At 59.7% G+C, this 55,077-nt stretch carries 57 protein-coding genes and 1 tRNA gene (1 of these 58 cut by a window edge); 35 read left to right on the top strand and 23 right to left on the bottom strand.

The window, feature by feature from the left end:
- Positions 1–50 precede the first annotated feature (50 nt).
- The 3 genes from MHM86_RS07785 to MHM86_RS07775 all read left to right on the top strand — a co-directional run bounded on the left by MHM86_RS07785 (position 51) and on the right by MHM86_RS07775 (position 2,840).
- The gene (locus MHM86_RS07785) at positions 51–1,457 is read left to right on the top strand and encodes a HAMP domain-containing sensor histidine kinase (protein WP_239197644.1); all 1,407 of its coding nucleotides are present in this window, start codon (positions 51–53) and stop codon (positions 1,455–1,457) included.
- Positions 1,458–1,575: 118 nt separating this feature from the next.
- A tRNA-Arg gene (locus MHM86_RS07780) sits at positions 1,576–1,652 on the top strand.
- Positions 1,653–1,895: 243 nt separating this feature from the next.
- Positions 1,896–2,840 carry a DMT family transporter gene (locus MHM86_RS07775; RefSeq protein ID WP_239197642.1) on the top strand — a complete coding sequence of 315 codons (945 nt, stop codon included), beginning with the start codon at positions 1,896–1,898 and terminating at the stop codon, positions 2,838–2,840.
- A gap of 4 nt (positions 2,841–2,844) precedes the next feature.
- On the opposite strand, the gene MHM86_RS07770 is transcribed toward MHM86_RS07775, so the two are convergent.
- Together MHM86_RS07770 and hemE are read right to left on the bottom strand one after the other, a co-directional pair.
- On the bottom strand, positions 2,845–3,363 hold the full coding sequence (locus MHM86_RS07770; RefSeq protein ID WP_239197640.1) for a GrpB family protein: 519 nt from the start codon (positions 3,361–3,363) through the stop codon (positions 2,845–2,847).
- A 109-nt stretch (positions 3,364–3,472) separates the two neighbouring features.
- Entirely contained in the window at positions 3,473–4,519 is a 1,047-nt protein-coding gene (gene hemE, locus MHM86_RS07765; RefSeq protein ID WP_239197638.1) for a uroporphyrinogen decarboxylase, read from the bottom strand.
- Between the two features lie 141 nt (positions 4,520–4,660).
- Between hemE and hemC the strand changes: the two genes are divergently transcribed.
- A complete protein-coding gene (hemC, locus tag MHM86_RS07760; protein WP_239197636.1) occupies positions 4,661–5,620 on the top strand; it encodes a hydroxymethylbilane synthase in 960 nt (319 codons plus the stop codon).
- A 66-nt stretch (positions 5,621–5,686) separates the two neighbouring features.
- Here the strand turns inward: hemC and MHM86_RS07755 are convergent, their stop codons facing one another.
- Positions 5,687–7,087, bottom strand: a complete 1,401-nt coding sequence (locus MHM86_RS07755) for an FAD-binding oxidoreductase (protein ID WP_239197634.1) — start codon at positions 7,085–7,087, stop codon at positions 5,687–5,689.
- A gap of 232 nt (positions 7,088–7,319) precedes the next feature.
- Here MHM86_RS07755 and MHM86_RS07750 point away from each other — a divergent pair, with 232 nt between their 5' ends.
- The gene (locus MHM86_RS07750; RefSeq protein WP_239197632.1) at positions 7,320–7,757 is read left to right on the top strand and encodes a MarR family transcriptional regulator; all 438 of its coding nucleotides are present in this window, start codon (positions 7,320–7,322) and stop codon (positions 7,755–7,757) included.
- A gap of 89 nt (positions 7,758–7,846) precedes the next feature.
- Here MHM86_RS07750 and MHM86_RS07745 read toward each other — a convergent pair whose 3' ends face one another.
- Genes MHM86_RS07745 through ubiA form a run of 3 tightly spaced genes read right to left on the bottom strand, consistent with a single transcriptional unit; the run spans position 7,847 to position 11,163 of the window.
- Positions 7,847–8,167 carry a hypothetical protein gene (locus MHM86_RS07745; RefSeq protein WP_239197630.1) on the bottom strand — a complete coding sequence of 107 codons (321 nt, stop codon included), beginning with the start codon at positions 8,165–8,167 and terminating at the stop codon, positions 7,847–7,849.
- Positions 8,168–8,172: 5 nt separating this feature from the next.
- The gene (locus MHM86_RS07740; RefSeq protein ID WP_239197628.1) at positions 8,173–10,110 is read right to left on the bottom strand and encodes an OmpA family protein; all 1,938 of its coding nucleotides are present in this window, start codon (positions 10,108–10,110) and stop codon (positions 8,173–8,175) included.
- 60 nt (positions 10,111–10,170) lie between these two features.
- Positions 10,171–11,163 (bottom strand): 4-hydroxybenzoate octaprenyltransferase, encoded by a 993-nt coding sequence (gene ubiA, locus MHM86_RS07735; RefSeq protein ID WP_239197626.1) that lies wholly within the window; start codon positions 11,161–11,163, stop codon positions 10,171–10,173.
- 11 nt (positions 11,164–11,174) lie between these two features.
- Here ubiA and MHM86_RS07730 point away from each other — a divergent pair, with 11 nt between their 5' ends.
- The 5 genes from MHM86_RS07730 to MHM86_RS07710 all read left to right on the top strand — a co-directional run bounded on the left by MHM86_RS07730 (position 11,175) and on the right by MHM86_RS07710 (position 15,843).
- The gene (locus tag MHM86_RS07730; protein WP_239197624.1) at positions 11,175–11,903 is read left to right on the top strand and encodes a 16S rRNA (uracil(1498)-N(3))-methyltransferase; all 729 of its coding nucleotides are present in this window, start codon (positions 11,175–11,177) and stop codon (positions 11,901–11,903) included.
- 39 nt (positions 11,904–11,942) lie between these two features.
- The gene (locus tag MHM86_RS07725) at positions 11,943–12,797 is read left to right on the top strand and encodes a GNAT family N-acetyltransferase (RefSeq protein ID WP_239197622.1); all 855 of its coding nucleotides are present in this window, start codon (positions 11,943–11,945) and stop codon (positions 12,795–12,797) included.
- Between the two features lie 2 nt (positions 12,798–12,799).
- Entirely contained in the window at positions 12,800–13,315 is a 516-nt protein-coding gene (locus MHM86_RS07720) for a hypothetical protein (RefSeq protein WP_239197620.1), read from the top strand.
- A 105-nt stretch (positions 13,316–13,420) separates the two neighbouring features.
- Positions 13,421–14,791 carry a glutamate--cysteine ligase gene (locus MHM86_RS07715; protein WP_239197618.1) on the top strand — a complete coding sequence of 457 codons (1,371 nt, stop codon included), beginning with the start codon at positions 13,421–13,423 and terminating at the stop codon, positions 14,789–14,791.
- A gap of 71 nt (positions 14,792–14,862) precedes the next feature.
- Positions 14,863–15,843: a DUF4105 domain-containing protein gene (locus MHM86_RS07710; protein ID WP_239197616.1), complete on the top strand. Its 981-nt coding sequence runs from the start codon at positions 14,863–14,865 to the stop codon at positions 15,841–15,843.
- A gap of 83 nt (positions 15,844–15,926) precedes the next feature.
- On the opposite strand, the gene MHM86_RS07705 is transcribed toward MHM86_RS07710, so the two are convergent.
- Positions 15,927–16,403, bottom strand: a complete 477-nt coding sequence (locus MHM86_RS07705) for a YHS domain-containing (seleno)protein (RefSeq protein ID WP_239197614.1) — start codon at positions 16,401–16,403, stop codon at positions 15,927–15,929.
- Positions 16,404–16,756: 353 nt separating this feature from the next.
- Between MHM86_RS07705 and MHM86_RS07700 the strand changes: the two genes are divergently transcribed.
- From MHM86_RS07700 to MHM86_RS07655, 10 genes are all read left to right on the top strand, one after another.
- Positions 16,757–17,725, top strand: coding sequence for an aspartate carbamoyltransferase catalytic subunit (locus MHM86_RS07700; protein ID WP_239197611.1), 969 nt, complete (start codon positions 16,757–16,759; stop codon positions 17,723–17,725).
- A 134-nt stretch (positions 17,726–17,859) separates the two neighbouring features.
- Positions 17,860–18,429 (top strand): hypothetical protein, encoded by a 570-nt coding sequence (locus MHM86_RS07695; protein ID WP_239197609.1) that lies wholly within the window; start codon positions 17,860–17,862, stop codon positions 18,427–18,429.
- Complete coding sequence (locus tag MHM86_RS07690) at positions 18,426–18,884, top strand: hypothetical protein (protein ID WP_370644091.1); 459 nt, start codon at positions 18,426–18,428, stop codon at positions 18,882–18,884. The genes MHM86_RS07695 and MHM86_RS07690 overlap by 4 nt, the downstream gene beginning before the upstream one ends.
- A gap of 87 nt (positions 18,885–18,971) precedes the next feature.
- Complete coding sequence (gene pyrC, locus MHM86_RS07685) at positions 18,972–20,252, top strand: dihydroorotase (protein WP_239197607.1); 1,281 nt, start codon at positions 18,972–18,974, stop codon at positions 20,250–20,252.
- The gene (plsY, locus tag MHM86_RS07680) at positions 20,252–20,857 is read left to right on the top strand and encodes a glycerol-3-phosphate 1-O-acyltransferase PlsY (protein ID WP_239197605.1); all 606 of its coding nucleotides are present in this window, start codon (positions 20,252–20,254) and stop codon (positions 20,855–20,857) included. Before pyrC ends, plsY begins: the two co-directional genes overlap by 1 nt.
- Positions 20,858–20,919: 62 nt before the next feature.
- Complete coding sequence (locus tag MHM86_RS07675; protein WP_239197603.1) at positions 20,920–21,714, top strand: uracil-DNA glycosylase; 795 nt, start codon at positions 20,920–20,922, stop codon at positions 21,712–21,714.
- A 10-nt stretch (positions 21,715–21,724) separates the two neighbouring features.
- A complete protein-coding gene (locus tag MHM86_RS07670; protein WP_239197758.1) occupies positions 21,725–22,345 on the top strand; it encodes a LysE family translocator in 621 nt (206 codons plus the stop codon).
- Positions 22,346–22,360: 15 nt separating this feature from the next.
- Entirely contained in the window at positions 22,361–22,909 is a 549-nt protein-coding gene (gene moaB / locus MHM86_RS07665) for a molybdenum cofactor biosynthesis protein B (protein WP_239197601.1), read from the top strand.
- Positions 22,910–23,076: 167 nt separating this feature from the next.
- On the top strand, positions 23,077–24,537 hold the full coding sequence (locus MHM86_RS07660; RefSeq protein WP_239197599.1) for an efflux RND transporter periplasmic adaptor subunit: 1,461 nt from the start codon (positions 23,077–23,079) through the stop codon (positions 24,535–24,537).
- A 3-nt stretch (positions 24,538–24,540) separates the two neighbouring features.
- Complete coding sequence (locus MHM86_RS07655) at positions 24,541–27,942, top strand: efflux RND transporter permease subunit (RefSeq protein WP_239197597.1); 3,402 nt, start codon at positions 24,541–24,543, stop codon at positions 27,940–27,942.
- A gap of 118 nt (positions 27,943–28,060) precedes the next feature.
- Here MHM86_RS07655 and MHM86_RS07650 read toward each other — a convergent pair whose 3' ends face one another.
- Positions 28,061–28,963 (bottom strand): protein-disulfide reductase DsbD domain-containing protein, encoded by a 903-nt coding sequence (locus MHM86_RS07650; protein WP_239197595.1) that lies wholly within the window; start codon positions 28,961–28,963, stop codon positions 28,061–28,063.
- 142 nt (positions 28,964–29,105) lie between these two features.
- Here MHM86_RS07650 and MHM86_RS07645 point away from each other — a divergent pair, with 142 nt between their 5' ends.
- A complete protein-coding gene (locus MHM86_RS07645; protein WP_239197593.1) occupies positions 29,106–29,675 on the top strand; it encodes a YqgE/AlgH family protein in 570 nt (189 codons plus the stop codon).
- A 25-nt stretch (positions 29,676–29,700) separates the two neighbouring features.
- Here the strand turns inward: MHM86_RS07645 and MHM86_RS07640 are convergent, their stop codons facing one another.
- Positions 29,701–30,660, bottom strand: a complete 960-nt coding sequence (locus MHM86_RS07640; RefSeq protein WP_239197591.1) for an L-threonylcarbamoyladenylate synthase — start codon at positions 30,658–30,660, stop codon at positions 29,701–29,703.
- A gap of 116 nt (positions 30,661–30,776) precedes the next feature.
- On the opposite strand from MHM86_RS07640, the gene MHM86_RS07635 reads away from it, so the two are divergent.
- The 5 genes from MHM86_RS07635 to MHM86_RS07615 all read left to right on the top strand — a co-directional run bounded on the left by MHM86_RS07635 (position 30,777) and on the right by MHM86_RS07615 (position 35,016).
- Positions 30,777–32,471: an acyl-CoA dehydrogenase gene (locus MHM86_RS07635; protein WP_239197589.1), complete on the top strand. Its 1,695-nt coding sequence runs from the start codon at positions 30,777–30,779 to the stop codon at positions 32,469–32,471.
- Positions 32,468–33,541: an MBL fold metallo-hydrolase gene (locus MHM86_RS07630; RefSeq protein WP_239197587.1), complete on the top strand. Its 1,074-nt coding sequence runs from the start codon at positions 32,468–32,470 to the stop codon at positions 33,539–33,541. Before MHM86_RS07635 ends, MHM86_RS07630 begins: the two co-directional genes overlap by 4 nt.
- A gap of 27 nt (positions 33,542–33,568) precedes the next feature.
- Positions 33,569–34,048 (top strand): DUF6173 family protein, encoded by a 480-nt coding sequence (locus tag MHM86_RS07625; protein WP_239197585.1) that lies wholly within the window; start codon positions 33,569–33,571, stop codon positions 34,046–34,048.
- 89 nt (positions 34,049–34,137) lie between these two features.
- Complete coding sequence (locus MHM86_RS07620; protein ID WP_239197583.1) at positions 34,138–34,272, top strand: aa3-type cytochrome c oxidase subunit IV; 135 nt, start codon at positions 34,138–34,140, stop codon at positions 34,270–34,272.
- Between the two features lie 108 nt (positions 34,273–34,380).
- Positions 34,381–35,016 (top strand): hypothetical protein, encoded by a 636-nt coding sequence (locus MHM86_RS07615; protein ID WP_239197581.1) that lies wholly within the window; start codon positions 34,381–34,383, stop codon positions 35,014–35,016.
- 49 nt (positions 35,017–35,065) lie between these two features.
- Here MHM86_RS07615 and MHM86_RS07610 read toward each other — a convergent pair whose 3' ends face one another.
- From MHM86_RS07610 to MHM86_RS07590, 5 genes are all read right to left on the bottom strand, one after another.
- Positions 35,066–35,398: an AzlD domain-containing protein gene (locus MHM86_RS07610; protein ID WP_239197579.1), complete on the bottom strand. Its 333-nt coding sequence runs from the start codon at positions 35,396–35,398 to the stop codon at positions 35,066–35,068.
- A complete protein-coding gene (locus tag MHM86_RS07605) occupies positions 35,395–36,141 on the bottom strand; it encodes an AzlC family ABC transporter permease (protein ID WP_239197577.1) in 747 nt (248 codons plus the stop codon). Before MHM86_RS07605 ends, MHM86_RS07610 begins: the two co-directional genes overlap by 4 nt.
- A gap of 113 nt (positions 36,142–36,254) precedes the next feature.
- Complete coding sequence (locus MHM86_RS07600) at positions 36,255–37,283, bottom strand: hypothetical protein (protein ID WP_239197575.1); 1,029 nt, start codon at positions 37,281–37,283, stop codon at positions 36,255–36,257.
- Positions 37,284–37,305: 22 nt separating this feature from the next.
- Positions 37,306–37,776, bottom strand: coding sequence for a transcription elongation factor GreA (gene greA, locus MHM86_RS07595; protein ID WP_239197573.1), 471 nt, complete (start codon positions 37,774–37,776; stop codon positions 37,306–37,308).
- A gap of 196 nt (positions 37,777–37,972) precedes the next feature.
- Positions 37,973–38,359 carry a VOC family protein gene (locus tag MHM86_RS07590; RefSeq protein ID WP_239197571.1) on the bottom strand — a complete coding sequence of 129 codons (387 nt, stop codon included), beginning with the start codon at positions 38,357–38,359 and terminating at the stop codon, positions 37,973–37,975.
- A gap of 79 nt (positions 38,360–38,438) precedes the next feature.
- On the opposite strand from MHM86_RS07590, the gene soxR reads away from it, so the two are divergent.
- From soxR to MHM86_RS07575, 3 genes are all read left to right on the top strand, one after another.
- Positions 38,439–38,924 (top strand): redox-sensitive transcriptional activator SoxR, encoded by a 486-nt coding sequence (soxR, locus tag MHM86_RS07585; protein WP_239197569.1) that lies wholly within the window; start codon positions 38,439–38,441, stop codon positions 38,922–38,924.
- A gap of 205 nt (positions 38,925–39,129) precedes the next feature.
- Positions 39,130–40,782 (top strand): electron transfer flavoprotein-ubiquinone oxidoreductase, encoded by a 1,653-nt coding sequence (locus MHM86_RS07580; RefSeq protein ID WP_239197567.1) that lies wholly within the window; start codon positions 39,130–39,132, stop codon positions 40,780–40,782.
- Positions 40,783–41,020: 238 nt separating this feature from the next.
- The gene (locus tag MHM86_RS07575) at positions 41,021–42,739 is read left to right on the top strand and encodes a tetratricopeptide repeat protein (RefSeq protein ID WP_239197565.1); all 1,719 of its coding nucleotides are present in this window, start codon (positions 41,021–41,023) and stop codon (positions 42,737–42,739) included.
- 73 nt (positions 42,740–42,812) lie between these two features.
- Here MHM86_RS07575 and MHM86_RS07570 read toward each other — a convergent pair whose 3' ends face one another.
- Positions 42,813–43,814 (bottom strand): polyprenyl synthetase family protein, encoded by a 1,002-nt coding sequence (locus tag MHM86_RS07570; RefSeq protein ID WP_239197563.1) that lies wholly within the window; start codon positions 43,812–43,814, stop codon positions 42,813–42,815.
- A 53-nt stretch (positions 43,815–43,867) separates the two neighbouring features.
- On the opposite strand from MHM86_RS07570, the gene MHM86_RS07565 reads away from it, so the two are divergent.
- The 3 genes from MHM86_RS07565 (at position 43,868) to MHM86_RS07555 (ending at position 45,105) form a co-directional block, all read left to right on the top strand.
- Positions 43,868–44,083, top strand: a complete 216-nt coding sequence (locus MHM86_RS07565) for a DUF2007 domain-containing protein (RefSeq protein ID WP_239197561.1) — start codon at positions 43,868–43,870, stop codon at positions 44,081–44,083.
- A 3-nt stretch (positions 44,084–44,086) separates the two neighbouring features.
- Entirely contained in the window at positions 44,087–44,839 is a 753-nt protein-coding gene (locus tag MHM86_RS07560) for a methyltransferase domain-containing protein (RefSeq protein WP_239197560.1), read from the top strand.
- Positions 44,840–44,931: 92 nt separating this feature from the next.
- Positions 44,932–45,105, top strand: a complete 174-nt coding sequence (locus tag MHM86_RS07555; protein ID WP_239197559.1) for a YdcH family protein — start codon at positions 44,932–44,934, stop codon at positions 45,103–45,105.
- Positions 45,106–45,107: 2 nt separating this feature from the next.
- On the opposite strand, the gene MHM86_RS07550 is transcribed toward MHM86_RS07555, so the two are convergent.
- Positions 45,108–45,983, bottom strand: coding sequence for a DMT family transporter (locus MHM86_RS07550; protein WP_239197558.1), 876 nt, complete (start codon positions 45,981–45,983; stop codon positions 45,108–45,110).
- On the bottom strand, positions 45,980–46,927 hold the full coding sequence (locus MHM86_RS07545; protein WP_239197557.1) for a transcriptional regulator GcvA: 948 nt from the start codon (positions 46,925–46,927) through the stop codon (positions 45,980–45,982). The genes MHM86_RS07550 and MHM86_RS07545 overlap by 4 nt, the downstream gene beginning before the upstream one ends.
- A gap of 117 nt (positions 46,928–47,044) precedes the next feature.
- On the opposite strand from MHM86_RS07545, the gene MHM86_RS07540 reads away from it, so the two are divergent.
- The gene (locus tag MHM86_RS07540; RefSeq protein WP_239197556.1) at positions 47,045–47,215 is read left to right on the top strand and encodes a hypothetical protein; all 171 of its coding nucleotides are present in this window, start codon (positions 47,045–47,047) and stop codon (positions 47,213–47,215) included.
- An 80-nt stretch (positions 47,216–47,295) separates the two neighbouring features.
- On the opposite strand, the gene phbB is transcribed toward MHM86_RS07540, so the two are convergent.
- The 5 genes from phbB to argH all read right to left on the bottom strand — a co-directional run bounded on the left by phbB (position 47,296) and on the right by argH (position 52,109).
- Entirely contained in the window at positions 47,296–48,018 is a 723-nt protein-coding gene (gene phbB, locus MHM86_RS07535; RefSeq protein ID WP_058318738.1) for an acetoacetyl-CoA reductase, read from the bottom strand.
- A gap of 209 nt (positions 48,019–48,227) precedes the next feature.
- A complete protein-coding gene (locus MHM86_RS07530; RefSeq protein ID WP_239197555.1) occupies positions 48,228–49,406 on the bottom strand; it encodes an acetyl-CoA C-acetyltransferase in 1,179 nt (392 codons plus the stop codon).
- 175 nt (positions 49,407–49,581) lie between these two features.
- A complete protein-coding gene (locus MHM86_RS07525; protein ID WP_239197554.1) occupies positions 49,582–50,409 on the bottom strand; it encodes an EAL domain-containing protein in 828 nt (275 codons plus the stop codon).
- 138 nt (positions 50,410–50,547) lie between these two features.
- Complete coding sequence (locus MHM86_RS07520; RefSeq protein WP_239197553.1) at positions 50,548–50,721, bottom strand: hypothetical protein; 174 nt, start codon at positions 50,719–50,721, stop codon at positions 50,548–50,550.
- Positions 50,718–52,109 carry an argininosuccinate lyase gene (gene argH, locus MHM86_RS07515; protein WP_239197552.1) on the bottom strand — a complete coding sequence of 464 codons (1,392 nt, stop codon included), beginning with the start codon at positions 52,107–52,109 and terminating at the stop codon, positions 50,718–50,720. The genes MHM86_RS07520 and argH overlap by 4 nt, the downstream gene beginning before the upstream one ends.
- Positions 52,110–52,131: 22 nt before the next feature.
- Between argH and MHM86_RS07510 the strand changes: the two genes are divergently transcribed.
- Positions 52,132–52,695, top strand: a complete 564-nt coding sequence (locus tag MHM86_RS07510) for a TlpA disulfide reductase family protein (RefSeq protein WP_239197551.1) — start codon at positions 52,132–52,134, stop codon at positions 52,693–52,695.
- A gap of 215 nt (positions 52,696–52,910) precedes the next feature.
- Entirely contained in the window at positions 52,911–54,176 is a 1,266-nt protein-coding gene (gene lysA / locus MHM86_RS07505; RefSeq protein ID WP_239197550.1) for a diaminopimelate decarboxylase, read from the top strand.
- 38 nt (positions 54,177–54,214) lie between these two features.
- Here the strand turns inward: lysA and MHM86_RS17140 are convergent, their stop codons facing one another.
- Positions 54,215–55,077, bottom strand: the 3' portion of a protein-coding gene (locus tag MHM86_RS17140) for a HAMP domain-containing sensor histidine kinase (RefSeq protein ID WP_239197549.1). 508 nt of this gene lie beyond the right edge of the window; 863 of the gene's 1,371 nt are visible here — the last part of the coding sequence; the start codon falls outside the window, past its right edge; the stop codon is at positions 54,215–54,217.

The following is a 55,077-nucleotide window of genomic DNA, read 5'->3' as shown; positions in this document are numbered from 1 at the left end:
CGTGACCCCCTGAGCCCCATATTTTAAAGGGGCGCAGTATTGGAGACCCTATGTTGAACACCCTTTCTGGCCGTTTCCTGATCTTGACCATCATCTTTGTGATGCTGGCTGAGGTTATGATTTTCGTGCCTTCCATCGCGCGGTTTCGCGAAGACTATCTGCTATCGCGACTGGAGCGGGCGCAGATCGCGTCTCTGGCGTTGTTGGCTGATGACATGATCTCCCCCGATCTGGAGGAGGAACTGCTGCGCAACGCAGAGGTGTTCAACGTGGTGCTGCGCCGCGATGAAGCGCGGCAGCTGATACTGGCCGCGCCGATGCCACAGGCAATCTCGGCCAGTTTCGACCTGCGCGATGCTGGCGCGGCGGAATTGATCCGCGATGCAGTTGCACGGCTGATCGATCCCGATCCCAAGGTGATCCGTGTGATCGGCAACCCGGTGCGTGAGGCCGGGCTGTTGATCGAGATAACCATGGAAACCAGCGGGTTACGTGCGGCGATGGTGGATTATGGTTTCAGGGTTCTGATACTGTCGGCGGTGATTTCTGTGGTGACGGCGCTGCTCTTGTTTCTTGCGGTGCGGGCGTTTCTGGTGAAACCGATCAAAGGCGTGGTTCATCATATGAAGGTTTATGCCCGCGATCCCGAAGATACACGCCGCATCATCACGCCCGAATCCAGTCTGCTCGAATTGCGTCAGGCCGAAGAGGCGTTGGAAACCATGCAGACCGAACTGACCAGCGCGCTGAAACAGAAAGAGCGTTTGGCCCAGCTGGGAGGGGCGGTGGCCAAGATCAGCCACGACCTGCGCAACATGCTGACCTCTGCGCAGCTGTTCACTGACCGGATTGAAATGTCGCAGGACCCCGGCGTGAAACGGATGGCGCCGAAACTGGTGAACTCGATCACCCGCGCGGTGCATTTGTGTGAGGCCACGCTGGCCTTCGGCAAAGCGGAAGAACCAGCGCCGCGATTGGAACGGGTCGAGCTGGCCAATTTGGTCAGCGATGTGATCGATGGCGAACGGCTGTCGGCGGGGGGGCATGATGTCAGCTTCTCCGAGGATATTCCGGCGACGCTGCAGATCCGTGCCGATGGCGAACAGATTTTCCGTGTTTTGTCGAACCTGATTCGCAACGCACGTATTGCGCTGGTGCAATCGGGGCAGGGCGGGGAAATTTGCGTCGCGGCCAAAGAGTGTGACGATCATTGGGTGATCCTGGTCAGTGACACCGGCCCCGGTCTGCCGCCCAAAGCGCAGGAAAATCTGTTCCGTCCCTTCCAAGGTGGGGTCAGCAAAGGCGGCACAGGTTTGGGGCTGGCGATTTCGCAGGAGTTGATCCGTGGACATGGCGGCCAATTGCGCCTGAAACAGACCAATGAGTCGGGAACTGTGTTTGAAATCTTCTTGCCACGTGGTGATTCAGAATTGGATTTGGTGCCGTCAGACAATTGAGTGATTTTTGTAAGTGATTGAAAGATAAATATTTTCAAAGAAAATTTAGAAGAATTTCATTTTTCTGTCTTTTTCCGCTTGCAGCTACCAGCGCCAAAGCCTAAACACCGCCACAGACGGACCGATAGCTCAGCTGGATAGAGTACTTGACTACGAATCAAGGGGTCGGGGGTTCGAATCCTCCTCGGTCCGCCATAAAAAGCCCGCCTTAAACGGCGGGTTTTTTTGCGTCTGTAAGGTGGGTTCGTTCCGCATAAGCGCGCCCTTATATCTGTCCGTGTACGGCGGATGTCTGCTTTGTCACACTGTTGAAACAGAATTAACGTTAACCCTTGCGCATGGACGGTGATTCCGTGTCTGGTGGCGCAAACATGCTGGCGCATTTATCCTGACATGGGGCTGCTGTCGGACGTTACACCCTCGAACAGGATCCATCCGATGAACCTTTCCGGCGCACTCTATGCTCTGGTCGCTTTTGGCCTTTTTTCGACACATGATGTGGTGATCAAATATCTGGGCAGTGCCTATGCGCCGGCGCAGGTGCTGTTCTTTGCGACGCTGTTTTCTTTCCCTTTGGTCAGCTTGATGCTGATGCGGGACAAGACAGCGGGCACGCTGTTGCCAGTCTATCCCGGTTGGAACCTGATCCGCACCGTGGCGGCGACCGCGAATGCGCTGTGTGTGTTCCACGCCTTCACCACACTGCCCTTGGCGCAGGTCTATGCGATCCTGTTTTCCATGCCGTTGCTGATCACGTTGTTGGCGATTCCGATGCTGGGGGAGAAGGTGGGGGTGCACCGTGGGGCGGCGATCATTGTCGGGCTTTGCGGGGTGATCATGGTGCTGCGTCCCGGATCGTCGGATCTGGGGCTGGGCCATGCGGCGGCGCTGTCGTCGGCCTGTCTGGGGTCGCTGGTCTTTGTCATTTCCCGCAAGGTCGGGCAGGAGGAGCGTCCGGTGGTGATGATGCTGTATCCGTTGGCGGCAAACTTTGTGGTGATGGGCGTGCTGATGATTTTTGACTATCGCCCCGTAGCGCTGCCTGATCTGGCGGGGATGGGGGCGATTGCGCTGTTGGGCTTTACGGCGGGATTGCTGTTGGTGTTTGCCTACCGCGCGTCAGAGGCGGCGGTGGTTGCGCCGATGCAGTATTCGCAGATCCTGTGGGCGACGGTTTTCGGGCTGGTATTTTTTGATGAGCATCTGGACCGCGCGACCGTGTTGGGCGCGGGGGTGATCATCGTCTCTGGCCTGTATATCCTGTTCCGTGAGGCGCGGGGTGGGCATTCGGAAAATACGCCGGTGCTGCGCAACCGGTCGCGGGTGCCAGCGGCGATGTCGATGTGGATCGGCGCGGTGTTGCGGCGGGGGCCAAAAGCCTGAGGCATTAGCGGCGCGCCTGATACCAGCGCAGAGCGTCCTGTTCGACCCGTTTGATAAAGGGATCCTTGCCCTCCACATAGCGTTCCCAGTCGGTGTCGGCAGCAGTCAGTTGCGCCTTTAGTGCAGAGTATTCTGTTGCCACATCATCGTGGGCACGCAGGTAGTCGCGAAAGGCGAGGTGGCGGGTGATGTCCGGTGCCCCTGTGGCAAAGACATGTAGGTGATGACTGCGCTGGCCGTTCGCATCAAACTTGCGGTAATAGCGGCGCCCGTCGATGCCAAAGGCGCCCATCACCTCATAGCCCAGTGCCTGCATTGCGTCGTCATGGCGGTCTATTTGCGCCAGCTCCGGTACTACGCCCATCAGGTCGATGATTGGCTTGGCCAGAATGCCGGGGATCGCAGTGCTGCCGATATGATATAGGGTCAGCGCCACATCAGGCAGGGCGGCATGCAGCGCCGCGGCCTCTGTTGCGAAGGCCTCGGCCCATGCGGGATCGTGCGGGGTAACGTGATGAACCATAGGGCGTGTGTGCCGCGTTGGCTGCAGGGATGCAAGAGGTCAAACGGCAAAGGAAAACCCCCGTGCACGGCCTGGCGAACGGGGGTTTTATTCATTGGCGGTTGGATGATCAGCCGTTGCGCACGGTGTCGATCATCAGCTGGACGTTTTCAGGATCCGCATCCGGTGTGATCCCGTGGCCCAGGTTAAAGATATGCGGCCCCTTGCCCAGTGCCTGCACAATGCGACGGGTGTCGTCGATCAGGTCCTGACCGCCTGTCACCATGTGGCGCGAGGCCAGATTGCCCTGCACACAGCCATCGACCTGCACATGGTCTGCGACCCATTCGGCACTGACCGAATTGTCAACGGCCACACAATCGGCGCCAGTTGCTTTGGCAAAGCCGATGTAGCCATCGCCTGCCTCACGCGGGAAGGCGATGACGGGGATGCCGGGGTGGCGTTTTTTGATCTCGGCAATGATGCGTTTGGCGGGTTCCAGCGCATATTTCTGGAAATCTGCGCCTTTCAGTGAACCGGCCCAGCTGTCAAACAGTTTCACCACTTCGGCGCCCGCTTCGATCTGTTTGGACAGATATTCAATCGTGCCGTCGGTCAGCAAGTCCAAGAGGCCTTCGAACACCGCGCGGTTTTCGTCCTTCAGCGCGTGGGCCGGACCCTGATCCTTGGTGCCGCGACCGGCGATCATATAGGTGGCGACGGTCCAGGGCGCACCGGCGAAACCGATCAGCGTCGTCTCAGACGGCAGTTCACGGCTTAGGATCGACACGGTGTCATAGATGGGGTTCAGAACCTCGTGAATGTCATCCTTGCCCTTCAGCGCGGCCAGTTGACCGGCAGTGGTGGTGGTCGACAGGCGCGGGCCTTCGCCAGTGACGAACCACAGGTCCGCCCCCAGCGCTTGCGGCAGCAGCAAGATGTCTGCAAATAAGATCGCCGCATCGAAACCATAGCGGCGGATTGGTTGTAGCGTCACCTCTGCGGCCAGTTCGCTGTTATAGCACAGCGACAGGAAATCACCCGCCTGCGCACGGGTGGCGCGATATTCGGGCAGGTAGCGGCCCGCCTGGCGCATCATCCAAATTGGGGGCGTGGGCAGCGTGTCACCTGCGAGGGCGCGCAGGATTTTCTTTTGCTGTTTTTGTGGCTCGGACATCGGGTTTCCTTTCGCTTGTGGGGTTCGTCCCCTTCTGGGCCGCTGATGTCAAGGGGTGCATCCTCTGCGGGATCAATCGCCGCAGGCGTGGGGCTTTCGCGCCCCTTGCCTGTTTCCCAGTCGCCGATTAGAGCTAGGCGCATGACACTGACTTTGCCCACCCCCGCTTCGCCCCTGAAAATTGGCACCCGTGGATCGCCGCTGGCGCTGGCGCAGGCCTATGAGACGCGTGAACGTCTGATGGCGGCTTTTGACCTGCCGGAGGCGGCGTTTGAGGTGGTGGTGATCAAGACCACCGGTGACGATATGTCGCTGATCAAGACAGATACGCCGCTAAAAACGCTGGGTGGCAAGGGGTTGTTCACGAAAGAGATCGAGCAATCCATGCTGGACGGCGGTATCGATATCGCGGTGCATTCCACGAAGGACATGCCGGTGGAGCAGCCCGCCGGCCTGCTTCTGGATACCTTTCTGCCGCGTGAGGATGTGCGCGATGCCTTTGTATCGCTGAAGTATGAGAGCCTGCAGGACCTGCCCGAAGGGGCGGTTGTTGGGTCGTCGTCGCTGCGCCGTCGGGCGCAGCTGCTCAACAAGTTCCCGCATCTGAAAGTGGTGGAGTTTCGCGGTAACGTGCAAACCCGCCTGAAGAAACTGGAAGAGGGCGTGGCGGAGGCGACATTTCTGGCCAAGGCGGGCCTCAACCGTTTGGGCATGGCGGACACTGCGCGCTCGGCCATTGCGCCTGAGGATATGCTGCCCGCGATTGCCCAAGGCACCATCGGGATTGAGCGGCGCGAAAATGACGATCGCGCGGGTGAAATGCTGGCGGCGCTGCATGACGGCGAAACCGGTCAGCGGCTGGCGGCGGAACGGGCGTTTCTGGCCGCTCTTGACGGGTCGTGTGAAACCCCTGTTGCGGGGCTGGCAACGCTGGAGCGCGGCCAGTTGCGCCTACGTGGTGAGGTGCTGCGCCCTGATGGGTCAGAGGTGATCCGAGATGACCGCACCTGTGCGGTGTCGGACGGTGCGGAACTGGGCCGCGCGATGGCGAAGGACATGCTGGCACAGGCGGGGCCTGATTTCTTTAGCTGGCGCGGCTGACCCGACGTAGGTTTAGAATTGAAAAGCCCCGAAGGTGTTCTTCAGGGCTTTGTCGTTCTGGGGCATTCAGGGCAACAGTTTGCCGGGATTTAGGATGCTCTTGGGGTCTAGGGCGGCCTTGATCGCCTTCATCGTGGCGATGGCCTGCGGGTCTTTGCGCCGCCGCATAGAGGGCAGTTTGGACAGGCCGATGCCGTGTTCGGCAGAAAACGACCCGCCGAAGGACAGCGCCACATCCTCCATCAACTCCATGATCTGATCGCGTAGCTCTGCATTGTCGCTGGAAGGCCAGACGGTGTAATGCACATTGCCGTCGCCTAGGTGGGCAACAATAATTTCTTGCGCCTCTGGATCGCAGTCGGGCAGGCGGGTGGCCATGGTGTCCAGAAACGGCGCGACCTTATCGAGTGGCACGGCGATATCGTTTGAAATGAAGGGTTTGCGCGACATCGCGACTTCTGCCGCCGCTTCCCGGCGCGCCCACATCTCGGTGCGTTGAGCTTCGTTCTGGGCGACCACAGCGTCCAGTAGCAGCCCGTCCTCAAACATGACTGCCAGCGTGTCTTCCAGATGGGCGGCGATGGCGGGGCGGCCGTCTGCGCCGGGGGTGCAATCACGGGGGGCAGTGGCGGCAACCTCGACCAGGATGTTGATGTTTTGCGGTGCCTCGAACGGTTCGCGCGCCTGCGGATCGATTTGTTTGTGCACCTCGATATGGCTACGCGGCATATACTCAAACGCCTCTACCGCGCCGCCCGTGGCCTCTTGCAACTGGTTGAGCAGATGCAGCGCCCCGTCCAGCGACTGTGGCGCGACCATCGCGGTGGCGTAGGCGCGCGGTTTGGGATGCAGTTTCAGTACCGCAGCGGTGATGATGCCCAACGTGCCTTCGGCCCCGATCAGCAAGTGGCGCAGATCATAGCCCGAATTGTTCTTGTGCAGCTCGCTCATCAGGTTGACCACCTCACCGGTGGGCAGCACCGCCTCAATCCCCAGAACCAGATCGCGGGTGTTGCCATAGCGCAGTACGTTCGAGCCGCCGGCATTTGTCGACAGGCATCCACCGATCATAGCCGACCCGCGCGCCCCAAAGGTGAGGGGGAATATCATATCCACATCCTCTGTCGCGTCATGGAGCGTGGACAGGATCACCCCTGCCTCCACCACCGCGACGCGGGCATCGGGCCGCAGATCGCGAATGCGGTTTAACCGGTCCAGCGACAACAATACGGCACCGTTTGCAAAGGTGCCGCCAGACAGACCAGTGTTGCCCGACACAGGCACCAGCGCGGTGCCCGTGCCATTGGCCCAGCGGACCACCGCGGCGACCTCTGTCGTTGAAGCGGGGCGCACGACGGCAAGTGGTTCGAAACCATACGCCCCCGTCCAGTCATGGCGCCAGCCTGCCAGATCGTCGCCGTGCAGCACATATTTGCCACCTACGATTTCTTCTAGTTGATCTATCATCAAAACTTCCATTCTGGATTGTGGTCAAGGTGCCACGCTTCAGCCCCAATAGGACGCACATAGCCTGTATGTTTTGTCATAGCTCAAAGATCGGGGCATTGTTTCATCTATAACGGCCCCAGCTAAACCCCCCCGAGTAGCTGATCCAAGTGCCTTTATTATTTTTACCACTCTGAAAGATAGGTTCATTGCCATGTATGAATGTAATCCTCCTTTAACTACCGAGCGATCTTTGCCTATTGCCCTTCTGCGGGCGCGTGAAAAAGTATTGGGGCCGGTGCGTCAGATGCTGTCCAAAGTCGGGCTGACAGAGCAGCAGTGGCGTGTGTTGCGGGTATTGGAGGAATGCGGCGTTCTGGATCCGACAGAGATTTCCGAACGTGCCTGTTTGTTGCTGCCATCGCTGACGCGGATCCTGCACACGCTGGAAGGCAAAGCGCTGATTTACCGGGAGCCGCACCCTCATGACGGGCGTAAACAGCAGATTACGCTGACCAATGCCGGTCGCATGGTGGTTGATGCGAACATGGCCGAAGCAATGCTGCTGTGCCAACAGCTGAAGGCTGGTCTGGGAGAAGCGCGGTTGGAGTTGCTACTGGATCTGTTGAATGATTTGCAGGAGGCATCGCTGGAGGAACCGCGCGCTAAGGAAACGGCCCAAACCAGTTAGCTGGCGATGTCGCTGCAGCACAAAACGCGCGCCGGCTGGCGCGCGTTTTTGTTTGCTGTCTTAGCTGTGTTTTATTGGCGCGGGTGGGCTTAGACGCTGCGTTCCAGATGGGCGCGCAGCTCTTCGGCTTCATGGCGGGCTTCGCGCAGGCCATCCATGGTGGCGGCCAGTTCTGCCTCTGTCTGGCTCAGCTGAGTGGTCAGCTCTGCTTCGCGCTGTTGCAAATAGGTGATCGCCTGATCGCGGGTTTCCTCTGCTTCGTGCAGTTCCTGCGCCATACGGTCCAATTCACCCATGTCCGATTTTGAAATCTGGGTGAAGCGGTGGATCAGCCAATAGGCAAACCACCCCATGCAGAAGGCCACGAATAGAATAATCGCAGTGGCCATGATGAATTGCGTGCGCTCCATAAGGATTAGTTTCCTTCGTTCGTCTGTTCGGCCTCTGGCGTGGCCTTATCTGTGTTTTGCGCTGCCGCCTCTGCGCCTTCGGATGCCATCGCGTCGAGGGCGTTTTCATCCTCGGCGCTGGTGTCGGTGGCGGCAGGACGGATCAGCTTGAATTCAATGCGGCGGTTGGCCTCGCGGCCGTCCTCTGTGCCGTTGTCGGCAATCGGTTGGCTTTCGCCATAGCCGACCGCACGGTAGGCAGAGGTCAGCAGGCGGCGTTCGCGCAGGCCAGACAGAACGGCTGCGGCACGCGCCTGACTGAGAGCCTGGTTCATGCTTTCGCGGCCCTGACTGTCGGTGTGGCCACCGATTTCAAACTTCAGGTCTTCGCTGCAGGCTTTCAGGACTGCGGCGATGTCATCCAGTACGCCTTGGGCCGAGGCATCGGGTGTGTCTGAACCAGGTTCAAAATTGATTTTACGTACCTTTAGGATGTCGTTGACCTGCGTTTCGCATTCCTCGGGGGTTGGCAGGGATGCGATTGGATCCAGTTTTTCCAGATAGGTGACGTCGATGTCAAAACGCTGCGTTTCATTTAGGCGTTCGGCCAGAAAGCCCGCGATCTGGGCCGAAGCATCGGGGCGGCCAGTGTTGCCCTGTACGCGGATCACATCGGGTGTGACGCTGACAAAGCCGTTTGACAGCAGTGATAGCGCTTCAAGGCTGGTCAGCACGCGCAACGACCAGCTTTTGGGCAGGGCCTTATCCAGACGGGCGGCGGTGTGAACGTTTGCATTGCCGAAACGGGCCACTGCGTAGCTTTCGGCTGCGGTGCGGCTCAACTCATCATTAATACGGCCGCGCAGTTGCACCTGACCTTCGGGCGACAGGGTGGCGGTAAACTCCAGCGCATCGCCGTCGTCATTTTTGGCGGTCGGTTTGGGCAAATCAGAATGCAGAGAGAAGACCGCCGGCAGGGTGTTTTCCAATTCGCCCACCACGCGGTCAAACTGCGCCTGATCGGTGCCCAGTTCCGCAACCAGCGAGATGTCGGCGTCGTTGAAGGTGACGGAACCCGCGCCAAGGAACGCCAGCGCCTTGATCGACTGCTCCGCCGCCTCTGCCCAGCGGGGTGAGGGCACGCCGAGGCCGACGGTACAATTCATCTGTTCGTTATCAAGGCCCGCCTCTTTGGCAGCGGCCACAATACGCTGCGCACTGGCGTCGCTATCTGCGGAGCAGGCGTCAAAGCGGGCGGCGCCGTCATCAATGACGAGACGTAGGGTGAAGGGGGTCAGCACAGGACGCGGGGCGGACAGGTCCAGAACCAGTTCCATATCTGCCTTGCGGGACAGTTCGGTTTCCAGGCGGCGCAGCTCTTCGGCGGTTTTGGTCATCGCGGTGATCGCGACCCGATCTGCCTCGATTGAGATTTTGGAGCGCGGCAGCGTTTTCAATGCTCCTAGCGCATAGTCGACAGAGCGCTGCCAGCCTTCGGGGATATCGTAGTCTGCGGTTTGCAGCAGGTCCGACACAGTGCCGCCATCGGCGATCTTGCGCACAGCTTCCAGCAGGGCGTCGCGGTCGCTATCGGTGGGAATAAGGCCAATCAGCGACAACCCGTCGTCATTGCGCAGGATCTCAATAGAGAAGCGCGGCGGTGCCAGATCGGCAGTGCTGGCCACATCCATCTGGTCAATGACCCGTGCGGCATCGACCAGATGCCCGGCGGTGGTCACAGCCTTGAACCGGTCTGCTTCGGAGGGCGCGGTGCCAGTCAGGTAGACCTGAAGGCCGTTGGCATGGACCTCTGCCCATGTCAGGTCTGCAGCGTCCAGACCATTGCGCACCGCCAGTTCCGAGGTGTCTTCGATCACATTGGCAATGCTGCCCGCGGCCGTCAGGCTGAGGGCACCCGCAACCCCGAAGGTTGCCGCGATGATAAGGTACGAGGACAGTCGCATGTCGTCCGGTCTTTATTTATTGGTCCAGCGATGTTTAGGGCCCTTAGGCCCTTAGCGCAATCACATCAGCAGCGCGGTGGCGAAAAACAGCAAGGGCAGCAGGCCGGTGTTGCGATTGGAGCGGAAGAGGCGCAGGCAAACACCCGTGTCTTCGGTATCAAGGCGCAGCATTTGCCAGACCATATGCGCGCCAAACGCCCATGGCCCAAGGAGGGCGATCAGAAGGGCAAAGGGGGACGCCGCGCTGGTTCCAGTCATCGCCAGCCCCACCGCCAGCGCCATTAACAGGACGGCAAGTGTGAGGAAGCGTTTCAACCATTTCGGGGTTTCTTCGGCAAAGAGTCGGGCTGTGGATTTAACCCCGATCAGCGCATCGTCCTCTTTGTCTTGATGCGCGTAGATGGTGTCATAGAACAGCGTCCATGCAATGCCCGACAAGTAGAGGACCACCGCCGCCCAGTGCAGGCTGCCGGTGTGCGCGACCCATGCCAGAAGGGCGCCCCAGTTGAACGCCACCCCAAGGAAAACCTGCGGCCACCATGTAAACCGTTTGGCGAAGGGGTAGATCGCTACAGGCACGATGGCGACAATACCTGCGATGATTGCTGCGGTGTTCAGCGTCAGCAGAAACCCGAGTGATATCAGGCATTGTAGCGCCATCCACACCAGCGCCTGTTTCACCGTGACCTGCCCTGATGGGATCGGACGGGATTTGGTGCGTTCGACTGCGCCGTCAAATTTGCGATCTGTGATGTCGTTCCATGTGCAGCCCGCGCCGCGCATCAAAAACGCACCCACGGCACAGCCGGTGGCGATCCATAGATCGTGCAGGCTGGCCTGCCCGTCATGCAGCATCGCCATCGCCAGCCCCCACCAACAGGGGATCAATAGCAGCCATGTGCCGATGGGACGATCCGCACGACTGAGGCGCAGGTAGGGGCGCGACCATGCGGGTGCCAGGTGATCGACCCAGTTGCCTGTGACGGCGTCAGCGACTGTGCCGCTATCTGGTTCAGGGCCATTCTGGGCTGGCGTATGGGGCTGGTCAGACATAGAAAGGCCTCATGAGCATTAAGATCCGCCTTTATGTAGAGCATCCTTTGGGGCAGGGGCAATCGGTTCCCTTGGGCCGTGATCAGGCGCATTACCTTTTTGGCGTGATGCGCCAGAAGGTGGGCGCGGAACTGGCGCTGTTTAACGGTGTGGACGGCGAATGGCGCGCCCGCGTCGATCAGGCTGGGAAACGCGGGGGGGCGTTGACCTGTGTGGAGCAGATACGGCCCTTGCAGATGCCGCCCGATCTGTGGCTTCTGTTTGCTCCGATCAAAAAGGCACGCACCGATTTTATCGTCGAAAAAGCGGCGGAAATGGGCGCGGCGCGGATCCTGCCAGTTCAGACCGAATACACCAATTCCGAGCGCATCCGTCAGGACCGGCTGCAGGCCCATGCGGTCGAAGCGGCCGAGCAATGCGGCGGCACCTATGTGCCGGAGGTCTGTGATTTGCAGCGCCTTGACCGTCTGCTGGCCGACTGGCCGCAGGATCGTCAGTTGGTCTTTTGTGATGAAGCAGAGGTGGGCGCAGGCAAGGCACTGTCAGAGGCCGCACGTGACAAGGGCGAGAAATGGGCAATTCTGATCGGGCCGGAGGGCGGGTTTTCGAATACGGAGCGCAAACGCCTGCACGCGCTGCCCTTTGCCCATGTGATCAGTCTGGGGCCACGCATTTTGCGCGCTGATACCGCAGCGGTTGCGGCTTTGACGATCTGGCAGCAACACTTGGGCGATTGGTGACTGATTCCCTTTTGAAATTCTGCTCGTGAGGATGCCGTAATGATCCGCCCCGCCACTGATGCTGATCGCCCCGCGCTGGAGGTGTTTCTGGCGCGTCACGCAAATAGCTCAATGTTCCTGCGCTCAAACCTTGAGGAAGTGGGGATCGGCAACGCCGACCATCCGCATGGTACGCTCTATCTGTTGCAGATGGCGGGGGAAAGGGTCCGGGGTGTTTTTGGTCTGACGAACGAAGGCTTTGGCCTCTGTCAGGCGCCGGAGGCTGACGCAGGCGTATGGGCGGATTTTGCTGATGCCGTACGCGGGCGTATGGTCAAGGGAATCACTGGCCCTGATGAACAGGTGGGCCATGCCATTGCCGCGCTGGGCCTGTCAAAGGCGGCATTTACTGTAGATGCGGTGGAACCGCTCTACCGTCTTGACCTCGCAGATCTGATCCTGCCCGATGGTCCGTGTGATATCCGTGCACCGCAGACGCTGGATGTGGAAACACTGACTTTTTGGTATTTGGGCTATGGGCGTGACACTGGTAGTATGGCCGGCCCTGATGCAACCACCCGCGCGATTGAACGGGCGGTGAATGCCATTCAGGGTGACGTGACACGCGTGTTGATCGTTGGCGGCAGGCCGGTTGCGATGACGGCCTTTAATGCGCAGTTTCAGGATATGGTGCAGATTGGCGGAGTCTATACGCCTGACGGTCAGCGCGGGCAGGGCTATGCGCGCCGTGTTGTCGCCGCTCATCTGGCTGAGGCGCGGGCAAAAGGCACGAAAACTGCACTCCTCTTTTCCAACAACGATGCGGCGTCACGTGCCTATGAGGCCATTGGTTTTCAGCGCGTCGGCAGCTACCGTGTCGCAGTATTGCATGTGACCGTCGAGATAGGAGCGTGAACATGAGTTTTATGCGTCCCGAAGCCGCCGCTGGCCTGCGCCGTTGGCGTGAGGTGTTGATTGCGACGCTGATGACGGCTCTGGGGGCGCATTGGTTTTTGACGTCTTTCGGACTGTTTCGCGCCCTTGGCGCCCTGATCGTGATCCTTGGCGGTGTCTGGGTCGTTCTTGCCCTGCGCCGTGCGCGGTTTGATCGCGGTGGCGGTGGGGCTGGTGTGGTGACGCTGGATGAAGGGCGGCTGGGCTATTTTGGCCCGGAGACTGGCGGTGCACTGGCGGTGGAGGGTCTGGTATCGATCCGCATGCTGGTGGACGGCTCAGGGCGCAAACGCTGGTATCTTCTGGCTCAAGACACCACACCACTTGACATTCCTGTGAACGCAGAGGGCGCGGATCAGTTGTTTGACGTGTTCTCGAACCTGCCGGGCCTTGATATGAAGGTTGTTCAGGCCGCTCTTGACGAACCCTTAAGCGAAGAGATCCTGCTGTGGCATGTCGACATGCGAAAGTTGCATTGACAATTGCCGGTACGGACCACAAATCTTTGCCTTCTGACATTCTGATCTGACCCTAGATTCCACGCAGCAGTGACGCCTGCGCAGCAGCCAAAACGGAGCAAGCCCATGTCCATCCCTCAATCCGGCGGCGGGCCGATCGAACATCACGATCAACTGGCAGAATATCTTGCCTCTGGCTGCAAGCCCAAGGACGATTGGCGCATCGGCACCGAGCATGAGAAGTTCGGCTACTGCAAAGACACACTGAAACCGCTGCCATACGAGGGCGTGCGGTCGATCAAGGCGGTGCTAGAGGCGCTGCGCGACCGGCACGGTTGGGCACCTGTTGAGGAGGGCGGCAATCTGATCGGGCTGACTAAGGATGGCGCGAACGTGTCATTAGAGCCGGGTGGGGCGCTGGAACTGTCGGGCGCGCCGCTGGAAACCATTCACCAGACCTGTGATGAGGTGAACGTTCACCTGCGTGAGGTGAAGGATATCGCGGATGAGATCGGCGTGGGTTTCATCGGCTTGGGCGCGGCCCCTCTGTGGTCGCATGAGGAAATGCCCCTGATGCCTAAAGGTCGTTACACGCTGATGAACGACTATATGGAAAAGGTTGGCACCATGGGGCGCGCGATGATGCGCCGGACCTGCACTGTTCAGGTGAACCTTGATTTCGCGTCAGAGGCGGACATGGTGCAAAAACTGCGTGTGGCATTGGCGTTGCAGCCGGTGGCGACGGCACTCTTTGCCAACTCGCCCTTCTTTGAGGGGCAGGTCAATGGCCACAAAAGCTGGCGCTCGAAAATCTGGCGCCACCTTGATGACGCGCGCACTGGCATGCTGCCGTTTGTTTTTGAGGACGGCATGGGGTTTGAGCGGTATGTTCAATATGCGCTCGATGTGCCGATGTATTTTGTTTACCGCGAGGGCAAATATATCAACGCGCTGGGCCAGTCCTTCCGCGATTTCCTGAAGGGGCAGCTGCCCGCGTTGCCCGGTGAGGTGCCGACGCTGAGCGATTGGGCCGATCACCTGACCACCGCTTTCCCCGAAGCACGGATCAAGAAATACATGGAGATGCGCGGCGCGGATGGTGGCCCGTGGCGTCGTCTGTGTGCATTGCCCGGCTTCTGGGTGGGGCTGATGTATGATCAGGGTGCGTTGGATGCGGCCTGGGATCTGGTCAAGAGCTGGGACGCGGAAACCCGCGAAGGGCTGCGCGTTCAGGCGTCGATCGACGGTTTGCAGGCCGAAGTGAACGGCATCAAGATGCACGATCTGGCACGTGAAGTGCTGGATATTTCTGAGGCAGGCCTGATCGCCCGTGCCCGTGAAGGCGCCGGTGGTTTGGTGCCAAATGAAACCCATTTTCTTAACGCATTGAAGGAATCGGTCGACAGCGGTCAGGTTCCTGCGGATGAGCTGCTGGCGCGCTACAATGGCGACTGGGGCGGTGATCTGACCCGCATCTACGCGGATTACAGCTACTGAGCGCAACGGCGTGGCGTCAGTGCAGGGGATGGATTTACCCTGAGGGGACAGACAGGTAAGAGAGCGGGATGATGTCTCGCTTTTTTCGTATCCTCCCGCACGTTCTTTTTTCAATCATCACCCTTGCTGGTGCCGCTTGGTCGGCGACGGCGCTGTGGCTCAACACGGATGGGGCCCTGCGCACATTTGCGCTGGCGCTTCTGGTGGCGCTCGTCCTTGGTGCGCTACGGGTGCAGTTTCATAAACGCCGTTTAGGCTGGGCGCTGCTGGCGGTCACTGCGCTGGTGGTTTTGGGGTGGTATCAAACGATCACGCCGCGTGCGGATCGTCTTTGGGCGCCGGATGTGGCGCATGGGGTGACGGCGCGGGTTGCGGGCGATCAGGTCACCCTGTCGAACCTGCGCGATTTTGACTGGCAGGATCGTGATACCGCGACAGAGGCATGGGTGTCGCAGACCTATGATCTGACGCAGTTGGACAGCGTGGACATGTTCACATCTGTCTGGTCGAACCCTGATATTGCGCATTTGCTGGTTAGTTTTGGCTTCACGGATGGGGAACAGGTCGCCTTTTCGGTTGAAATCCGGCGTGAAGCGGATGAGGTGTTCAGCGAGGTGGGCGGGTTTTTCCGTCAGTTCGAACTGGTGCTGATCGGGGCCAAGGAACGCGACATCGTCAAGCTGCGCGCTGATCACCGTGGCGAGGATGTGCGGATGTTCTCTGTGGATTTGTCGCCCGAACACCGCCGCCAGATGTTCATGTCCTACGTAGAATTGGCGCAGGATCTAGAGGCGGCGCCGCAGTTTTATAATACAATCTCTGCTAATTGCACCACGGTGGTCTATGGTCTGGCGCGCAATCTGCAATCGGATCTGCCGATTGACAGCAGCCTGATTCTGTCTGGCCGTCTGCCACGCTATCTGGAAAACCTCGGCGTGCTGGGTGGGGAGGGGTCGTTGCAGGATCGCTATGATGCCGCGTTGCTGCCGACAGGGGCAGAGGCACTGCATCCGGGCCTGTCTTATTCGCAGGCGATCCGCGCTGGCCGCTGATCTTTGGGGCGTTCGGCAGCGGGCAAAAGAAAAGACGACCTCCGAAGAGGCCGCCTTCCCACACATGCAGAGTTCAGGACAGTTTATTGTGCCTGCAGCTCTTCCGGAGTCTTGTCGGCGATTTCGCCCCACTTGACGTCAGCGGTGTTAATCAGACCGGTCAGATCTTCTTCCCAACGGACCTGAACAGCGCTGGACAGATTCAGGAACAGTTCACCGTCAACGATTTTCCATACTTCGGGGTCGCCGTCGAACTTGAAGCCCATGGCGGTGCCGAAGGCGCAGTAGCCGCCGTATTGAGGCGCGAAGGCTTCGGGGCTGGCATCGAATTGTGCTTTGTGGTCAGCGGAAACGAAGCGGTAGGTCGCACCTTCGTAGGTGGAGGTGAAGTCCAGCGAACCTGCTGTCGGTTCACCCAGGGTGAAGTAGGCAACAGGGTCATAGCCACGCAGTGCCAGGCCGGTGGAGGTTGCGTTTACTTCAGTGCCAGCCGCGAAAGCGGTGGAGGTCAGTGCAACAGCTACGGCCAGGCCGCCGATGAGGGATTTGATCGGGTTCATGATGTTAGTCCTTATCTTTGTGATTGGCTGGGGCGGCGTAATTTCCGAGACCTGCCGATGAATTTCTTCCAACGACGTAATCGCGCCGTGGTGTAGAAAAAATGGGCACTGCTGCGATCACGTTCAAAACAACAAGATTTGAGTGTGGGTGAACGCGTGAGACTTGTGCGTATATACACAGTAACGTTTTAGCGGGGTCCGCGTGAACGGTGGGGCGTTATGGCGGCAGCGTGCTCCCAGCGGTGTGATGGATGCAGCGCTGCATCTTCTTAATTTCAAATGGGACGTAGCGCCTGCTTGCCCCGTGGCAATGCCCTTTCTATAAGCAGGCAGCACCGCATTGGAGAGGGCCCATGACATTCACGCAGAAGCACCTTCTGGGGATCGAACCCCTGCATCCGATGGAGATTACGGCCATTCTGGACCGGGCTGACCAATATGTGGATCTGAACCGTCAGGACCAGAAACACGCTGATGCGCTGGCAGGGCTGACGCAGATCAACATGTTCTTTGAAAACTCCACCCGTACGCAGGCCAGTTTTGAGCTGGCAGGCAAACGTCTGGGCGCGGATGTGATGAATATGGCGATGCAGGCCTCGTCGATCAAAAAGGGCGAGACGCTGATTGATACCGCGCTGACGCTTAATGCTATGCACCCCGACCTGTTGGTGGTGCGCCATCCGCATTCTGGTGCGGTGGACCTTCTGGCGCAGAAGGTGAACTGCGCGGTGCTGAACGCCGGTGATGGCAAACACGAACACCCGACGCAGGCGCTTCTGGATGCGCTGACCATTCGGCGCGCCAAGGGGCGGTTGCACCGCCTGAACATCGCGATTTGCGGCGATATTGCCCACAGCCGCGTGGCCCGGTCGAACCTGATCCTGCTGGGCAAGATGGAAAATCGCGTGCGTTTGGTGGGTCCGCCGACCCTGATGCCATCGCAGATCGACCAGTTTGGCGTTGAGGTCTACCACGATATGGAGGAAGGCCTGAAAGACGTGGATGTGGTGATGATGCTGCGCTTGCAGAAGGAGCGTATGGATGGTGGGTTTATCCCGTCAGAGCGTGAATACTACCACCGCTACGGTCTGGATGCGGCCAAGCTGGCTCACGCCAAGGATAATGCGATCGTGATGCATCCCGGTCCGATGAACCGTGGCGTCGAAATCGACGGCACGATCGCAGATGACATCAACCGTTCCGTCATTCAGGAACAGGTGGAAATGGGCGTTGCGGTGCGGATGGCGGCAATGGACCTGCTGGCGCGCAACCTGCGGACTGCACGGGCTGAGGCACGCGGCACCCAAGCGGTGGAGGTCTGAGCCGATGGAAGATCCCAAAGATCCCCGCATGTCCGGTAAGGTTGCGACCTATGCGCTGCTGGTGATGTTTGCGCTGGTCGCGCTGATGGTCTGGATCGCCTGAATGATGCGGTTGCACCATATCGGGGCTGCTGATGCTTGAACTGCTCTCGGTCCGTCCACAGGAACCGCGCGGTGTGCGGTTGTTTTCGCTGGCCGCAGATCAGGCAGAACTGGACCGTCTGGGTGCCATTTTGGCCAATGCCGAGCCGGGGTTGGCGAAGGGACATTTGGCCGATCTCTTCGGCGTTGAGGCGATTGATGCCACGCGGGTTGAGGTGTTCGATCTGGCCGATCTGTCGGATTTTGGTCTGATGAACTACCTGATCAAGGCCAATGGCCTGCCCGAAGAGGCGCTGGAACCTGACCGCGCCCGCCTTGAGGCGCTGGCGGGCGTTGTGTTGATCCTCTACCCGCAGGTTTTCAAAGGTGAGTCGGTGACGTTGTCGCCTGTCTCTGCGGTGACGCCTATCGGCGCATGGAGCGAAGAGGTGCCCGATCTGGAGTTTACCCCATTGCGGTCGCAATCCGCTGTCGGCGAACTGCTGCAAGGCAGCGCGCCCGCAGCTCCCACGCCAACACCGCGTTGGGTCTATTTGATGACGGCGGCGATGGTGCTGCTTGGCTGTTTGGCGATTTACGCTGCTTTGACAGGAGGTGCATGATGCATTCCGATTTGATGCCGCAAATGACTCCGACCACCCCGTTGCAGGACGGTGAGAGCGTACAACATAGTTTCCATCCTGATCGTGCGGCCTATTGGCGTGATCATGCCTGGCTGGCAGCGGGCGCAATGGCCTGTGGCATGGCGATTCTGATGATCCTTGGCAATCCGCATATCTGGACCGGCGCCATCGGCGGTCTGGCGGCCATCGCTGTGCGTGCCTTTTATCTGGCGTCTGATGAGCTAAAGGCGCGCTGGGACATGACCGAAACCCGCTTGCTGGGCCCGCAGGGTCGCCACATGCGTCTGGTGGAGATTGCTAAAATTCGCAAGCTCGGCTCTGCGGTGCAGGTGATCACCCATGCGGGCGACAAACACTTGCTGAAGTTTCAGGCCGACCGTGAAGACACCATTGCCCGCATCGAGCGGGCGCAGGCGATTGCTGGCAACCGCTAGAGCACTTCGCCCTTTCCACACAGGCCGTTCACGCCTACACAGCGCCACAAGGCCGCAGCAAAAAGAACACAGACCAAAGGACCGCTCATGACCACGCTCTTGTTCACCAATGTGCACCTCGTCAACCCAGAGGCCGGAACGGCTGATCTGGGCAGCCTTTTGGTGACAGACGGCGTCATCACCGCGCTGGGAGCTGAGGTCGCAGTGCCCCAGGGCGCAGAGGTGATCGACGGGCAGGGCAAATATCTGGCCCCCGGCATCGTCGATATCGGCGTGAAAGTCTGCGAGCCGGGTGAGCGGCACAAGGAAAGCTTTGGCACCGCCGGGCAGGCGGCAGCGGCGGGCGGGGTCACCACCATTGTCACCCGTCCCGACACCACCCCCACCATCGACAACCCTGAAACGCTGGAATTCGTCACCCGCCGTGCGCAAGAAGCGGCTCCAGTGAATGTCGTGCCAATGGCTGCGCTGACCAAGGACCGTGCGGGTCGTGAGATGACCGAGATTGGGTTTCTGCAGGACGCAGGTGCCGTGGCCTTCACCGATTGCGATCATGTGGTCACCGATACCAAGGTTCTGACCCGCGCGCTGTCCTATGCCAAATCGCTGGACGCTTTGGTCATGGGCCACCCGCAGGAACCGATCCTGTCGAAGGGCGCTGCCGTCACCTCGGGCAAGTTTGCGTCCCTGCGCGGTCTGCCTGCCGTGTCGGCGATGGCCGAACGCATGGGCATTGATCGCGATATTGCGCTGTTGGAGATGACCGGCGCCAAGTACCACTTTGACCAGATCACAACAGCGCGCGCCCTGCCTGCGCTGGAGCGGGCGAAGGCGAACGGGCTGGACGTGACCGCGGGCACCTCAATCCACCATCTGACGCTGAACGAATTCGACGTCGCGGACTACCGCACCTTCTTCAAGGTCAAACCGCCCCTGCGGGCCGAGGATGACCGTCTGGCACTGGTTGCGGCGCTGCGCGAGGGGGTGATTGATGTGATCTCCTCTTTCCACACCCCGCAAGATGAAGAAAGCAAACGCCTGCCGTTTGAAGAGGCGGCAAGTGGTGCCGTGGGCCTTGAAACCTTCCTGCCGGCGGTGCTGCGGCTTTATCATTCGGGGGATCTGACGATGCCTCAACTGTGGCGCGCGATGTCGTTGAACCCTGCTGCGCGGCTGGGGTTGGCGACGGGGCGTCTGGCCACGGGCGCACCGGCGGATCTGGTGTTGTTTGATCCTGATGCGCCTTTCGTGCTGGACCGGTTCAAGCTACGCTCGAAATCGAAAAACACCCCCTTTGACGGTCAGCGCCTGCAGGGCAAAGTGCTGGCAACATATGTAAACGGCGCCCCCGTGTTCGGAGAACTGTGATGCCTCACCTGCTGTCTGATCCTACGACCCTCGGCCTTTGGGCCTTGATTGGGTACCTGCTGGGCTCGATCCCCTTTGGCATGGTGCTGGCCGCTGTGATGGGGTTGGGCAATCTGCGCAGCATCGGGTCTGGCAATATCGGGGCCACCAATGTTTTGCGCACCGGCAACAAACTCGCCGCAGCGCTGACGCTGATCCTTGACGGTGGTAAGGCGGCGGTTGCGGTTCTGCTGGCCCGTGCCTTTGCCGGTGAGGATGCAGCACAACTGGCGGGTCTGATGGCGTTTTTCGGCCATTGCTTCCCCGTGTGGCTGAAGTTCAAGGGCGGCAAGGGGGTTGCGACTTTCCTTGGCTTGTTGCTGGCACTGGCGTGGCCCGTTGGTGTCGCTGCCTGTCTGACATGGCTGGCCACGGCGGTGATTGCGCGGATTTCGTCGCTGTCTGCACTGGTGGCGGCGGCAATCTCGACCTTTTGGATGGTGGTGTTGGGGTATGGTCAGATGATCGTGATGGGTGCGGCGCTGACGCTCTTGATCTTCTGGACGCACCGCGCCAACATCGCCCGCCTGCGCAAGGGCGAAGAGCCGCGTATCGGGCAGAAGTGAGCCGTTTTGTAACCACCCTTTCACCTGTCGCATCTGCGCGGTAACTTCAGACTATGGAACAGGTGGAATCGGCCCTAGACTATCATGTCGCGCTTGCGATGTTGGATTGGCAGCTGGAGCTGGGCGTTGATGAAACGCTCTGCGCGGCGCCGATTAATCGCTATGACCTGCAACAGGCGCAACCCAAACCCGCTGCCGCCGCAGCTGGGCCTGACGGCAAACGCCGTGCGCCGGCACCTGTGGCGAAGCCCAAGGTTGATCCACCGGCAGAGGCGCGCGCGGCCGCCGCCTCCGCCAATGATCTGCCCAGCCTACGCGCGGCCTTGGAAACCTTCCCGCATTGTGAATTGAAACAGGGCGCGCGCAGCCTTGTGTTCGGGGATGGTCTGGCCGGGGCCCGCGTGATGATCGTGGGCGAAGCGCCGAACCGCGAAGAGGACCGTTTGGGCAAACCCTATGTTGGCTCCCAAGGTACGCTGCTCGATAAAATGCTGGCCGCGATTGATCTGGACCGCACCAGCCCGGAGCGGGACAGCGGCGTCTATATCACCACCGTCCTGCCGTGGCGTGGGCCGACGAACCGGGATGCGTCGCCTGCGGAAATTGCGATGATGAAGCCGTTTCTTGAACGTCACATTCAGCTGGCCAAACCTGATGTGCTGGTGCTGATGGGCAATTTGCCCTGTCAGGCGCTGCTGGCCAAACGCGGCATTTCCCGTCTGCGCGGCCAATGGGGGGAGGCACTGGGCATACCCGCGCTGCCGATGCTGGAACCACAGCGCCTGCTGAACAATCCGGCGGCGAAGCGGGACACTTGGACCGACCTTTTGGCGCTGCGCGCTTACCTGAACGGCTGAGGTGGGCATGATCGTTGATCCTGTCACCCTGCTGGCCTTTATTCCTGCAGCGCTGGCGCTGAACCTTACCCCTGGACCGGATATGCTGTTCTGCCTTGGGCAGGGATTGCGATCTGGGGCGCGGCCTGCGGTGGCGGCCAGCCTGGGGATCTCAGTTGGTGGGGTGATCCATACTGCACTGGCGGGTTTGGGTCTGTCTGCACTGGTCGCGGCGTTCCCCGTGGCCTTTGACGTGATCCGTTGGCTGGGGGTGTGTTACCTCCTGTATGTGGCGTGGATGTCGTTGAACCCTTCCGACCTCAGCACAGATGCTGTGGCCGCGCCGACAGTGCGGGCGTTTCGGGAGGGGCTGATGGTGAATCTGACGAACCCCAAGTTTATCTTGTTCGTGCTGGCCTTTGTGCCGCAATTCGTTGATCCGGCGCGCGGCGCGGTGTTGGCGCAGTTTATGATTTTCGGCGCGGTGCTGGCCACAGGTGGGGCGCTCATCAACGGTGGGATCGGTATATTTGCTGGCAGCGCCGGACGTGTGATGATGCAAAGCCCGCTGTTTGCCCGCTGGCTGGGCCGCATCAGCGCCACTATTTTTGCCGGGCTGGCGGTGCGCCTTGCCCTTCTGGAACGCGGATAAGCAGAGAGTTCATATATGTCGCGCATTGATGAAAGCAGAGAGTTCATTCCCGTTCGCATCGCGGTGCTAACCGTTTCGGACACCCGCGATCTGTCGCAGGACCGGTCCGGTGACACGCTGGTGAGTCGGATAGAGACGGCGGGCCATACGGTGGCGTATCGTCAGATCATCCGTGATGAACGCGATGCAATTGCCGACCAGTTGCGCGCATGGATCGCTGATCCAGTGGTGGATGTGGTGATTTCGACGGGCGGCACTGGCCTGACGGGTCGCGATGTCACGGTGGAGGCGCACCGCGATGTCTATGAAAAAGAGATTGACGCATTCGGCACCGTATTCACCATCGTCTCAATGCAGAAAATCGGCACCTCTGCCGTGCAGAGCCGCGCGACAGGTGGCGTCGCGGGCGGCACCTATCTGTTTGCCCTGCCTGGCAGTACAGGGGCGTGCAAGGATGCCTGGGATGAAATCCTGAAATACCAGCTGGATTACCGCCACATGCCCTGCAATTTCGTCGAGATTTTTCCCCGGCTTGAGGAACACAAGCGCCGCAGCAAGGGGTGAAGGGGCACGGATGTAGAGGGGGCTGACGTCACGCGCCCGTCACTTCGCCGTCAGAAAAAAGCGACGGAAACTATTTCTGCTTCGTATAAGAAGAGAGACTTGGCTTTGCAGCCTTGGGGCTTACCTATGGAAGTGGCCCCCCAAATGCCTGTATTTAAGGAAGAGATATGCGTTTTTTGCGACAAAGCCTGACCGGGCTGTTTCTACTGGCGGTAACTGTGGCGTTATTGTTTTACGCGGTCGCTTTGGTGCGTGGCGCGGTGCAGGAGCGATTGGCGGATGAGGGGCGGTCACGGCCCGCGCAGGAGCGGATCTTTGCCGTTGCGGTGGTTGAGGCACAGCCCGAAACCGTGATCCCGAGGCTGGAGGCCTTTGGTCAGGTCGAAAGCCGCCGGTCGTTGGTTTTGCGGGCAGCGGCGGCGGGTACGGTTGTGGAGCTGTCTGATGCGATGAAAGAGGGCGGGGAGGTGCGTGCGGGCGACGTTCTGCTGCGCATTGATCCAGCTGACGCGCAATCCGCTCTGGACCGGGCGGAGGCTAACCTGCTCGACGGTCAGGCTGAAACCCGTGATGCGGCCCGTTCTCTGGAACTTGCGCATGTGGATTTGGCAGCGGCGGAGGAGCAATCTGATCTGCGACAACGTGCCTTTGAGCGCCAAGAGGGATTGCAGGAACGCGGCGTTTCCACCGCGGCGGCAGTCGAGGTTGCGGAACTTGCGGCCGCCTCTGCCCGTCAGGCAGCAGTGGCACGGCGTCAGTCCTTGGCGCAGGCAGAGGCACGTGTAGATCGCGCCGCAACCGCCCTATCACGCGCAGAGATTGCCCGCGAAGAGGCCGCGCGCCGTTTGGCGGACACTGTGGTGCGCGCCGAATTTGACGGTACGCTGTCAGAGGTATCTGTCGTGGCGGGCGGGCTGGTGGGCACCAATGAACAATTGGCCCGTCTGGTCGATGGCCGCACGCTGGAAGTGGCCTTTCGCGTGTCTACCGCGCAGCACGCGCGGTTGCTTGATCAGGATGGCGAGTTGATCCCTGCCACGGTGACCGTGTCGCTGGATACCAGCGGCATTGACCTGTCGACCTCTGGCCGGATCAGTCGAGACAGTGCCGCTGTGGCGGAGGGGCAGAGTGGCCGGTTGATCTTTGCCAGCCTCGCCGCACCGCGGGGGATGAAACCCGGCGATTTTGTCACCGTGTCGGTCGAAGAACCGGCTCTGGATCGCGTGGTGCGTCTGCCTGCGCGCAGTCTGGGCAGTGACGGTCGGGTGCTGGCATTGGGTGAGGAGGGTCGGATTGAGGCGCTGCCAGTCAATCTGCTGCGCCGTCAGGGCGATGACGTGTTGGTGCGTGGGCAAGGCTTGCGCGGGCGTCAGATCGTGACACAACGCACGCCGCTTTTGGGGCCGGGGATAAAGGTGCGGGCGCTTGGCCCTGCTGGTACGGAGGCGGTGCCTGAGATGATCACGCTCAGCGATGAGCAGCGCGCGCGTCTGTTGGCCTTTGTTGAAGGCAACAAGCGGATGCCTGAGGATGTAAAAGAGCGCATGCGCGAAACGCTGCAAAAGGACGCGGTGCCCAGCGATGTTGTCACCCGCCTAGAGGCGCGGCTGGCGCGGACGGGGGGGTAAGACATGGTGCGTGATATCAGCCCAGTGGCAGGCGGTATTCTGTCCTACTTCACCCGCCACCCGACAGTGGCGAACCTGTTATTGGTGGTTCTGTTGGTCCTTGGGCTGGCGGTCACGCCGCAGATGCGGGCGCAGTTCTTTCCTGATGTGATTGTCGATGATGTCTCTGTCATTGTCCTTTGGGATGGGGCTGGGGCCGAGGATGTGGATGCGGGTATCGTGCAGGTTCTGGAGCCTGCGCTGTTAACAGTAGAGGGGGTGGAAAGCTCTGACTCCAGCAGTCGCGAAGGTCGCGCCACCGTCAATCTGGAGTTTGAGCCAGGTTGGGATATGGGCCGTGCTGCCGATGATGTTCAGGCCGCTGTTGATGCGCTGACGACGTTGCCGGAGGAGGCAGAAGAACCCACCGTGCGCCGTGGTGCCTGGCGGGATCGGGTGACGGATGTGGTGATCACCGGTCCGGTGGAACGGCGTCAGCTTGGCCTCTATGCAGATGAACTTATCGCGCGCCTGTTCACCGCCGGTGTCACCCGTACCATCGTCCGCGGCGTCGCTGCGCGCGAAGTGCTGGTCGAGGTGCCATCGATCAAGCTGATCGAACATGATGTGACCCTGTCGCAAATCGCTGCGGCGATCGACGAAGAGGTGGATGCGGCCCCCGCAGGCGACGTCACCGGCGCCAATGCGCGGGTGCGCACGGGCGTGGCCAAGCGCAGCGCCAGTGAGGTCGAACAGATCGTTTTGCGCCGCAACGGTGACGGGTCCAGCCTGACCGTGGGCGATGTGGCCAAGGTGATGGAGTTGGGCGCAGATGGCACGCGCAGCTATTTTGTTGGCACCAACCCTGCGGTGTCGATCCGTGTGGACCGCTCTGCTTCCGGCGATGCAATTGACATGCAGCACCGCGTCGAAGAGGTCGCTGATGCGCTGCAATCGACCCTGCCGGATGGCGTCACCGTTGATTTGATCCGCACGCGGGCAGAGGCGATTTCGGGCCGCTTGTCTCTATTGCTCGACAACGGGTTGATGGGGCTGGGTCTGGTGGTCCTGCTCTTGTTCCTCTTCCTCAATGCGCGCACGGCGTTTTGGGTGGCAGCGGGTATGCCGGTGGCGATGCTGGCGGCGGTGACGCTGATGTATCTGGGGGGGCTGACGATCAACATGATCTCGCTCTTTGCGCTGATCATCACGCTGGGGATTGTGGTAGACGACGCAATTGTGGTCGGCGAACACGCCGATGCGCGCCTGCGCAAGTATGGCGAAAGCCCTATTGTGGCAGCAGAAAACGCTGCGCGGCGTATGGCGATGCCGGTGTTTTCCGCCACGTTGACCACAGTGATTGCCTTCTTTGGCCTCACTTTTATTTCGGGGCGTTTCGGTGATCTGATCGCGGATATCCCTTTCACCGTGATTGCGGTGCTGGCGGCGTCCTTGGTGGAATGTTTCCTGATTCTGCCCAATCACATGGCCCATGCGTTGAAACATCAGCATAAGGACCATTGGTACGACTGGCCCAGCCGCGTGGTGAACCGTGGCTTCCGCCAGATGCGCGACCGCGCCTTCCGCCCCCTGATGCGGTTGGTGGTCTGGGCGCGCTATCCGGTCTTGGCGCTGGCGGTGGTTCTCTTGGCGTCGCAAATCGCGCTGTTGACCCGAGGCGACGTGAACTGGCGCTTTTTCAACGCGCCAGAGCGCAGTTCGGTCACCGGCAACTTTGCCATGCTGGAGGGTGCAACGCGCGAAGACTCGCTGGCGATGATGCAGGAGATGCAGCGCGCGACTGAGGCGGTGAATGCACGATTGGCAGAGCAGTACGGCTGGCAGCCCGTAAATTACGTGATCACCGAAATTGGCGGCAACGCAGGTCGTCCGCTGAGCGGTTCTGAAAATAAGGATGCTGACCTTCTCGGGGCGATTTCGATCGAATTGATTGATGCCGATCTGCGCCTGAAACAGGACGGCAGCCCCTATTCCAGTTTTGCCTTCGTGCGTGAGGTTCAGCAGGAGGTGCAGCAGCATCCCCTTGCTGAGATTGTCAGTTTCCGTGGTTGGCGGTCGGGGCCCGGAGGGGATGCGCTGGACGTGCAGCTGTCCGGTGCCAGCGCCGAGGTGCTGAAAGCTGCCAGTGAGGCGTTACAGTCCGCTTTGGCGCAGTATCCTGAGGTGTCGGCGCTGGAGGATAATCTGGCCTACGACAAGGAAGAACTTATCCTAGAGCTGACCCCGCAGGGGCAAGCGCTGGGATTCAGTATCGACGGGTTAGGGCAGGTGTTGCGCCACCGTCTGAACGGGATCGAGGCGGCGACCTTCCCCGATGGGCCGCGCTCTGCCGCGATCCGCGTAGAACTGCCCACGCAGGAACTGACGGCGGATTTTCTGGAACGCACCCAAATGCGTAGTCCCAGTGGCAGCTACGCGCCGCTGTCCGATCTGGTTACAGTGCAAAGCCGCAGCGGGTTTTCCACCGTGTTGCGTGAAAACGGGGTGCGGCTGATTTCCGTCACCGGTGACATTTCCGAAGATGACCCCGCGCGTGCCGAACAAATTGCGCAGGCGTTGGAAACCGACATTCTGCCGCGCATCGCCAGTGAACATCAGGTGGAATACCGCCTGTCGGGTCTGTCGGAGCAAGAGGACAGCTTCCTGCGCGATGCCCGCACAGGTCTGATCCTGTGTCTGACGGGGATCTATCTGGTGCTGGCATGGGTTTTTGCCAGTTGGACGCGGCCTCTGGTGGTAATGGCCGTTATTCCCTTCGGCCTCGTGGGTGCGATCTGGGGGCATTATGTCTGGGATGTGCCGTTGTCGATGTTTTCGGTCGTAGGTCTTTTGGGCATGACGGGGATTATCATCAACGACTCTATCGTGCTGGTCACAACGATTGATCAATATGCCAAAGAACGGGGACTGGTGCCCTCGATCATGGAGGGCGCGGCGGATCGGTTGCGCCCTGTGGTGCTGACCACCTTGACCACGGTGCTGGGGCTGGCACCGCTGCTTTATGAAAGTTCCAGTCAGGCGCAGTTCCTGCGGCCCACAGTTATCACGCTGGTCTATGGTCTGGGGTTCGGCATGGTGCTGGTTCTGCTGGTGGTGCCTGCGCTGATAGCGGCACAGGCCGACATTGGACGTCAGTTGCGGGCGTTGCGGCACGGGTTGAAGGCAGCTGTGTTGCGCGGCCCCTTGGGCGTGTCGTTGGCAGTGCTGGGCGTTTGGCTGGCATCCACACTGGGCGCGGTGGCGCTGACCGGATCTCTGGCGTCTTGGCTGGTGGCACTGTTGCCCGTGCTGTCGGGTGCTGGGCTTGGCGCGTCTGTTGCCTTGTTTCTGGGAGGGGCCGCGCTGGTGGCGCTGCTGGCCTATCTGGCAGTGCTGCTGCGGTTGAACCTACAGCGGCGGGTGTGAGGGCGCGGCCCAACGTTTCAGAAAAGCAAAGTTTCAGACGAGCAAAGTTTCAGACAAGCAAAAGGCGCGTTGGTTCCCCACGCGCCTTTTCTGCACCATTGAGTATTGTCTGGAGGGCTCAGCTCGCGCTGCACCCTTGGATATCAACCGCCTGATCCTTGCCCAGCACGGTAAACCGCAGGCTGGAACGATCAATTGCGATCGGGTCGCCTTCGACGTGCATCATTTCTGTGGTTACGGTCAGGGTGTTGCCCTGACGTTTTGTCTTGGCCTCGGCCACCCAGATAAGCGGGTTGCCGGTTTCGACGATGGTAAACTCCGACCCACCGGCGCTGGGCATATTCAGCGTGGCGGTCAAGGCCAGGCCCTCATATGTGGGGGCCAGCTGACACTGCGCTTTGCGCACGCCAGCCTCTTGCCCCGGCACCGGACGGTCGGCAAGCGCGGCGCGGATGCTGTCGTCCTGTGCATTCAGATCTGCAGGCAGATCCAGAGACAGCGGCAGTGAGACGGGCACGCAGACATCTTTGCAAACGCCGAGACGCATCTGGCCGCGCAGCCGGATTTCCTGTCCCTCTGAACTGGGGGTCAGCACGACGGGCACGGTCAGCGATTGATTATAGCCGACAGAGCGCATGCCGTTGTCCATAAACACATCCGGCGTCGGCCATTGCGGGTCAATGGCGGCCAGATTGTCACTGTCCTGCAGTTCCAACACGGGCGGAATGCCTGCATCTCCGGGAGCACGCCAGTAGGTTTTCCAGCCCTCAGCCAGATCGATGCGCAGCGCGGCCATACGGCTGCCATCCTTGCGCGGCCAGCCGGGCAGGATGGTCAGGTTGGCCATATCCGCACTCCAGCTTTCGGTGCCGGAGATTGGGACGGAGTATGAGGCAACGCTGCCCTCTTGTGCAGAAACAGCCCCTGCAGCAACGCTGAGGAGCAGACTGGCGCCACAAACACCAGCAATAGCGGCGCTGGCAACAACGTGGGCAGAGGTCATGACGGTTCGTGTCTTCATAGTTCATCATTTGGGTCATGAGTGGGCGTTTGCCAACTCACATTAAGGCGATTGCCACGTGAGTGCGCTTTTTTCGTCGCGTCCGCTGGACCGTGGCATGATCCGTGCCTACATTGAATGAGAGAGAGGAGCGTTCTCACGTATGAACTTGACCGGACAGTTACTGATCGCAATGCCTGGCATGGGGGATCCCCGGTTCGAACACTCTGTTGTATTGGTCTGTGCCCATTCGGACGAAGGGGCGATGGGGCTGATCGTCAACAAGCCGACGGAAGATGTCGCGCTGGAAGACCTGTTGGAACATATCAAAATCCCTGCATCACCCGAGTCGCCCCAGATGGGGGTGCATTTTGGCGGGCCAGTGGAAACAGGTCGTGGCTTCGTGTTGCATGGCAAGACCTACCGGTCTGAATTGAACACACTTGAGGTTTCTGGTGAAACACCGGGGGCCGAATTTGGCCTGACAGCGACCATCGACGTGCTGGAGGATCTGGCGCGCGGGGAGGGGCCGCAGAACGCGATTGTTGCGTTAGGCTATTCCGGTTGGGGGCCCGGCCAGTTGGAGGAAGAGATTTCGCTCAACGGCTGGCTGACCTGTGATGCCGATCGTCAGTTGGTCTTTGACACTGAGGATGAGGCAAAGTGGGAAGCGGCACTGAAAAGCATGGGTGTGGATGCCCTGATGCTGTCGTCCGAAGCGGGGCACGCCTGATCTTCTAGCGGATCATTTCCGGCATTTATCGCGGCGCCGCGGCGCGCCGCAGGCGGTCGTTGATTGCGCGGCCCAGTCCGGTTTCAGGGATCGGTGCCACGGCGATGCCTTCAGGTCCCATCGCGTCCAGCGCGTGCAGGTGCCCGAACAGGTTCGCTGCCGCCTCGACCAGATCACCGGCGGGAGACAGGTTCAGTGTGCACTCCATCGCACCAAAGCCCAGCATCACCTCGCCCTCTGCCAAGGCGTCGGCGTTGAGCCGTACCGACGCGCCGGGGGCGTAATGCGATGTCATCTGACCCGGTGCGGTAAGTGCGTCGCCGTTTTGATAGACTTCCAGCGGCTGGCCCAGACACTGTTCCAGCGCCTCTTGTGGGATGCCGCCGGGGCGCAGCAGGGTCGGCGTGCCGGACAGGCCCAGAATGGTGGATTCAACCCCGACAGGGCAGGGACCGCCATCAAGGATCCCTTCGATCCGGCCCGTGAGACCGGCGGCGACATGGTCTGCCGTTGTTGGGCTGATCTTACCAGAGGGGTTTGCAGATGGTGCGGCGACTGGTCCGTCAAACAGGCGTAGCAGATCCTGCGCCAGCGGGTGTGCAGGCATACGCACCGCCAGCGTGGGCAGATCGGCAGTGACCAGTGGCGACAGCCCACTGTCTGTGCGCAGCGGCAACACCAGTGTCAGCGCCCCCGGCCAGAAGGCCTGCGCCACACGATCGGCCAAGCTAGACCATTCGACGTAACGTTTCGCCATTTCAACGTCGGCCACATGCACGATCAGCGGGTTGAACCGCGGCCGGCCCTTGGCATTGAAAATACGGGCGACGGCGCGGTCCTTGCGGGCATCTGCGGCCAGCCCGTAAACTGTTTCTGTGGGCATCGCGACCAATCCACCCGCCGCCAGCAGTGCCGCTGCACGGGCTACGCCATCTGCGCTGTCGGGCAGGGTTTCGGTGCTGTCTGAGGATTGTGTATTGGACATAATCTATGACGCCGCGTTTTGATTGAGTGGGCATGGGGCACAAACTAGGTTCTCCCGCAGGACAATTGCATACATGCGGCCAGACCCGATTCCAAGCCGCTGCCAGGAGGAAAACCATGAGTTATCGCGCCCAGGTCGAAGACATCCGCTTTATCTTCAATAACATTGCGCCGGTTGAGCAACTGCGCGCCACCGAACGTTTCGCCGAAGTCAGCGAAGACCTGTCGGACGCTGTGCTGGAAGGCATGGGGAAACTCACCGAAGAGGTGATCTATCCCACCCAGCGTGACGGCGATCTTAATGGCGCCTATCTGGAAAACGGCGTTGTGCGCACCTCGCCCGGTTTCAAGGCGGCGTTCGACGCCATCGCCGAAGGCGGCTGGGTTGCGGTGTCCGGTGATCAAAACTACGGTGGCATGGGCCTGCCGATCGCCTACACCACCGCGTTCAACGAAATGATGTCTTCGTCCAACATGGCGCTGGGTTTGTGCAGCATGCTGACCCAAGGCCAGATCGAAGCGCTGGAGCATCACGGTTCCGAAGAGCTGAAGAACCTGTATCTGGAAAAGCTGATCAGCGGCGAATGGACCGGCACCATGAACCTGACCGAGCCGGGCGCCGGTTCGGATGTGGGTGCGCTGAAATCCAAAGCAGAGCCGCTGGAGGATGGCAGCTATGCCGTGACCGGTCAGAAGATCTACATCACCTGGGGTGACCACGACTTTGGCGGCAACGTCTGCCATCTGGTTCTGGCTCGTCTGCCTGATGGCGCCGCTGGCACCAAAGGCATCAGCCTGTTCATGGTGCCCAAGATCCTGCTGGACGAAGAGGGCAACATGGGCGCGGCGAATGACGTGAAGGTTGTCAGCCTTGAGCACAAGCTGGGCATTCACGGCTCTCCGACTGCAGTGATGCAGTTTGACGGCGCCAAAGGCTGGCTCGTTGGTGAGAAACACAAAGGTATGGCCGCGATGTTCACCATGATGAACAACGCCCGTCTGGGTGTGGCCGCACAGGGTGTTGGTATCGCCGAAGGCGCCTACCAGAAGGCACTGGACTACGCCAAAGAGCGTGAGCAGTTCGGCCCGATCGTCAACCACGCCGACGTGCGCCGCATGCTGATCGGCATGAAGGCAGACACTTTCGCAGCCCGTTCCATCGTGATGTCCTGTGCCGTCGCGCTCGACATGGCCACCGCAACCGGCGCACCGGAATGGAAAGCACGCGCGGCACTGCTGACCCCGATCGCCAAATCTTTCGGTACCGAAGTGGGTATTGATGTGGCAGAGCAGGGTGTTCAGGTTCACGGCGGCATGGGCTTCATCGAAGAGACCGGCGCAGCCCAGTTCAGCCGCGACGTGCGTATCACCGCGATCTATGAAGGCACCAACGGCATTCAGGCCATGGATCTTGTGGGTCGCAAAATGATGGACGGTGGTGAAGCTGCGAACATCCTGCTGGATGAAATCGAGGCAGATGTTGAAGCCGCTCGCGCTGCAATGCCCGAACTGGCAGAACCGGTCTGGCAAGCCACCGAAACCCTGCGTGAATCGGTTGAGTGGCTGGTCAGCCAGACCGACATGAACACCCGTTTCGCAGGGTCGGTTCCGTTCCTGATGGCCTTTGGCCGTATCTTGGGGGGGTACTACCACCTGAAGGCTGCACTGGCCGAAGGCGGCGAAGGTCCGCGGTCGAAACTGGCTCGTTTCTACATCCGCCGCCTGTTGCCGCAGCATGCCTCCTACCTGGAGCATGCGCGCGCTGGTTCAGATGACCTTTACGCCTTCTCCCTTGAGGATCTGGAGGCGTGAGCCAGCGGATCACATCGGTGAAAAAAGATCGCGCAGCCCTTAATGGGCTGCGTTATCCGTTTGAGGCCCCTGAAAATGGTCAGGCTGTTGAGGTGGCTGAGGGCGTGTTGTGGATTCGAATGCCGTTACCGATGGCGCTGGATCATGTGAACATCTATGCGCTGGATGAGGGCGACCACTGGACCATCGTGGATGCGGGCGTTTACAGCAAACGCACCATCGCCATGTGGCAGGCGTTGCTGACTGGTGCCTTGGGCGGCAAACCGGTGGGCAAGGTGATCCTGACCCACCACCACCCTGATCATGTGGGCGCCGTGGGTTGGTTTCGCCACCGATTTGACGCGGAACTGGTCACCACCCGCACCGCCTTTTTGATGGCGCGGATGTTGATGCTGGACGTCGAAGAAGCCCCTAGTCCGCAGGCCGTCGCCTATTGGAAAAGCGCGGGCATGGCAGAGGATGTGCTGCAAAAGCGGCTGTCACAACGGCCCTTTAACGTGTCTGATATTGGCCATACCCTGCCGATTGGATACACCCGCGTGCAGCAGGGCAATCAGATCCGCGCCGGGGGGCGTGACTGGGACGTACATATCGGCAACGGACACGCGCCTGAACACCTGACGCTGTGGTCGCGGGACGATCATTTGGTGATTTCTGGCGATCAGATCCTGCCCTCGATCAGTCCCAACATCGGCGTGCACCCGACGGAACCGGATGCCGATCCCTTGGGCGAATGGATGGAAAGCTGTCTGCGTCTGGAAAAACTGGCGCGTGAAGATCATCTGGTGCTGTGCGGGCACAAACGTGTCTTCACCGGATTGCCGTTGCGGATGCACCAGCTGATCGAAAACCACCACGGCGGGTTGCGCCGCCTGCTGGATCACCTGTCGGAACCACGCACCGCTGTTGAGTGTTTTCCGCCCCTGTTCAAGCGCACCATTGATGCTGGCACTTACGGGCTGGCGATGGTCGAGGCGGTTGCGCATCTTAACCATCTGCTGCACACAGGACAGGTCAGCCGTGAAAAGCGCAGCGATGGCGCATGGTTGTGGCAGCGCACTGACGGCTAAAACAACGTGCATCGGGAGGAAACGCCAATGGAAGATGAAATCAAAACTTCGGCTGAGGCACATGAGGCCACAGCCCTGCCGCGCCGTCATGAGGTGCATTCTGACCCTGATGCGCCCGCGGCCAAGATCGACACAGCTGTGCCCGCTGCTGTCACCGCCACACCAGTGCAGAAGAAGAGCGCTGCGCAATGGGCCTATGAGCGGCTGGTTCTTTATATCCAGAATTTTGAACAAACGCTGGATCAGGACCATGAGGTCGCTATGGGCTTTGCTGGCAGCAGCGCAGGTGCCATGCGGATTGAAGGCTTGGGCTATTTCGATCCCGATCTGATCACGTTCTATGGCAGCGACGAAACTGGCGCCCGCACCCAGCTGGTGCAGCATGTCAGCCAGCTGAACGTGATGCTGCGCGCCCTGCCGAAACAGCCCGAAGCCCCAGAGGCCATGCGTATCGGTTTCCGTCTGGCGGCGGATCTGGAAGCCGGAGAAGGCAAAGCCTCTTCGTGAAGGGGAAAGTGACGTCGTGACAGGCCGGAAAAAATCGGCTACTCAACGTTTGAACAGGACCGAAGACCAAGTCAGCAAAGGACGCGAACATGGCTGAACACAAGCATGGTGATATGAACACCGAAGTGCAGGAAAAGACCTACGTAGGGTTCATTAACTTTACCAAATGGTCGGTCATTGCCATTCTGGGACTGCTGGTGTTCCTGGCGCTTTTCAACAGCTGATTTTTATTGGCTGATCTGTGATCCGAGGTTCAGGTCACATTATCTTTGAGACATGACTGGCCGTCCGCTGCAGGGCGGCCTCATCTTTGACAGGTAAGGCGCTGTGCGATGCGTATTCTGGTGCTGGCGGCTGTGGCCGTAATCGGGTTGTCGGGCTGTGTGGTCAAACAGGATCCCCCCGTTTCGGATGAGGTTCTGGCGGCCTCTGTCTATCGCCACGACGGCCCGCCGCGTCTGACGCTTTTCACCATGATCAATAACCGCAGCGGAAACGGCGCACATTCGGCGTTGATGATCAATGGTTCGCAGCGGGTGATCTTTGATCCGGCGGGGTCGTTCCGCAAAGGTGGCATCGTCAGCCGTGATGATGTGGTTTACGATGTGACCCCTGGTCTGGCCGATGTCTTCACCCGGTTTCATGCCCGCAAAACCCACCACGTTGTGGTACAGGAACTGGATGTCAGCGCCGAGGCGGCTGAACAGGCGCTGCAACTGGCTATGGCGCGCGGCGAAGTGCCTGATGCCTATTGCGCGCGCTCCATCTCGACCATCCTGTCGCAATTGCCGGGGCTGGAGGGGATGAAAACCACTTGGTTCCCGAAACCGCTGTCGGCACAATTCGATCAACTGGACGGTGCAACCCGCACCGAGCTTTATGAATACGACGATGGCGACCGTTTCAAAGCGCTGGAGGCCTTTGATCCCGAGCGGGTTAAAGACAACATGAAGGCTAACGGCGTCTGAATGCGACACCTTAGGTGTGCCGGAATTGTGCTGGCGGGGTTGGCCCCGTTTAGCTCAGCAGGTACACCATCCCGGACAGTGTCACCGCGCCGGTCAGCATGGCAATCAGTACGTTTTTGGTTACATAGCCCACGGTCAGTGCGATCAGTGCGGCAGAAATGCAGGGCAGGTCGAAGTTGCCCTCGGTTGCGGTAGGCCAAACCACCAGCGGCGCGACCAGCGCAGGCAGAATTGCCACCGCTGTATAGCGCAGGTGCCGCAGCAGCCACTCCGGCATCGGTCGGTCGCCGATCAGCCCCAGAAAGGCAAAACGCAGGCCGAAACTGCCCAACCCCAGCCCGATGATTACGGCCCACAGGGCGCTATCTGAAATGTCGGTCATTGGCGTGCCCCTTTGCCTGCCTGCACTGGCGCGCGGCGTTCCAGCCACAGCTCTACCTGCGCGCCGATGATCATCGCGCCAATACCGGCCACTATCAGGCCCAGGTTGAACGGCAGGAAGTTAAAGATCAGCGACAGAACAACCGATGTCAGCGCTGCTGCACGGTGGGCACCTGTGGTCAGCATTGGGCCAATCATCGCGATAAAGGTGATTGGCACGGCAAAATCCAGCGCCAGACCGTCCGGCACCCCGTTTCCCAACCACGCGCCAAACGCGGTGGACAGATACCAAAGCGGACAGATCATCGCGACGGTTGCAAAGAAATAGGTCACCTTTTGCGGCACACTCCAGCCCGGGTTACGTTCATAGGCGGCCACCGCGCAGGCATAGCTTTGGTCAATCGTGAAATAGGCGATAAACACCCGCTGCCACAGAGGTGCCGCCCCCAGATGCGGAGTCAGGGAGGCCGAATACATCACCATACGCAGGTTCACGGCAAGGGCCGAGGTCAGCACCAGCAGGGTCGGCACATGCTCCCCCAGCAGCTGCAGTGCGGTGAACTGTGCGGCCCCAGCGATCACCACGATAGAGAAGCTCAGCGCCTCGAACATGTTCAATCCGGCTTCAGCTGCCAATACACCGAACAGCACGCCAAAGGGGAGGATCACCAGCACAAAGGGCAGGCCATCGGTGATGCCCTGCCACATCGGCGATCGCGCGTGTGAAGAGAGGTTTGCAGACATAGTTGACCCGTGCGAAGTATTTCTTCCTGCTTACGGTGCCTGTACGGTATATGCAATCCGAAGCATGCTCAAAGCGCGTAGCCAAATATGGGGCAGCAGCTTAAGCTAAAATCTTAGTCGAAAATACCAGCGACTCGCCCTAGCAGCATAAAGGCCCGTGCGGTGCGGGTTTCGGACAGTGTGGTGATTTCCGTGTCCGAGGCGACTTTTTCAAACGATTGGATCATCCGGTCGAACCGGCGTAGGAAATTATGGGCGGCGTCGCGGAACGTGGGATCCTGCTTCATTCTGCCAGCGGTCAGTGCCAGTGAACTGCGGTCGTGAATGCCGCCGATTTTGGCCACGGTGCGGCCCCGTTCGCCAAGGGCGAAGCGGCGCCAGATCTCAGGCTTGCATAGATCAGGGCGTAGGTCGTCCATATAGATGCCGTCTTGGCTCAGCAGGGTCAGCACGTTCTGACTGGCCTCAATCAGCAGCGCGGCTTCACGGTCTTTCAGTGCCTGACGCAGTGCGGCAAAGCCCTCTTCGTCTTCGGCCGTATCAGGGAAATTCAGCGCCCGAATGAACGTGTTGCGCGCCAGTGGCGGATGCAGCTCATCGGCCGGGGTGCCAAATGGCAGAGCGGCCTGATCGTCACTGTCGCCTGCTGGCTCTGTCGCCGCGGGGCGCAGGGCATCGCGGTCACGGCTGGAGGTAAAGGTGGCCAGCGCGGTTTCCGTTTTGCGCTGCGCAGCGGCGATTTCGTCCAGTTTTCGCGCAACCGTTTCGCCGCCCTGCGGCTGGCCGTTGGTCTGCGCCGATTGCGCCACATAGGCCTGGCGGATCGCATCAATGGCCGATTGCAGCCGCGCGCTCTCCTCGCGCATCACGCGGCTGGACCGTGCCGCGGTGGCGCCGACCCAGATCATCGCTACGGGCAGGAAAATCACCAACAAGGTCATTAAAAAACGCAGGCCGTCGGGGCCTGCGTTTGCCGTAGCGCTGGCATCCGGACGGGGCAGGGACAGGAAAAACCAGCTAGCGCCAGCCATCCACACCACACTCAACCCCGCTGCGGCCAGTTCAAAGCCGGTGATTCGGGATTGGCTGGGCTTGTTATAAAGCCCCATAGGGGTGGCGGAGCTGCTGCGTTTGTCTGCCATGACCGCGACCTGTCTTTCTGGCTTAGATATATTCGATCTTCAGCACTTCGTAGGAGCGCAGACCGCCGGGGGTGCGTACCTCGACGCTGTCGCCATCTTCCTTGCCGATCAGGGCGCGGGCGATGGGCGATTTGATGTTCAACAGGCCCTTTTCGATGTTGGCTTCATATTCGCCAACGATCTGCCAAACCTTCTCTTCGTCGGTGTCTTCATCCACCAGCGTAACGGTTGCGCCGAACTTGATCGAGCCGGACAGGCCGGCGGGGTTGATCACATCGGCCAGTGAAATCACGCCTTCCAGCTCTTTGATGCGGCCTTCGATGAAGCTCTGCTTTTCGCGGGCGGAGTGGTATTCGGCGTTTTCCGACAGGTCGCCCAGTTCGCGTGCCTCTGCGATCGCCTGAATGATCGTGGGGCGTTCAACAGTTTTGAGGTGCTTCAGCTCGGTTTCCAATGCGGTGAAACCGGTTGGGGTCATCGGTATTTTTTCCATGGGCCCTTTTCCATGAGAAGGGGCGGCGGATGCGCGGGGCACCCGCCGCCCTGTGGTTGTTACTTGTCGTTTACCTGACCCAAACAGGGGGCGGATTGCAAGGGGCAGGCGCTGATGCCACGGAAATTCCCCGAAACGCGCCGACAGTCGTGCCGGATTTGTCGCAGACTGTGACGGGTGGGGCAGGGTGGTTGTGTCAGCTGTCGTAGCTGACCACCTCAAATTCGATCCCGTTGTCATCGTTGAAATAAAACCGCCGCCCCGGTTCGTAATCCGCGTGCATATGAGGGGTGAAGCCCGCGTTGCGCACCCGTGCCTCCACCTGATCCAGATCTGCGACCACCACCGCCAGATGGTTCAGGGCGCCAATGGTCTGGTAACTGTCGGCGTCGGTCGTGGTCGCATCGGTTTTCGGAGCATATAGCGCCAGATAGCTGTCCGCGCCGCCGATGTGGATCGAGCGGCCGCCGGAAATCGCGTCGCCCTGCCAGCGGATATGCCAGCCGAACACCTGTTCCAGCCAGTGGGCGGTGGCGGCGGGGTTGGCGACGGTGACGTTGGCGTGTTCCAGAATGGCCTGCATCATAACTCTCCTGACGTATTTGATTTTCAGATGCTTGCAGAATAGTTTCTAAAGTGCACTTTAGATAAAGGGCTAAGGGATGAGTAAAAACAGACGTTTAGCAATTAGGTCTGGCTTGACCATTGGTGATTTGGCGGCGCGGACAGGTTTGGCTGTCTCTGCCATTCGTTATTATGAGGCAGAGGGTCTGGTGCATCCGTGGCGCAACGCGGGTGGGCAGCGCCGGTTTGAGAGGGCCGATATCCGGCGGCTGTCCTTTGTCATGGTGGCGCAGAAATTCGGCTTTACCATCGCGCGCATCCGCGAGGTGATGCAGGGGCTGCCGGATCAGCGGACACCGACCGCTGCCGATTGGCGCAGGATTTCCACTGGGTTTCGTGCTGACCTCGATCAGCAGATCGCTGCTTTGGAACAGATGCGGGATAAATTGGATGGCTGCATTGGTTGTGGCTGCCTGTCGATGAAGGCCTGCACGCTTTATAATGAGAGCGATCAGGCACAACATTACGGAGCGGGGCCGCGGTATCTGATGGGGGATCCTGCACCAGAGGCCGGAGCGGATTGAACGCCGCTGCCGCCGCGCTGCGGCGGATGACAAAACAAGGCGCAAATTGTCGCGAAACAGCCGGAATCAGCGGGGCAAACTGGGTTCTGCCGCGTTTACTGCTGAAGCCCGTTCTTTTAACGCGTCGTCGCAATTGACGAACAATGCTGCGGCGCGTTAATCACGAGCGAAATATTGTTACGCGCGCACCCAAGGAGGGCCACCCATGTCGGAAATCGAACGGGAAGCAATGGAATATGACGTTGTCATCGTAGGTGCAGGCCCTGCTGGTCTGTCGGCTGCGATCCGTCTGAAGCAGTTGGATGCCGATCTGAACGTTGTTGTTCTGGAAAAAGGCTCGGAAGTTGGGGCGCACATCCTGTCCGGTGCTGTTCTGGATCCCTGCGGTTTGGACAAGCTGATGCCAGACTGGAAAGAAAAAGGCGCGCCGCTGAACGTGCCGGTGCGTGAAGACAACTTCTACATGCTGGGCGAAGCGGGTGAAGTACGGATCCCCAACTTCCCCATGCCGCCGCTGATGAACAACCACGGCAACTATATCGTGTCGATGGGCAACGTCTGCCGTTGGATGGCTGAACAGGCCGAAGAGCTGGGTGTCGAAATTTTCCCGGGCATGGCGTGTTCCGAACTGGTTTACGGCGACAAGGGTGAGATCAAAGGCGTCGTTGCAGGTGTCTTCGGTCTGGAAGCAGATGGGTCTTACGGTCCGGGTACTGAGCCGGGCATGGAGCTGCACGGCAAATACGTCTTCTTGTCGGAAGGTGTGCGCGGCTCGCTGTCGAAAGAAGTGATCGAACGCTACGGCCTGTCTGACGGCAAAGAGCCGCAGAAATTTGGCGTCGGCATGAAAGAGATCTGGGAAATTGATCCCGCCAAGCACAAAGAGGGCACCGTCACCCACACCATGGGGTGGCCGCTGGGCTCCAACGCGGGTGGTGGGTCGTTTGTTTACCACCTCGACAACAATCAGGTTTACGTCGGCTTTGTTGTTCACCTGAACTACAAAAACCCGCACCTGTTCCCCTACATGGAATTCCAGCGCTTCAAGCATCACCCGATGATCGCCGATCTGCTGAAAGGCGGCAAACGCGTGGCCTACGGTGCGCGTGCGATTTCCGAAGGTGGCTATCAGTCGATGCCGCAGATGGTGGCCCCCGGCGTGGCGCTGCTGGGCTGTTCGGTTGGCATGGTGAACGTGCCCCGTATCAAAGGTAACCACAATGCTATGCTGTCGGGCATTGCCGCCGCAGAGGCCGCAGAACGCGCGATCAAAGCGGGCCGTGCCAGCGATGAGTTGCACGACTATGAGGACGAGGTTCGCAAGGGCGAGATCGGCAAAGACCTGAAGAAGGTCCGCAACGTGAAACCGCTGTGGTCAAAGTTTGGCCTGACCGCTTCATTGACGCTGGGTGGATTCGATATGTGGTTCCAGACCCTGACCGGCGGTTTTTCGCTGTTCGGATCGCTGAAGCACGGCAAGACCGACGCCGCCGCAACCGAACCGGCATCTGTGCACAAACCGATCGATTATCCCAAGCCTGATGGCGTGCTGAGCTTTGACCGTTTGACCAACGTCAGCTTCTCCTTCACCAACCACGAAGAGAGTCAGCCGCCGCACCTGCAGTTGGCCGACACTTCTGTGCCGATTGGGAACAACCTGCCCATGTACGATGAGCCGGCGCAGCGTTACTGCCCTGCAGGCGTGTATGAAGTGGTTGAAAAGGAAGGCAAGAAAGAGTTCGTGGTCAACTTCCAGAACTGTGTTCATTGCAAAACCTGTGACATCAAGGATCCAGCGCAAAACATCACCTGGGCCTGTCCGCAGGGTGGTGAGGGGCCGAACTATCCCAACATGTGATCTCAACCACAGATCGCAGGAATATCTGCAAAAGGGCGTCCAATCTGGGCGCCCTTTTTGTCTGCGCTATATTGATCCATTGGATAGGGTCCGTATCCGCACGCACGGGTTTTCGGCAGTTTGGCTGGCGTTCTTCTCACAGATTTGTCAGAGACAGGCGGATTCTGCCCCTAGTGATTGCCTTTGGGAAAACCGGCGTTAATCTGATCCGAACGCAGACGCAAAAGGGATGGAGCATATGCGCAAGACGGTTACCGGAATGATTCTGGCGGCAGTGATGGGTCTGGTGCCCGTCGCGTCCTCTGTTCAGGCACAGGGGCTGGCCGGTCCCTATCTGGCAGCACGCCACGCGGGTCTTTCCGCTGATTTCGCGGCGGCGGCGGATTACTACACCCGCGCTTTGGCCCGTGATCCGCACAATATTCAGCTGATGGAATCTGCCACTCACGCCCAGCTGGCTTTGGGGCATCTGGAGCGGGGGATCCCTATGGCGCGCCGTCTGGAGGCTGATGAAAGCCAGAGCCAGAGCCAGATCGCCAGCATGGTGCTGATGGCTGACGCTGCTCAGCGTGAGGATTACACATCACTGCTGGCCCGCGCAGAGACTGGTTTGAACATCGGCCCGCTGATCGACGGTCTGGTGCTGGCCTGGGCGCAGATGGGCACCGGTGCGGTTTCTGATGCGATGAAACAGTTTGATGCAGTGGCCGCTGAAAAGGGCATGGGCGGCTTTGCCCTTTTCCACAAGGCGCACGCGCTGGCCTTGGTCGGGGATTATGAGGCGGCGGATAAACTGCTGTCTGATCCGGCGCTGGCGGGGTTGAACACCATGCGCCGTGCGGTGGTGGCCCGTGTAGAAATCCTCAGCCAGCTGGAACGCGGTGGCGAGGCTCTGCAGCTCTTGCAGGCACAGTTTGGGACTGAACTGGACCCTGAGCTGCGCAATCTGCACGACCGGTTGGTGGCGGGTAAAACGCTGCCTTTTGGCACGCTGACCAATGCCCGTGACGGCATTGCGGAGGTGTTCTTTACCGTCGCGTCCGCGCTGCGCTATGAGGCAGAAAGTGACTACACGCTCCTCTATTCCCGTGTGGCAGAATTCCTGCGTCCCACCCATACAGAGGCATTACTCTTGTCCGGTGCGATGCTGGATAATCTGCAGCTCTATGATCTGGCGGTCGATACATACGGTCGCGTACGGTCTGATAATCTGTCCTATCACGCGGCCGAACTGGGGCGTGCGGACGCGTTGCGCCGCGCTGGCGACGTCGGGGAGGCGGCGGATGCGTTGTCCGCACTGGCGACCAGCCACGGCGATCTGCCGATGGTGCATGTGACGCTGGGGGATGTGCAGCGTCAGGCCAAGGATTTTGATCAGGCTGTGCGTTCCTATGATGCGGCACTGGCACTCTATGACGCGGATCAGGATTCGCAGTGGTTTATCTACTATGCCCGCGCCATCTGCCTGGAACGTATGGGGCAGTGGGAGGAGGCAGAGGCCGATTTCCGCAAGGCGCTGGAATTGAATCCCGACCAACCGCAGGTCCTGAATTACCTCGGCTATTCGATGGTTGAGCGGCGGATGAATCTGGATGAGGCGCTGGCGATGATTGAACGCGCTGTCGCTGCCCGGCCTGACAGTGGCTATATCGTCGATTCGCTGGGCTGGGTTCTGTACCGCCTGGGGCGTTACGAGGAAGCTGTGCCTCATATGGAACGCGCGGCAGAGCTGATGCCAGTTGATCCCGTGGTCAATGATCATCTGGGAGATGCGCTGTGGGCCGTAGGCCGTCACCGCGAGGCGGAATTCCAGTGGAAGCGCGCGCTGTCCTTCATCGACCCGACCGATGTCCCCACTGATATCTCACTGGAGCGCGTGCGCCAAAAATTGGCAGTGGGCCTGGACGCGGTGCTGGAGCAGGAAGGTGCCACGGTGCTGCAGGCCGCGAACGAGTGATCCCGCGCTGATCTGAATGAAAGGAAGGCGGCCTAATACGGGCCGCCTTTTCTATTATCGTCGCGGTTTTGGATCAGTTGATCCGCGCCACCACATAGTCAGCGATTTCGACCAGCAGCTGGCGTACTGGATGTTCGGGCAGTGCGCTCAGCGCGTCTTTGGCCTTTGCGGCCCAAGCCAGAGCATCTTCGCGGGTTGCTTCTAGTGCCTTGTGTTTGTGCAGGAGCGAGAGGGCGTGTTCCAGATCGCCCTCTTCCTGACGGCCCTTTTCGATGGTACGCACCCAGAAGGCGCGCTCTTCAGCGTCAGCCTGGGCTACGGCCTTGATCACTGGCAGGGTCAGTTTACGTTCGCGGAAGTCATCCCCGATGTTTTTACCAGTGGCAGAACTATCGCCCTGATAATCCAGCAGGTCATCTACGATCTGGAAGGAAACCCCCAGCGCATCGCCATAATCAAACAGCGCCTTCACCTGATCCTCTGGCGCGTCAGCGATCACGCCGCCCACCTCGGTCGCTGCAGAAAACAGTGCCGCCGTTTTGCCGCGCACAACTTTCAGATAAATGCCCTCATCCGTGGCCAGATCCTGCGCTGCACTTAGCTGCAGCACTTCACCCTCGGCAATCGTGGCCGAAGCGTTCGAAAGAATCGACAGAACCCGCAGGCTGCCCGGTTCCACCATCATCTGGAAGGCGCGGGAAAACAGGTAGTCACCCACCAGAACGGAGGATTTGTTGTCCCACATCAGGTTCGCAGTTGGGCGACCACGGCGCTGTGCGCTTTCATCCACCACATCGTCATGCAGCAGGGTCGCGGTGTGGATAAATTCCACTGTGGTCGCCAGATGCACGTCATATTCACCGCGATAGCCACACATATCCGCTGCTGCCAGCGTTAGCATCGGGCGCAGACGCTTGCCGCCTGCGTCAATCAGATGTGCTGTGACTTGCGGGATGCGCGGCGCATTTTCGGACATCATGCGGCTGTGAATCATATCATTCACCTTGCGCAGCTTGTCCTCCAGATGGGCTGCCAGTCGCTCATGCGGTTTTGTGCTTGCGTGATCCTGGTTCATCTCGTCCGTCCATGGGTCGACAAATACTATGTCGTGCCCCTATTTTCCCCAATATGAAACAACTGCTTCGCACCACCGACCCGACGTCGATCGCCTTTGCCAAAGCTCTGCTTCAGGGGGAGGGTATAGACTGCTTTGAAATGGACGTAAATATGAGCGTCCTAGAGGGAAGTATCGGCATTTTGCCGCGCCGTTTAATGGTACATCCTGATGATCTGGCAGCGGCGCAGAAGGTGCTTACGGACAACGGCATCGCGCTGGAGGGATAAGGCGTGCCGTCGCTGACCCATACGGATTTCCTGAACGGACGTGTGCGCGCATGGCAGCCGGTGCAGGGCTACCGCGCGGGCGTCGATCCGGTGCTTTTGGCAGCGTCTTTGCCCGTACAGACAGGGCAAAGCGCGCTGGAACTGGGCTGTGGCGTTGGGGTGGCCTCGCTGTGCCTCATGGCGCGGGTGCCGGGCGTGGCTGTCACGGGGGTGGAATTGCAGGCGGATTACGCCGCCTTGGCGCAGCGCAATGGGGGAGAGGCAGGTGCCGATTTCACCGTTTCAATCGCCGATCTACGTGCGCTGCCTGCGGATTTGCGCCAGCGTCAATTCGATCACGTTTTTGCGAACCCGCCATATTTTCAGCGCGATCGATCAACGGCTGCGCAGGATGCGGGCCGCGATATTGCCTTTGGCGGTGACACGCCGCTGGCCACTTGGGTTGAGGTGGCGGCAAAGCGCTGCGCACCGAAGGGCTATGTGACTTTCATCCAGCGGATCGAACGCCTGCCGGAACTTATCATGGCGATGCAACCGCTCCTTGGTTCGCTTGAGGTGCAGCCGTTGATCCCGCGTGCAGGGCGAGAGGCGCAGCTGGTTCTGATCCGTGGTCGCAAAAATGGCCGCGCCGATTTTCGCCTGCATGATGGGATCGTGATGCATGAAGGCGCCGAACATCTGCGCGACGGTGAGGACTACGCGCCCAAAATCCGCGCTGTGCTGCGCGATGGCGCGGCATTGCCCTTTGGGAGTTAAGCTATTTTTAGCCGACTGCCGCGCTGCGGCGTGACAGGGGTGTTTTTATGTGCTGCAGTGAGTGTCTATCACAAAAATGAGAGGAGATTTACATGGGTCTGACTTCGCACATCGAAGAGTTGAAGAAGAAACACAGTGACCTCTCGCATCGGGTTGAGGTGGCACAGCGTTCGCCCGGCACCTCGGATGCGGAAATTGCCGACATGAAGAAACAGAAACTGCGCCTAAAAGAAGAGATCGAGCGTCTCAGCGCGGAACACGCATAACTTTATGATTTGAGGCTGGCGCGTGCTGCCAATGCCGCGCCGCCCGCGATTAAACAGGCCGCCAGTCCCAGCGTCCAGCTGGGCGCGGCAATTCCGACCCCCACCAGTACCAATGTCGACAGCAAAGGCGCCGCATAGGAGCTGACGCCCAGCAGCTGAATGTCGCCCTGTTTCACGCCGATATCCCAGACATAAAACGCCAAGCCAACAGGTCCCAGCCCCAACGCCAGCGTGCTGCCCCAGCCGATGATGCCTGCGGGCCAGACGGTTTGTTCGACCACGAGATGCAGCGCGGCCGATAAGACCGCCGTGGCCAGACAGAAGACCGCCACGGCCTCCGTCGGGACATCACCAAGGCGGCGCGACATGACGGAATAGCCTGACCAGAACAGCGCGCACCCCAGTGCCAGTAGATAGCCGGGCAGAGCTGCTGTATCAAAACCGCTGCCGCCGCCCTGAATGATCAGGGCCGCGCCGCCAAATCCGACCAGCCCGCCGATAAAGTGCCCCGCGCGCAGGCGTTCGCCGGGCAACAGACCAGAAAACAGAACGATCAGCAGCGGCCATAAATAGGCGATCAGCCCCGCCTGCGCCGGAGGTGCCAGCCGCAGTGCGCTGAAGTAGAGCGCGTGATAGCCAAACAGTCCGATGGTGCCGAACACATAGACTTTCAGTGGCACGCGCCGCAGCGCCTGCAGGCCGCCCGTGCGCAGGGTCCAGATCACCCCCAGCGTGCCGCCAATGGCAAAACATAGCGCGTTCAGCAGCAGCGGCGGTGTCGGCGCACTGCCTACTGTAAAGAGCGCCAGCAGTGACCACAGCAAAACCGCGATAAATCCGATGCCGGTGGCGTGGCTTCGGGTGAAGGTTCGAGTCATGCGGATGCGACCTCTTCTACAGGCACAATGGTTAAGGTCTGATGAACAGAGATGGTTTTGGCAATTTCCGCAAGCATCCAGTCGCGAAAAGCCACAATCTGCGGCCGATTTTCAGTGCCGAGCCGACAGAGAAAGCGAAAATGCGCTTTCGTGCCGAGCGCCACACCGTAGGGGGCCACCAATCGGCCGTCAAAGAGGTCCTTGATCACCATCGCCCGGCGTCCCAGCACCACACCGACACCAGCCAGTGCTGCGTCAACGGCGTGATCCGCGCCGGAAAAATGCAAGCCGTGGCTGGGGTTATGGTCAATGCCCACAGCACGAAACCATGTAGGCCAGTCGCATTGCGGGCGCAGGAAACTGGTTGATTCGTCGAAAATCAACGGCGCATTGATCAGACTTTCTGGTGTTGGGAACCGCTCCGCCATCTCAGGTGTCATCACTGGCGTGAACCATTCGCTGCTTAGCGGCTGCGCCCACACGCCGTGGTCGGGTCCATAGCCAAACCGGATTGCGACGTCGATTTCGTCACGGTCAAAATCCATGATCCGCAGCGCGGCAGAAAACCTTAGGTCAATCTCTGGATGAGTTCGGGCAAAGTCATAAAGCCGCGGCGCCATCCATTTCGCGGTGAAGGCGGGGCCAGCGGTCACGTTAAGCGTCGTGTTGTCCTGCAGTCTCTTGGTGCTGCGCCAAGCGTTCGACAGGGTTTGAAATGCCTCCGACGTGCCTGGGGCAAGGGCGCGACCTGCCTCTGTCAATTCCACCGCGCGGTTGAGGCGGATGAACAGCGGTGCACCCAAATGCTCCTCAAGAGATTTGATCTGATAGGACAGCGCGGCGGGCGTCACATGCAATTCCGCTGCCGCTTGAGCAAACGACATATGGCGCGCCGCTGCCTCAAAGGCGCGTAGGGCAGTGAGTGGGGGTAAGCGATCCGGCATATCAGTTAAATATACCTTAACTGACAGCTTGAAAACACTCGTTTGTAGAATGGTCTGAGCGCCCGCATATTGGGTTCAATTCAGAATGACTCAAACCCAAGACAAAGGAGACGCCAGATGATCGAAGTTTCGCACACCCGCCAGACCCAAGACGCCTATGCCGCCGCCCATGCTGCCCGCGGGGCTGCCTTCACCGGTCTCTTTCGGGGCTTCTTCCGCAGCCTGTTTCGTTCCGCTGCGCCTGCCAAACCCGTGGCAGACACTTACGGAACCGTCCCGCTGGCCTGATCCCTTCAGGACTTACGCGACGAAAAAGGCCGCCCCGGGTGAACCCGCGGGCGGCCTTTCTAGTGTGTATGCGCGTCAGATCAGACGAAGAACTGACCGCCGTTTGCCGAAATGGTCGAACCGTTGAGGAACGCTGCTTCGTCAGAGGCGAGGAAAGCTACGCAGTTTGCAATCTCTTCCGGTTCGCCCAGACGGCCGGTGGGGATCTGCGCGATGATTGATTCGCGGACCTTTTCCGGCACCGCCATCACCATGTCGGTGGCGATGTAGCCGGGGCAGATAGCGTTTGCGGTGATACCGGCGCGCGCGCCTTCCTGCGCCAGCGATTTGACGATACCCAGATCGCCCGCTTTGGTCGCAGCATAGTTCACCTGGGCAAACTGACCCTTCTGACCGTTGATCGAGCTGATAACGATCACGCGGCCAAACTTCCGTTCGCGCATTCCCGGCCAGATCGGGTGCACGGTGTTAAACACGCCGGTCAGGTTGGTGTCGACGACCTGATGCCATTGTTCCGGGGTCATTTTGTGGAAAGGCGCGTCGCGGGTGATGCCAGCGTTGGCGACCACAGTGTCGATCGGGCCCAGATCGGCCTCAACCTTGGCGATACCTTCGGCGCTCTCTTCATACGAGGCAACGTTCCATTTGTAGGTCTTGATGCCGGTCTCTTCGGTGAACTTTGCCGCGGCTTCATCGTTGCCCGCGTAAGTGGCGGCAACCTCGAAGCCCTGCGATTTCAGTTTTTTGGAAATTGCCGCGCCGATCCCGCGCGAGCCACCGGTTACAAGTGCAATACGTGCCATTTTATCCTCCATCCCATGAATTTAGCGGGCCCATGAATTTGTCTTGTAAAACTGTTACCGATTAAAGCCAATTTGCGCAATATTGTTACGCAATGAATTTTCTGCGTTGTGGCGTTTTTTCGCGTTTGCAGCATAAATAACGCAGAAATTGTAAAAAAGGGCGCCACGCGGGCGCCCTGTGATATGTTGTCGTCTGCTCACCGGCGCCCTCAGGGGCGTTCCAGGCACATGGCGACTCCCATGCCGCCGCCGATGCAGAGGGTGGCCAGCCCTTTTTTGGCCTCTCGGCGCTGCATCTCGAATAACAGGGTGTTTAGAATCCGCGCACCCGAAGCGCCGATCGGGTGGCCAATGGCGATGGCACCGCCGTTGACGTTCACCTTTTCAGGATCCCAGCCCATGTCTTTGTTCACTGCGCAGGCCTGAGCCGCAAAGGCTTCGTTTGCCTCTACCAGATCCAGATCGCCTGCGGCCCAGCCAGCTTTGTCCAGCGCCTTGCGCGAGGCATAGATCGGGCCGACGCCCATGATCGACGGGTCTAGGCCCGCCGTCGCGTAGGAGGCAATGCGCGCCAGCGGTTCAAGGCCACGCTTTTCCGCTTCATCCGCGCTCATCAGCAGGACGCCAGCCGCGCCGTCGTTCAGGCCGGATGCGTTGGCAGCGGTTACCGTGCCACCATCGCGCACAAAGGCGGGGCGGAGTTTTTGCATATTCTCAATCGTGGCCCCGTGGCGAATGTATTCATCGCTGTCGACGATGATGTCGCCTTTGCGGGTTTTGATGGTGAAGGGGATCACCTCATCGGTGAATTTACCTGCCTTCTGCGCGGCTTCGGCTTTGTTCTGCGAAGCGAGGGCAAATTCATCCTGCATATCACGGCTGATCTGCCACTGTTCAGCGACGTTTTCAGCGGTTTGACCCATATGGTAGCCGTTGAAGGCGTCCCAAAGGCCGTCGCGGATCATCGAATCGATGTATTTCATGTCCCCCATTTTGGTGCCCGCACGCAGGTGCGCAACATGGGGGCTGAGCGACATGTTTTCCTGACCACCTGCGGCAACAACGGCCGCATCGCCCAGCTGGATGTGTTGCGCCGCCAGTGCCACCGCACGCAGGCCGGATCCACAGACCTGGTTGATGCTCCACGCGGCGCTTTCTTTTGGCAGACCGGCGTTGATATGCGCCTGACGGGCGGGGTTTTGACCCTGGCCGGCGGTCAGCACCTGACCCAGAATGGTCTCCGAGACATCCGCCTTGTCGATACCGGCGCGGTCAACCAGCGCCTCTAGCACGGCGGTGCCCAGATCATGGGCCGGCGTATTTGCAAAAGATCCGTTGAATGAACCAACAGCGGTACGCGCTGCCGATACGATGACGACGTTCGTCATGGGTTTTCCTCCACCAAAAGCACGGCGGACCTGCGCCAAGATCGGATCCAGCGCATCCCGCCTTGCGGCCAGTGATAGTGTATTTGCTGCATTGCGGCAAGATTCGCCTTTAAAACGACGTCTGACGCGGCACTCTGTGGTAACTGGGCGGCGGTTTGTTGAGACATGTTAAGGGTCAGGCCCGTTGTCTGGCTGGAGTTGTCCAGTCGGGGCGCAGCTGCGGCAGGGAGAAGTGGTAGCCCTGCAGGCAATGCAGACCCGCATCGCGTAACCAGTTGGCAGCGCCTGCATTTTCGACGCCTTCAGCGATGGTCATCATGTCAAATTGATCTGCGATCAGTGACATGGCGCGGATCAATGCCTGATCATCGCGGTTCCGGTGCGCATTGCGGCAAAACTGTTGATCGATCTTGACCATGTCGAAGCGGAGATCGCGCAGATACCGAAAAGATGTGGCCCCAGCGCCGAAGTCATCCAGTGCAAAGGCCACACCATGGGCGCGAAGTTTGCGCATAAACGGTTGCACCAGTTCCGGCACGGTCATCGCAGAGGTTTCGGTAATTTCCAGTATCAGCCGCGCACCGATGTCGGGGTCATCGGCCAGCTTTCGTTCCAGCACCTGCATCCAGCGCGGATAGCCGATGGAGCGCGCTGACATGTTCACTGACAGGCGCAGGCCCGGCACCTGTGAAAGAGCGGTCAACCCTATTTCCAGCGCGCTGCAGTCGATATCACGGCCGATATCGCAATCTTCCGCAAAGGGCATGAAATCACGGGCAGGGATCACGCGACCGTCGGCATCCAGTACGCGGAACAATCCTTCATAAAAACCGATGCGGTCCGGGCGTTGCGCCTCTACAATCGGTTGATAGGCCAGCCGCACCTCACCATGTTTCAAGGCCGCGCGCACGGTATCCAGAATATCGCGACCCCGCTGATGCACGGCATAGTTCAGCGGATTTGACAGTTCATCGGGAATTTCCAGTGCAATCCGGTTCGGCATGTGCTGTCCTTCCCCCTGAGCAGGCATAGAGATGCGGTCGCGCAGAGAGAGGGTGGCAGGTCTTTGTTAAAAGAGGGTTAAGGCAGAGACCACGGACCAATGAAAAACGCCGCTGCGGGGGCAGCGGCGTCGTCAATCTCAGAGGCTGAGGCCAACGGATAGTGGGCCTTTGCGCACCCCGACCCCGGCAGAGGTCGAAATGCCGCCAGTCCCGATCGACACTCCGGCATTGGCCGTAGGTTTCAGCGGTGCGCCATCCACCCCGCAGGCGGTCAGCGTCAGCAGGCTGAGGGTCATCAGAAGAGGTTTCATTCCAGTTCCTTCTTCCAGCGTTTGATCTGCACCAGAACCTGTGCTGGTGCGGTGCCACCATAAGACATGCGCGACGCGACAGAGTTATCAACCCCCAGAACGCCAAACACCTCATCAGTAATCTGGTCGTTCACGGATTGCATGTCTTCCAGCGTCAGATCGGGCAGATCACAGCCTTTTTCCTCGGCCAGCGCAACCAGTGAACCTGTGACATGGTGGGCATCGCGGAACGGCATGTTCAGCGCGCGCACGCACCAATCTGCCAGATCCGTCGCGGTGGAGAAGCCAGACCCAGCTGCAGCTGCCAGCGAATCCTTGTTGCCGGTCATATCGCTGACCATGCCGGTCATCGCTGCCAGCGACAGCAGGAAGTTGTCAGCAGCGTCGAACACCTGTTCCTTATCTTCCTGCATGTCCTTCGAATAGGTCAGCGGCAGACCCTTCATCACCGTCATCAGCGCCACGTTGGCGCCGAAGATACGGCCCAGTTTTGCACGCAGCAGTTCGGCCGCATCTGGGTTGCGTTTCTGCGGCATGATCGACGATCCGGTGGACCATTTGTCCGACATGGTCACAAAACGGAACTGGGCCGAGGACCAGATCACCAGCTCTTCGGCAAAGCGCGACAGGTGCATGGCACAGATCGAGGCGTTCGACAGAAATTCCAGCGCGAAGTCGCGGTCTGCCACTGCATCCAGAGAGTTTGCCGCTGGACGGTCAAAACCCAGTGCTGCGGCGGTCATGTGACGATCGATCGGGAAGGACGTGCCTGCCAGTGCTGCAGCACCGAGCGGCGATTCGTTCATCCGCGCGCGCGCATCCTTGAACCGGCTGAGGTCACGACCCAACATTTCCACGTACGCCATCATGTGATGACCCCAAGTCACAGGCTGCGCGGTCTGCAGGTGGGTGAAACCGGGCATCACCCAGTCATAGCCAACATCTGCCTGGCCAATCAGCGCCTTGATAAGGGCTTCGATCCCTTCGATCGACGCATCAATCTGGTCACGCACCCACAGTTTGAAATCAGTTGCCACCTGATCATTACGCGACCGGGCGGTGTGCAGGCGGCCCGCAGGTTCGCCCACGATTTCCTTCAAACGGGCCTCAACATTCATGTGAATGTCTTCCAGTGCGGCGGAAAATTGGAACGTGCCGCTGTCGATCTCTGACAAGACCGTGAGCAGGCCTTCCCGAATGACCTCTGCATCGCTATCTGTGATGATGCCTGTGGCAGCCAACATGGCGGCATGGGCCCTTGAACCTTCGATGTCCTGTTTGGCCATTCGCTGATCGAAACTGATCGAGGCGTTGATCGCCTCCATGATCGCGTCCGGTCCTGCGGCAAAGCGGCCGCCCCACATCTGGTTCGAGGATTTGTCACTCATGGTCTGCCCCTTGGGAGGAAAAATGCGAAAGTTAGTTGCCACCGTCCTTTATACGGCCTTTGTGCTTGGTGCAAATGGCGCTGCGGCTGCCGATCTGGGTGCCCTGCGGGATTTGCGTCAGGGCGACATGAAAAAGCTGATTGTTCACAGCGAACCCAAGGACCTGCGCGGCCATGATTTTGTGACTGTTGATGGTGAGGCGGCATCGCTGAAGGACTATGAAGGCAAGTATGTCCTGGTTAATTTCTGGGCCACATGGTGTGCGCCGTGCCGCGCTGAAATGCCCGCGCTGGATGCGCTGAATGCCGAATTTGGCGGCGAGGAGTTCGAAGTCGTTACCATTGCCACGGGTCGCAATCCTGTGCCGGCGATGAAGAAGTTCTTTGACGAGGTGAATGTCGAAACCCTGCCGCTGCACCGCGATCCGAAACAGGAACTGGCGCGTAAATCTGCGGTGATTGGCCTGCCGCTGTCGGTGCTGATCGATCCTGAGGGTCGTGAGATCGGTCGTTTGATCGGTGACGCTGAATGGCACGATGACAACGCCCGCGCGGTGGTCCAGCACCTGATCGGTGCCGAGGGATAACCCAACATGCGATGCAAAGGGTGCGCCGGATCGGTCCTCGATCCGGCTTTCTGCGTTTTATGATTTACGTCTCGTAGCCCTTGTGTGGTCCATTGTGTCGGTACGATTGCTGCGTTGATCCAATGGTCTGATCTGCTATGACCGCTTGAAACGCGACTGTGCGAGGCGATCCCCCGTGCGCGTCGATTGTGAAAGATTGGATAAGGGGCGGACGGATGGATCACTTCCTTTACAAAGATGGCGCATTGCACGCCGAAGACGTAGCCGTTGCAGAAATTGCGGCGGCTGTTGGCACACCGTTCTACTGCTATTCTACTGCAACGCTTTTGCGCCATTTCACTTTGTTTGACGAGGCACTGGCGGGCATGGATCATCTGGTCTGTTATGCAATGAAGGCGGCCTCGAACCAGGCGATCCTGAAAACGCTGGCGCAGGCTGGTGCGGGTATGGATGTGGTGTCTGGCGGCGAATATGCCCGCGCGATTGCGGCAGGGGTGCCGGGGGACAAAATCGTCTTTTCCGGTGTGGGCAAAACCCACGAAGAAATCCGTGCCGCGCTGACCGGTGGCATTCGCCAGTTCAACGTCGAGTCCGAGCCGGAGATGGAGGTCATCAATGAGGTGGCGCTGTCACTGGGAAAGGTGGCGCCGATTACCGTGCGGGTGAACCCCGATGTGGACGCCAAAACCCATGCCAAGATCGCCACCGGTAAATCGGAAAACAAGTTTGGCATCCCCATTTCCCGGGCGCGTGAGGTCTACGCACGTGCCGGTGCCCTGCCGGGACTGAAGGTGGTTGGTATTGACGTGCACATCGGTAGCCAGCTGACCGATCTGGCGCCCTTCCGGCAGGCCTACCGCAAGGTTGCGGCGCTGACCGAAGAGTTGCGCGCAGATGGCCATGACATCATTCGCCTTGATCTGGGCGGCGGCCTTGGCATTCCTTACACCCGCTCAAACGAGGCACCGCCGCTGCCGGTGGAATACGGCAGTATGATCAAGGAAGAGCTGGGCCATTTGGGCTGCGAGATCGAGATTGAACCGGGCCGCTTGATTGCGGGTAACGCGGGGATCATGGTGTCCAGGGTGATCTATGTAAAATCTGGCGAAGGCCGCGATTTCCTTATCCTTGATGGTGCGATGAACGATCTGCTGCGCCCTGCGATGTATGATGCGCATCATGACATCGTGTCGGTTAAAGAGCCGACACCGGGTGTTGAGCAACACCCCTATGATATTGTTGGCCCCGTCTGCGAAACCGGTGACACCTTTGCCAAGGAACGCATGATGGCGCCTTTGGCGGCGGGTGATCTGGTCGCCTTCCGCTCCGCTGGGGCTTATGGTGCTGTGATGGCCAGCGAATATAATACCCGCCCGATGATCCCAGAGGTGCTGGTTCATGGTGATCAGTTTGCAGTGATCCGTGAACGCCCGACCTATCAGGAAATGCTGAATCGCGATCAGATCCCTGACTGGCTCTGATCTGCAATCCTGTCGACAACAGCTTAAAGACCGCGCTTTCAGGCGCGGTCTTTTCGTTTCACCGGCAGGGGCAGACGGATCCAGACACGGGTGCCTCCGTCTTGGGGCTGATCCAACCCGATATCGCCATTCATCGCCCGAATATAGGCCCGCGCAATGGTCAACCCGACGCCACCGCCGGATTGAGACCCATAGGCCTGCCCCAGACGTTCATAGGGTTCAAACACATTTTCGCGGCTGTCCTCGGGGATGCCGGGACCGCTGTCACAGATGCACAGGCTCAGGAAGTCGTCACTCGGCGGATCCAGCTGGATGGTGATCTGCCCCCCCACTGGCGTGTAGGTCATCGCATTTTCAAAGACCTGTAGCAAAGCGTCGCCCAGCATGCGCGGATCAGCGGTGATCAGATCGCGTGGGGTGGTCGCGCCGTTGTGCAGGGCTTCTGTTAACACGCTGATCTGCAGCTGTTTCTGGGTGATCTGGTCTTCGAACCGTTTCAGAACCGGGCTCAGAACGGACAGCAGTGAGAGCGTCTGCAATTGAGGCGACAGGTCGCCTGCGGTGATCTGTGCAAACGATGTGCTCTTTTCCGTCAGGGACAGCAGATCGTTGCTGGATTTGGCGATGATATCCACCAGTTCCGCCTCTGCGGGCAGGCGCGGCTGCTGTGGGGCATCGGCGCGTTCGCGCAAGAGGTCCACTGATCCCAGAATGGCGCCCAGTGGTGTGCGCATTTCATGGCTCATTGAACGCAGGAAGGTTGTCTTGGCCTTATTGGCCTGCTGTTGGGCCCGCAATGACCGCTGCAGCGCCTGCGCATAGTCGCGGGTGACGCGATCGTAGTAGAAAAATTGCGCGGTGATCAGGGCAAAGATCATGATCGAATGGGTAAAGCCGAACA

Origin of the sequence: Thalassobius sp. Cn5-15, from assembly GCF_022347685.1 — a bacterium.
Lineage (GTDB): Bacteria > Pseudomonadota > Alphaproteobacteria > Rhodobacterales > Rhodobacteraceae > Thalassobius.
This window is presented reverse-complemented; position numbering and strand designations above follow the sequence as displayed.

Bases quoted from the DNA above. Each gene is read 5' to 3' on its own strand.
- MHM86_RS07785 (WP_239197644.1), top strand. From the start codon at position 51: ATGTTGAACACCCTTTCTGGCCGTTTCCTGATCTTGACCATCATCTTT.
- MHM86_RS07775 (WP_239197642.1), top strand. From the start codon at position 1,896: ATGAACCTTTCCGGCGCACTCTATGCTCTGGTCGCTTTTGGCCTTTTT.
- MHM86_RS07770 (WP_239197640.1), bottom strand. From the start codon at position 3,363: ATGGTTCATCACGTTACCCCGCACGATCCCGCATGGGCCGAGGCCTTC.
- hemE (WP_239197638.1), bottom strand. From the start codon at position 4,519: ATGTCCGAGCCACAAAAACAGCAAAAGAAAATCCTGCGCGCCCTCGCA.
- hemC (WP_239197636.1), top strand. From the start codon at position 4,661: ATGACACTGACTTTGCCCACCCCCGCTTCGCCCCTGAAAATTGGCACC.
- MHM86_RS07755 (WP_239197634.1), bottom strand. From the start codon at position 7,087: ATGATAGATCAACTAGAAGAAATCGTAGGTGGCAAATATGTGCTGCAC.
- MHM86_RS07745 (WP_239197630.1), bottom strand. From the start codon at position 8,167: ATGGAGCGCACGCAATTCATCATGGCCACTGCGATTATTCTATTCGTG.
- MHM86_RS07740 (WP_239197628.1), bottom strand. From the start codon at position 10,110: ATGCGACTGTCCTCGTACCTTATCATCGCGGCAACCTTCGGGGTTGCG.
- ubiA (WP_239197626.1), bottom strand. From the start codon at position 11,163: ATGTCTGACCAGCCCCATACGCCAGCCCAGAATGGCCCTGAACCAGAT.
- MHM86_RS07730 (WP_239197624.1), top strand. From the start codon at position 11,175: ATGAGCATTAAGATCCGCCTTTATGTAGAGCATCCTTTGGGGCAGGGG.
- MHM86_RS07725 (WP_239197622.1), top strand. From the start codon at position 11,943: ATGATCCGCCCCGCCACTGATGCTGATCGCCCCGCGCTGGAGGTGTTT.
- MHM86_RS07720 (WP_239197620.1), top strand. From the start codon at position 12,800: ATGAGTTTTATGCGTCCCGAAGCCGCCGCTGGCCTGCGCCGTTGGCGT.
- MHM86_RS07715 (WP_239197618.1), top strand. From the start codon at position 13,421: ATGTCCATCCCTCAATCCGGCGGCGGGCCGATCGAACATCACGATCAA.
- MHM86_RS07710 (WP_239197616.1), top strand. From the start codon at position 14,863: ATGTCTCGCTTTTTTCGTATCCTCCCGCACGTTCTTTTTTCAATCATC.
- MHM86_RS07705 (WP_239197614.1), bottom strand. From the start codon at position 16,403: ATGAACCCGATCAAATCCCTCATCGGCGGCCTGGCCGTAGCTGTTGCA.
- MHM86_RS07700 (WP_239197611.1), top strand. From the start codon at position 16,757: ATGACATTCACGCAGAAGCACCTTCTGGGGATCGAACCCCTGCATCCG.
- MHM86_RS07695 (WP_239197609.1), top strand. From the start codon at position 17,860: ATGCTTGAACTGCTCTCGGTCCGTCCACAGGAACCGCGCGGTGTGCGG.
- MHM86_RS07690 (WP_370644091.1), top strand. From the start codon at position 18,426: ATGATGCATTCCGATTTGATGCCGCAAATGACTCCGACCACCCCGTTG.
- pyrC (WP_239197607.1), top strand. From the start codon at position 18,972: ATGACCACGCTCTTGTTCACCAATGTGCACCTCGTCAACCCAGAGGCC.
- plsY (WP_239197605.1), top strand. From the start codon at position 20,252: ATGCCTCACCTGCTGTCTGATCCTACGACCCTCGGCCTTTGGGCCTTG.
- moaB (WP_239197601.1), top strand. From the start codon at position 22,361: ATGTCGCGCATTGATGAAAGCAGAGAGTTCATTCCCGTTCGCATCGCG.
- MHM86_RS07660 (WP_239197599.1), top strand. From the start codon at position 23,077: ATGCGTTTTTTGCGACAAAGCCTGACCGGGCTGTTTCTACTGGCGGTA.
- MHM86_RS07655 (WP_239197597.1), top strand. From the start codon at position 24,541: ATGGTGCGTGATATCAGCCCAGTGGCAGGCGGTATTCTGTCCTACTTC.
- MHM86_RS07650 (WP_239197595.1), bottom strand. From the start codon at position 28,963: ATGAAGACACGAACCGTCATGACCTCTGCCCACGTTGTTGCCAGCGCC.
- MHM86_RS07645 (WP_239197593.1), top strand. From the start codon at position 29,106: ATGAACTTGACCGGACAGTTACTGATCGCAATGCCTGGCATGGGGGAT.
- MHM86_RS07640 (WP_239197591.1), bottom strand. From the start codon at position 30,660: ATGTCCAATACACAATCCTCAGACAGCACCGAAACCCTGCCCGACAGC.
- MHM86_RS07635 (WP_239197589.1), top strand. From the start codon at position 30,777: ATGAGTTATCGCGCCCAGGTCGAAGACATCCGCTTTATCTTCAATAAC.
- MHM86_RS07625 (WP_239197585.1), top strand. From the start codon at position 33,569: ATGGAAGATGAAATCAAAACTTCGGCTGAGGCACATGAGGCCACAGCC.
- MHM86_RS07620 (WP_239197583.1), top strand. From the start codon at position 34,138: ATGGCTGAACACAAGCATGGTGATATGAACACCGAAGTGCAGGAAAAG.
- MHM86_RS07615 (WP_239197581.1), top strand. From the start codon at position 34,381: ATGCGTATTCTGGTGCTGGCGGCTGTGGCCGTAATCGGGTTGTCGGGC.
- MHM86_RS07610 (WP_239197579.1), bottom strand. From the start codon at position 35,398: ATGACCGACATTTCAGATAGCGCCCTGTGGGCCGTAATCATCGGGCTG.
- MHM86_RS07605 (WP_239197577.1), bottom strand. From the start codon at position 36,141: ATGTCTGCAAACCTCTCTTCACACGCGCGATCGCCGATGTGGCAGGGC.
- MHM86_RS07600 (WP_239197575.1), bottom strand. From the start codon at position 37,283: ATGGCAGACAAACGCAGCAGCTCCGCCACCCCTATGGGGCTTTATAAC.
- greA (WP_239197573.1), bottom strand. From the start codon at position 37,776: ATGGAAAAAATACCGATGACCCCAACCGGTTTCACCGCATTGGAAACC.
- MHM86_RS07590 (WP_239197571.1), bottom strand. From the start codon at position 38,359: ATGCAGGCCATTCTGGAACACGCCAACGTCACCGTCGCCAACCCCGCC.
- soxR (WP_239197569.1), top strand. From the start codon at position 38,439: ATGAGTAAAAACAGACGTTTAGCAATTAGGTCTGGCTTGACCATTGGT.
- MHM86_RS07580 (WP_239197567.1), top strand. From the start codon at position 39,130: ATGTCGGAAATCGAACGGGAAGCAATGGAATATGACGTTGTCATCGTA.
- MHM86_RS07575 (WP_239197565.1), top strand. From the start codon at position 41,021: ATGCGCAAGACGGTTACCGGAATGATTCTGGCGGCAGTGATGGGTCTG.
- MHM86_RS07570 (WP_239197563.1), bottom strand. From the start codon at position 43,814: ATGAACCAGGATCACGCAAGCACAAAACCGCATGAGCGACTGGCAGCC.
- MHM86_RS07565 (WP_239197561.1), top strand. From the start codon at position 43,868: ATGAAACAACTGCTTCGCACCACCGACCCGACGTCGATCGCCTTTGCC.
- MHM86_RS07555 (WP_239197559.1), top strand. From the start codon at position 44,932: ATGGGTCTGACTTCGCACATCGAAGAGTTGAAGAAGAAACACAGTGAC.
- MHM86_RS07550 (WP_239197558.1), bottom strand. From the start codon at position 45,983: ATGACTCGAACCTTCACCCGAAGCCACGCCACCGGCATCGGATTTATC.
- MHM86_RS07545 (WP_239197557.1), bottom strand. From the start codon at position 46,927: ATGCCGGATCGCTTACCCCCACTCACTGCCCTACGCGCCTTTGAGGCA.
- MHM86_RS07540 (WP_239197556.1), top strand. From the start codon at position 47,045: ATGATCGAAGTTTCGCACACCCGCCAGACCCAAGACGCCTATGCCGCC.
- phbB (WP_058318738.1), bottom strand. From the start codon at position 48,018: ATGGCACGTATTGCACTTGTAACCGGTGGCTCGCGCGGGATCGGCGCG.
- MHM86_RS07530 (WP_239197555.1), bottom strand. From the start codon at position 49,406: ATGACGAACGTCGTCATCGTATCGGCAGCGCGTACCGCTGTTGGTTCA.
- MHM86_RS07525 (WP_239197554.1), bottom strand. From the start codon at position 50,409: ATGCCGAACCGGATTGCACTGGAAATTCCCGATGAACTGTCAAATCCG.
- MHM86_RS07520 (WP_239197553.1), bottom strand. From the start codon at position 50,721: ATGAAACCTCTTCTGATGACCCTCAGCCTGCTGACGCTGACCGCCTGC.
- argH (WP_239197552.1), bottom strand. From the start codon at position 52,109: ATGAGTGACAAATCCTCGAACCAGATGTGGGGCGGCCGCTTTGCCGCA.
- MHM86_RS07510 (WP_239197551.1), top strand. From the start codon at position 52,132: ATGCGAAAGTTAGTTGCCACCGTCCTTTATACGGCCTTTGTGCTTGGT.
- lysA (WP_239197550.1), top strand. From the start codon at position 52,911: ATGGATCACTTCCTTTACAAAGATGGCGCATTGCACGCCGAAGACGTA.